The sequence below is a fragment of the Burkholderia sp. BCC0322 genome (assembly GCF_902833045.1).
Classification (GTDB): domain Bacteria; phylum Pseudomonadota; class Gammaproteobacteria; order Burkholderiales; family Burkholderiaceae; genus Burkholderia.
In genome coordinates, this window is sequence record NZ_CADFDU010000009.1 from 226,291 (window position 1) to 282,662 (window position 56,372).

General features: G+C 67.8%; 46 protein-coding genes and 2 pseudogenes (1 of these 48 running past the window's edge). 29 read left to right on the forward strand and 19 right to left on the reverse strand.

Annotated features, from left to right (window positions below; genetic code table 11):
• From HWX39_RS24420 to HWX39_RS24490, 15 genes are all read left to right on the forward strand, one after another.
• Positions 1 to 1,034 carry the 3' portion of a putative glycoside hydrolase gene (locus HWX39_RS24420; protein WP_175970418.1) on the forward strand. 208 nt of this gene lie to the left of the window's left edge, so the window shows 1,034 of its 1,242 coding nt (coding positions 209-1,242); its start codon lies off the left edge, out of view; the stop codon is at positions 1,032 to 1,034.
• A complete protein-coding gene (locus HWX39_RS24425; RefSeq protein ID WP_175970356.1) occupies positions 989 to 3,373 on the forward strand; it encodes an exo-beta-N-acetylmuramidase NamZ domain-containing protein in 2,385 nt (794 codons plus the stop codon). The genes HWX39_RS24420 and HWX39_RS24425 overlap by 46 nt, the downstream gene beginning before the upstream one ends.
• A 251-nt stretch (positions 3,374 to 3,624) precedes the next feature.
• A complete protein-coding gene (locus tag HWX39_RS24430) occupies positions 3,625 to 4,788 on the forward strand; it encodes a TIGR03364 family FAD-dependent oxidoreductase (RefSeq protein ID WP_175970357.1) in 1,164 nt (387 codons plus the stop codon).
• Positions 4,789 to 5,133: 345 nt separating this feature from the next.
• Positions 5,134 to 5,994 (forward strand): transporter substrate-binding domain-containing protein, encoded by an 861-nt coding sequence (locus HWX39_RS24435; RefSeq protein ID WP_175970419.1) that lies wholly within the window; start codon positions 5,134 to 5,136, stop codon positions 5,992 to 5,994.
• 92 nt (positions 5,995 to 6,086) lie between these two features.
• Positions 6,087 to 6,809, forward strand: a complete 723-nt coding sequence (locus HWX39_RS24440; RefSeq protein WP_175970358.1) for an ABC transporter permease subunit — start codon at positions 6,087 to 6,089, stop codon at positions 6,807 to 6,809.
• A gap of 12 nt (positions 6,810 to 6,821) precedes the next feature.
• Positions 6,822 to 7,568 (forward strand): ABC transporter permease subunit, encoded by a 747-nt coding sequence (locus HWX39_RS24445; protein ID WP_175970359.1) that lies wholly within the window; start codon positions 6,822 to 6,824, stop codon positions 7,566 to 7,568.
• 27 nt (positions 7,569 to 7,595) lie between these two features.
• Positions 7,596 to 8,387 carry an ATP-binding cassette domain-containing protein gene (locus HWX39_RS24450; RefSeq protein ID WP_175970360.1) on the forward strand — a complete coding sequence of 264 codons (792 nt, stop codon included), beginning with the start codon at positions 7,596 to 7,598 and terminating at the stop codon, positions 8,385 to 8,387.
• Between the two features lie 7 nt (positions 8,388 to 8,394).
• Positions 8,395 to 9,888 (forward strand): histidine ammonia-lyase, encoded by a 1,494-nt coding sequence (gene hutH / locus HWX39_RS24455; RefSeq protein ID WP_175970361.1) that lies wholly within the window; start codon positions 8,395 to 8,397, stop codon positions 9,886 to 9,888.
• A 56-nt stretch (positions 9,889 to 9,944) separates the two neighbouring features.
• Positions 9,945 to 10,700, forward strand: a complete 756-nt coding sequence (gene hutC, locus HWX39_RS24460; RefSeq protein WP_175970362.1) for a histidine utilization repressor — start codon at positions 9,945 to 9,947, stop codon at positions 10,698 to 10,700.
• A 215-nt stretch (positions 10,701 to 10,915) separates the two neighbouring features.
• Positions 10,916 to 11,428: a low affinity iron permease family protein gene (locus HWX39_RS24465; protein ID WP_175970363.1), complete on the forward strand. Its 513-nt coding sequence runs from the start codon at positions 10,916 to 10,918 to the stop codon at positions 11,426 to 11,428.
• Between the two features lie 524 nt (positions 11,429 to 11,952).
• Entirely contained in the window at positions 11,953 to 12,099 is a 147-nt protein-coding gene (locus HWX39_RS24470; protein WP_081436544.1) for a DUF3096 domain-containing protein, read from the forward strand.
• A gap of 610 nt (positions 12,100 to 12,709) precedes the next feature.
• Positions 12,710 to 15,157 (forward strand): AsmA family protein, encoded by a 2,448-nt coding sequence (locus tag HWX39_RS24475; RefSeq protein WP_175970364.1) that lies wholly within the window; start codon positions 12,710 to 12,712, stop codon positions 15,155 to 15,157.
• A gap of 28 nt (positions 15,158 to 15,185) precedes the next feature.
• A complete protein-coding gene (locus HWX39_RS24480) occupies positions 15,186 to 15,284 on the forward strand; it encodes an entericidin A/B family lipoprotein (RefSeq protein WP_244135090.1) in 99 nt (32 codons plus the stop codon).
• Between the two features lie 347 nt (positions 15,285 to 15,631).
• A complete protein-coding gene (locus HWX39_RS24485) occupies positions 15,632 to 16,351 on the forward strand; it encodes a response regulator transcription factor (protein ID WP_175952165.1) in 720 nt (239 codons plus the stop codon).
• Positions 16,351 to 17,856, forward strand: a complete 1,506-nt coding sequence (locus HWX39_RS24490; RefSeq protein ID WP_175970420.1) for a HAMP domain-containing sensor histidine kinase — start codon at positions 16,351 to 16,353, stop codon at positions 17,854 to 17,856. Before HWX39_RS24485 ends, HWX39_RS24490 begins: the two co-directional genes overlap by 1 nt.
• Positions 17,857 to 17,875: 19 nt before the next feature.
• Here HWX39_RS24490 and HWX39_RS24495 read toward each other — a convergent pair whose 3' ends face one another.
• Positions 17,876 to 18,976: an AraC family transcriptional regulator gene (locus HWX39_RS24495; protein ID WP_175970366.1), complete on the reverse strand. Its 1,101-nt coding sequence runs from the start codon at positions 18,974 to 18,976 to the stop codon at positions 17,876 to 17,878.
• 368 nt (positions 18,977 to 19,344) lie between these two features.
• Here HWX39_RS24495 and HWX39_RS24500 point away from each other — a divergent pair.
• Positions 19,345 to 20,968: pseudogene (locus HWX39_RS24500) on the forward strand (AMP-binding protein).
• A complete protein-coding gene (locus tag HWX39_RS24505) occupies positions 20,968 to 22,116 on the forward strand; it encodes an AraC family transcriptional regulator (protein WP_175970367.1) in 1,149 nt (382 codons plus the stop codon). The pseudogene HWX39_RS24500 and the gene HWX39_RS24505 overlap by 1 nt, the downstream one beginning before the upstream one ends.
• A gap of 100 nt (positions 22,117 to 22,216) precedes the next feature.
• On the opposite strand, the gene HWX39_RS24510 is transcribed toward HWX39_RS24505, so the two are convergent.
• The 15 genes from HWX39_RS24510 to HWX39_RS24580 all read right to left on the reverse strand — a co-directional run bounded on the left by HWX39_RS24510 (position 22,217) and on the right by HWX39_RS24580 (position 39,382).
• Positions 22,217 to 22,483 (reverse strand): hypothetical protein, encoded by a 267-nt coding sequence (locus HWX39_RS24510; RefSeq protein WP_175970368.1) that lies wholly within the window; start codon positions 22,481 to 22,483, stop codon positions 22,217 to 22,219.
• Entirely contained in the window at positions 22,480 to 23,169 is a 690-nt protein-coding gene (locus HWX39_RS24515) for a response regulator (protein WP_175970369.1), read from the reverse strand. The genes HWX39_RS24510 and HWX39_RS24515 overlap by 4 nt, the downstream gene beginning before the upstream one ends.
• A 113-nt stretch (positions 23,170 to 23,282) precedes the next feature.
• On the reverse strand, positions 23,283 to 24,725 hold the full coding sequence (locus HWX39_RS24520; RefSeq protein ID WP_175970370.1) for an efflux transporter outer membrane subunit: 1,443 nt from the start codon (positions 24,723 to 24,725) through the stop codon (positions 23,283 to 23,285).
• 4 nt (positions 24,726 to 24,729) lie between these two features.
• The gene (locus HWX39_RS24525) at positions 24,730 to 27,873 is read right to left on the reverse strand and encodes an efflux RND transporter permease subunit (RefSeq protein WP_175970371.1); all 3,144 of its coding nucleotides are present in this window, start codon (positions 27,871 to 27,873) and stop codon (positions 24,730 to 24,732) included.
• 20 nt (positions 27,874 to 27,893) lie between these two features.
• Positions 27,894 to 29,051 (reverse strand): efflux RND transporter periplasmic adaptor subunit, encoded by a 1,158-nt coding sequence (locus HWX39_RS24530; RefSeq protein WP_175970372.1) that lies wholly within the window; start codon positions 29,049 to 29,051, stop codon positions 27,894 to 27,896.
• A gap of 274 nt (positions 29,052 to 29,325) precedes the next feature.
• A complete protein-coding gene (locus HWX39_RS24535) occupies positions 29,326 to 30,066 on the reverse strand; it encodes a hypothetical protein (RefSeq protein ID WP_175970373.1) in 741 nt (246 codons plus the stop codon).
• A 52-nt stretch (positions 30,067 to 30,118) separates the two neighbouring features.
• Positions 30,119 to 30,559, reverse strand: a complete 441-nt coding sequence (locus HWX39_RS24540; protein WP_175970374.1) for a hypothetical protein — start codon at positions 30,557 to 30,559, stop codon at positions 30,119 to 30,121.
• A gap of 57 nt (positions 30,560 to 30,616) precedes the next feature.
• A complete protein-coding gene (locus tag HWX39_RS24545) occupies positions 30,617 to 32,092 on the reverse strand; it encodes an efflux transporter outer membrane subunit (RefSeq protein WP_175970375.1) in 1,476 nt (491 codons plus the stop codon).
• 11 nt (positions 32,093 to 32,103) lie between these two features.
• Entirely contained in the window at positions 32,104 to 33,018 is a 915-nt protein-coding gene (locus HWX39_RS24550; RefSeq protein WP_175970376.1) for an HlyD family secretion protein, read from the reverse strand.
• Between the two features lie 24 nt (positions 33,019 to 33,042).
• Positions 33,043 to 33,237 (reverse strand): DUF1656 domain-containing protein, encoded by a 195-nt coding sequence (locus tag HWX39_RS24555; RefSeq protein WP_089429479.1) that lies wholly within the window; start codon positions 33,235 to 33,237, stop codon positions 33,043 to 33,045.
• Positions 33,227 to 35,329 (reverse strand): FUSC family protein, encoded by a 2,103-nt coding sequence (locus HWX39_RS24560; RefSeq protein ID WP_175970377.1) that lies wholly within the window; start codon positions 35,327 to 35,329, stop codon positions 33,227 to 33,229. The genes HWX39_RS24555 and HWX39_RS24560 overlap by 11 nt, the downstream gene beginning before the upstream one ends.
• Positions 35,330 to 35,429: 100 nt before the next feature.
• On the reverse strand, positions 35,430 to 36,353 hold the full coding sequence (locus tag HWX39_RS24565) for a LysR family transcriptional regulator (protein ID WP_175970378.1): 924 nt from the start codon (positions 36,351 to 36,353) through the stop codon (positions 35,430 to 35,432).
• Positions 36,354 to 36,475: 122 nt separating this feature from the next.
• A complete protein-coding gene (locus HWX39_RS24570; RefSeq protein WP_175970379.1) occupies positions 36,476 to 37,000 on the reverse strand; it encodes a flavin reductase family protein in 525 nt (174 codons plus the stop codon).
• A gap of 68 nt (positions 37,001 to 37,068) precedes the next feature.
• On the reverse strand, positions 37,069 to 38,295 hold the full coding sequence (locus HWX39_RS24575; RefSeq protein ID WP_175970380.1) for an FAD-dependent monooxygenase: 1,227 nt from the start codon (positions 38,293 to 38,295) through the stop codon (positions 37,069 to 37,071).
• A gap of 40 nt (positions 38,296 to 38,335) precedes the next feature.
• On the reverse strand, positions 38,336 to 39,382 hold the full coding sequence (locus HWX39_RS24580; RefSeq protein ID WP_244135086.1) for an LLM class flavin-dependent oxidoreductase: 1,047 nt from the start codon (positions 39,380 to 39,382) through the stop codon (positions 38,336 to 38,338).
• Between the two features lie 284 nt (positions 39,383 to 39,666).
• Here HWX39_RS24580 and HWX39_RS24585 point away from each other — a divergent pair, with 284 nt between their 5' ends.
• The 4 genes from HWX39_RS24585 to HWX39_RS24600 all read left to right on the forward strand — a co-directional run bounded on the left by HWX39_RS24585 (position 39,667) and on the right by HWX39_RS24600 (position 43,835).
• Entirely contained in the window at positions 39,667 to 40,467 is an 801-nt protein-coding gene (locus tag HWX39_RS24585; protein ID WP_175970382.1) for a 2-amino-3,7-dideoxy-D-threo-hept-6-ulosonate synthase, read from the forward strand.
• A 52-nt stretch (positions 40,468 to 40,519) separates the two neighbouring features.
• Entirely contained in the window at positions 40,520 to 41,584 is a 1,065-nt protein-coding gene (locus HWX39_RS24590) for a 3-dehydroquinate synthase II family protein (RefSeq protein WP_175970383.1), read from the forward strand.
• 50 nt (positions 41,585 to 41,634) lie between these two features.
• Positions 41,635 to 42,735, forward strand: coding sequence for a 3-dehydroquinate synthase II family protein (locus tag HWX39_RS24595; RefSeq protein ID WP_175970384.1), 1,101 nt, complete (start codon positions 41,635 to 41,637; stop codon positions 42,733 to 42,735).
• Positions 42,736 to 42,812: 77 nt separating this feature from the next.
• The gene (locus tag HWX39_RS24600) at positions 42,813 to 43,835 is read left to right on the forward strand and encodes a methyltransferase (protein WP_175970385.1); all 1,023 of its coding nucleotides are present in this window, start codon (positions 42,813 to 42,815) and stop codon (positions 43,833 to 43,835) included.
• Positions 43,836 to 43,850: 15 nt separating this feature from the next.
• On the opposite strand, the gene HWX39_RS24605 is transcribed toward HWX39_RS24600, so the two are convergent.
• Complete coding sequence (locus HWX39_RS24605; RefSeq protein ID WP_175970386.1) at positions 43,851 to 44,558, reverse strand: FadR/GntR family transcriptional regulator; 708 nt, start codon at positions 44,556 to 44,558, stop codon at positions 43,851 to 43,853.
• Positions 44,559 to 44,860: 302 nt separating this feature from the next.
• Between HWX39_RS24605 and HWX39_RS24610 the strand changes: the two genes are divergently transcribed.
• Complete coding sequence (locus HWX39_RS24610) at positions 44,861 to 47,104, forward strand: TonB-dependent siderophore receptor (protein WP_244135087.1); 2,244 nt, start codon at positions 44,861 to 44,863, stop codon at positions 47,102 to 47,104.
• Positions 47,105 to 47,255: 151 nt separating this feature from the next.
• Positions 47,256 to 48,170: an alpha/beta fold hydrolase gene (locus HWX39_RS24615; protein WP_175970387.1), complete on the forward strand. Its 915-nt coding sequence runs from the start codon at positions 47,256 to 47,258 to the stop codon at positions 48,168 to 48,170.
• Positions 48,171 to 48,252: 82 nt separating this feature from the next.
• Here HWX39_RS24615 and HWX39_RS24620 read toward each other — a convergent pair whose 3' ends face one another.
• Complete coding sequence (locus tag HWX39_RS24620; RefSeq protein ID WP_175970422.1) at positions 48,253 to 49,566, reverse strand: DUF3944 domain-containing protein; 1,314 nt, start codon at positions 49,564 to 49,566, stop codon at positions 48,253 to 48,255.
• Between the two features lie 209 nt (positions 49,567 to 49,775).
• Positions 49,776 to 51,389 carry a hypothetical protein gene (locus HWX39_RS24625; protein ID WP_175970388.1) on the reverse strand — a complete coding sequence of 538 codons (1,614 nt, stop codon included), beginning with the start codon at positions 51,387 to 51,389 and terminating at the stop codon, positions 49,776 to 49,778.
• 249 nt (positions 51,390 to 51,638) lie between these two features.
• On the opposite strand from HWX39_RS24625, the pseudogene HWX39_RS24630 reads away from it, so the two are divergent.
• The 6 genes and pseudogenes from HWX39_RS24630 to HWX39_RS24655 all read left to right on the forward strand — a co-directional run.
• Positions 51,639 to 51,926 (forward strand): annotated as a pseudogene (locus HWX39_RS24630) (transposase); the annotation flags it as partial.
• The gene (locus HWX39_RS36860) at positions 51,814 to 52,164 is read left to right on the forward strand and encodes a WYL domain-containing protein (protein WP_347879599.1); all 351 of its coding nucleotides are present in this window, start codon (positions 51,814 to 51,816) and stop codon (positions 52,162 to 52,164) included. The pseudogene HWX39_RS24630 and the gene HWX39_RS36860, both read left to right, overlap by 113 nt.
• Before the next feature lie 162 nt (positions 52,165 to 52,326).
• Positions 52,327 to 52,818 (forward strand): hypothetical protein, encoded by a 492-nt coding sequence (locus HWX39_RS24640; RefSeq protein ID WP_175970390.1) that lies wholly within the window; start codon positions 52,327 to 52,329, stop codon positions 52,816 to 52,818.
• Between the two features lie 175 nt (positions 52,819 to 52,993).
• Positions 52,994 to 53,860 carry a hypothetical protein gene (locus HWX39_RS24645; protein WP_175970391.1) on the forward strand — a complete coding sequence of 289 codons (867 nt, stop codon included), beginning with the start codon at positions 52,994 to 52,996 and terminating at the stop codon, positions 53,858 to 53,860.
• Positions 53,861 to 53,984: 124 nt separating this feature from the next.
• Positions 53,985 to 54,644 (forward strand): HAD family hydrolase, encoded by a 660-nt coding sequence (locus HWX39_RS24650; protein WP_244135092.1) that lies wholly within the window; start codon positions 53,985 to 53,987, stop codon positions 54,642 to 54,644.
• Between the two features lie 414 nt (positions 54,645 to 55,058).
• A partial coding sequence (locus HWX39_RS24655; protein ID WP_175970393.1) for an acyl-CoA dehydrogenase family protein occupies positions 55,059 to 56,372 on the forward strand: 1,314 nt, incomplete at its 3' end.

Here is a 56,372-nt window from a genome sequence, read left to right on the forward strand (position 1 = left end):
CCGGCTATGCGCGCGTGGAGGTCGCGCTCGCCGCCGGCGAGACGGCGCGCACGGTGCCACTCGTGCCGTTCCGTCCCAAGGCCGTCTACCTGTCGGCCTACGGCCTCGCGGACCGCACGCTGCGCGACGCGGCGCTCGCGCTGCCGGGCCGCACGGCCGTGAACGCGTTCGTGATCGACGTCAAGGGCGATCGCGGCATGACGCCGTATCGCAGCGGCGCGCGCGAAGCGATCGGCGCGACCGGCGAGGCGGGCCCGCGCGTGGCGGACCTGCCGGCGCTGATCCGCGCATTCCACGCGCGCGGGCTGTACCTGATCGCGCGCATCGTCGTCTTCAAGGACGATCCGCTCGCGGCTGCCCATCCCGACTGGGCCGTGCACGACGCGGCCGGCGCCATCTGGCGCGATCGCGAGCACCTGCGGTGGATCGACCCGACCGTGCGCGCCGCACGGGAGCACAACTTCGACGTGGCCGAGGAGGCTGCGCGGATGGGCTTCGACGAGATTCAGTTCGACTACCTGCGCTTTCCCGACGCGAGCGGCCTGCGGTTCGGCGAGCCCAACACGGAGGCGAACCGCGTGGCCGCGATCACCGGCTTCCTGGAAGGCGCGCGCGCCCGGCTGCGGCCCTACAACGTCTACCTGTCGGCCGACATCTTCGGCTACGTGTGCTGGAACGCCGACGACACGCAGATCGGGCAGCGGCTCGACACACTGGGCGGGCTGGTCGACTACATTTCGCCGATGCTGTATCCGTCGGGATTCACGTGGGGCCTGCCGGGCTGCCGCAAGCCGACCGATCACCCCGGCGAAATCGTCGGGCGCTCGCTCGCGGAGGCGATGCGCCGCACGGGGCTCGACGGCGTGCGTTTCCGGCCGTGGCTGCAGGCGTTTCGCGATTATGCATTCGACCGGCGCGCCTTCGACGCGGCGGATATTCGCGCTCAGGCCGACGCCGCCGACGCGGCCGGCACGGACGGGTGGATGCTGTGGAATCCGCGCAATCGCTACGATCCCGCTGCGCTGCCGCGCTGACCGGCGCGCTGCTGTTCGCGCTGATGCCGGCCGGTGCCGGCGCGGCGCCCGCCGCAGCGTCCGACGCGGCGACGGCGCTGCAGCCGCAGGCTGCCGCGATCGATGCGGCGATCGCCGCCGAGATCGCCGACGGCCATCTTGCCGGCGCGGTGGTCGAGACGGGCGACGCGCGCGGTGTGCAGGTGCGCGTGGCGCGCGGCCTGCGCGTGACGGGCGAGCACGCCGAGGCGATGACGGCCGATACCGTGTTCGATCTCGCGTCGCTGACCAAGCCCGTGGCGACGGCAGTCGCGATCATGCAGCTCGCCGAACGCGGCCTGCTGAACCTCGACGCGCCGGCCGCGCGCTACTGGCCCGCGTTCGACGCGCACGGCAAGGCCGCCATCACGATCCGCCAGTTGCTCGCGCACATATCGGGGCTGCCGGCCGGCGTGTCGTCGTCGCGCGCACTGCGCAGCCGTGCCGCCGTGCTCGCCGATATCGTCGCGATGGCGCCTGCGGATCCGCCCGGCACGCGGGTGCGCTACAGCGACGTCAACTACGTTGCGCTCGGCGAGATCGTCGAGCGCGTGTCGGGGCAGCCGCTCGACGCGTGGTGCGCGGGGCACGTATTCGCGCCGCTCGGCATGGCCGACACGGCCTTCAGGTCGAGCCCTGCGACGTCGGCACGCGTCGCGCCGACGATCGTTCGCGATGGCAGGTTGCTGCGGGGGCGCGTGCACGATCCGATCGCGGCCGCGATGGGCGGCGTCGCGGGCAATGCGGGGCTGTTCGCGAGTGCCGACGACCTCGCGCGCTTCGCGCGCATGCTGCTGAACGGCGGCACGCTCGGCACGGCACGTGTGCTCGGCGACGACAGCGTCGCCGTGCTCGAGACGCCGGCTACGCTCGACGCCGAAGGCGACTGGCATACACCCGGCTGGCAGGTCGGGCCGCCGCTCGTCGCCAACCGCTACCGGTTGCCGCCGGCTGGCGCGCTGCAGCACCTTGGCTATACGGGCACGGCGCTGTGGATCGATCCCGTGACGCGCCGCTTCGCGATCGTGCTGACGAGCCGGCTGTATCCCGGCGAAGCCGGCACCGCGATGCCGTTGCGTGCGCTCGTGCTCGGCATCGTGTCGAGCGCGGCCGCGCCGGTAGCGTCGTCGCAGATCGCGGCGCGCGTGCCGACGATGGCGGCGGCCGTTGCGCAGGCCGGCCGGTTGCCGGTCTCGCACGGGCCGGTGCTGGCCGGCATCGACGTGCTCGTGGCGAGCGGCTTCGCCGCGGTGGCCGGCAAGCGAATCGCACTCCTGACGAACAGAAGCGGCTTCGACCGGTTCGGCCGGCGCACGGCCGACCTGCTCGCGCAGGCGCCGGGCGCACGGCTCGTCGCGCTGTTCGCGCCCGAGCACGGGCTCGGCACGGACGTCGACGAAACGTTCGGCGACACGACCGACGCCGCGACGGGCGTGACCGTTCACAGCCTCTACGGCGACCGGCGCAGGATCGCGCCCGAGGGGCTCGCCGGCGTCGACATCCTGGTGATCGACCTGCAGGACGCGGGCGTGCGCTTCTTCACGTACCTGGCGACGCTCGGCTACGCGCTGGAGGCGGCGGCCGCCGCGCACCGCCCGGTGCTCGTGCTCGACCGCCCGGACCCGTTGGGCGCCGACGTGGCCGGCGGCCCCGTGGCCGATGCGGAGCCGGCCACGTTCACCGGTTATTACCCGTTGCCGTTGCAGCCCGGCATGACAATCGGCGAGCTCGCGCGGTTGTTCAACGAACGGCGGCACATCGGCGCGGCGCTCACCGTGGTGCCGATGGCGAACTACGCGCGCGCGATGCGATTCGACGATACGGGCCTCGGCTGGGTGCCGCCGTCGCCGAACCTGCGGGATGCCGCCGCGGTGTCGCTGTATCCGGAGACGGGGCTCATCGAGGGGGCGGCGCTCAGCGTGGGGCGCGGGACCCCGACGCCGTTCGACGTGATCGGCGCGCCGTGGATCGACGGGCGCATCCTCGCCGGCGATCTTCGCGCGACGGGGCTCGCTGCGACGTTCACGCCGGTCCGCTTCGTGCCGACGGAGGGGCCGTATCGCGGCAGGTTGTGCGAAGGCGTGCGAATCGAGCGGCGGCCCGGCGCGACGCGGCCGGGTGAAATCGGGTTTGCGCTCGCGCTGGCACTGCACCGGCGTTATCCGGCGTCATTCCGGATCGATGCGATTCGCGCGTCGGTCGGCTCGCGCGAGGTGGCGGACATGCTGGAAGCGGGGCGGCCGCTCGGCGATATCGAACGGGCGGTCGACGCACGCAATGCCGCATTCGGGCGCGAGCGCGCGGCGTTTCTGCTGTACTGACACGGCCACCGGCTGCTGGAAGGGTTGCTGCAGGCGACGCGCGGAAACGAACGCGCTGCGCTCCCTGGTCGACGCGTACCCTCGCCATGCGTCGAGATGGCAAAATTTGCCAATTCATGCTGTTTTGTGGCTTTTCATGCGGATGTCATTTCGTGTCGCGATAGTGCGGGATCGGGCGACAGTCCTGGGAACGAACGGCGCGAGCCGGCCCGTTCGACGCGCTCCAGGGAGCCGTCGACGGGATGCGGCGCGTGTCATCTCGACAGAAGGAACGTGCAATCGTGAATGCCATCGCAGCGGCGGATTCCTATGACGTGGTGATCGTCGGCGCCGGCATCGTCGGCCTCGCGCATGCCTATACGGCCGCACTCAAGGGGTTGAGCGTCTGCCTGATCGAGCGCGATGCCGCATGCGTGGGCGCGTCGATCCGCAATTTCGGCTTCATCACCGTCACCGGGCAGCACGCCGAACACAGCTGGCGGCGTGCGCGGGCGAGCCGCGAGGTCTGGGCGGACGTCGCGCCGCAAGCCGGTATCGACGTGCTTCACCGGGGCCTGCACCTGATTGCGCGTCGCCCCGAGGCGATGCAGCTGATCGATGCCTTCATGCAGACCGGCATGGCCGACGGCTGCCGGGTCATGACACCCGGCGAAGCGGCGGCCGTGGCGCCGGAACTGCGGCTGGACGGCGCGCAAGGCGTGCTGCACAGCCCGCATGAACTGCGCATCGAGCCGCGTACCGCAATCGGGTTGCTGGCGTCATGGCTGGCGGAGCGCTTCGGCGTGCGGTTTCGTTACGGCGAGATGGTGCACGAGGTGCGCACGCCGACCGTGCGGACGTCGCGCGGCGTGTTGCACGCGGAGCGCGTGATCGTCTGCGGCAATGCAGACAGCCGCCACCTGTACGGTGACTGGTTCGCGCGGCACGCAGTCCGGCTGTGCCAGTTGCAGATGCTGCGCGTGCGGCCGCGCCGCCCGTTGGCGCTGCGCGCCGCGGTGATGAGCGACCTGAGCCTGCTGCGGTATGCGGGTTTCGCGGCGCTGCCCGCCGCCGACGCATTGCGCACGCGCCTGAAGGCGGAGGAACCGGTGTGCCTCGGTTACGGCATCCACCTGATCGCGGTGCAGAGCGCCGACGGTAGTCTCGTCGTGGGCGATTCGCATGAATACGGCGCCGCACCGCTGCCGTTTGCGACGCAGGAGATCGACGCCCAGATCCTGCGTCTGCTGCACGAGACGCTCGATATCTCGGAACTGGACATCGTCGAACGCTGGACCGGCAGCTATCCGTCGGCGCCCGATGCCGATTGCGTGATCGAGGCGCCGGATGACGGCACGCGCGTCGTCGTCGTGACGAGCGGCGCCGGGATGAGCACGGGCTTCGGCATCGCGCGGGACGTGTTTGCCGCGTGGTGACGGCGTGGGCGTACGCGGCCGGCACGCATGCCCGATTCCGCCGATGCGCTTGCAGGCATGACGGTGGCATTCGACGGGTGATTTAGTGTGTTTAGCGAAACAGGCGAATCATGAATTTGTCTAGTCATCCTGACAGAAAGATCATACGGAATGCACCAAGTTCGTGCCGCGAATCACCGCGAAGAGGCACGAAAAAGCCCCGTTATTAGGGGATTTCCCGCGTTTACCCGGTTTTTTTTGATCAACGCTTGTCGCTCCGTTTTTCTTCTTGCATGCTTGTATAGACAAATTCCTGAGGCTTGCATGACCGAGGGGATGACGAACTTCAACGCAAGGAGAAATCTCGTGAACGGCAAGCGCATCAAGTGGGCAGTCAGGACGATCGGCATCATTGCGGCGGCTGCGGCCACGCTTTCGGCGCCGGTGCAGGCGAAGGAATGGAAGACCGTGACGGTGGCGCTCGAAGGCGGCTACGCACCGTGGAACCTCACGCTGCCGGGCGGCAAGCTCGGCGGCTTCGAGCCCGAACTGCTCGCCAACGTGTGCGAGCGTATCAAGGTGCAGTGCAACATGGTCGCGCAGGACTGGGACGGGATGATTCCGGGGCTGCAGGCCGGCAAGTTCGATGTCCTGATGGATGCGATCTCGATCACGCCGGAGCGCGAGAAGATCCTGCTGTTCTCGCGTCCTTATGCGGCCACGCCCGCGACGTTCGCCGTCACCGATACGAAGATCCTGCCGAAGGCGGCGCCGGGCGCGCCGATCGTCAAGCTGTCGGGCGACGCGAACGCCGACAAGCCCACCGTCGACGCGCTGCGCAAGCAACTGAAAGGCAAGACGATCGGCATCCAGTCGGGCACCGTCTATACGAAGTTCATCAACGACAGCTTCAAGGACATCGCGTCGATCCGCGTGTACAAGACCTCGCCCGAGCGCGATCTCGACCTCGTCGCCGGCCGTATCGACGCATCGTTCGACGATGTCACGTACTACGCGGCGAACAACGCGAAGAAGGACAACGCATCGATCGTGCTCGCGGGCCCGAAGCTCGGCGGGCCGATCTGGGGGCCGGGCGAAGGGCTGGCCTTCCGCAAGCAGGATGCCGACCTGAAGACGAAGTTCGATACCGCGATCGGCGCCGCGCTCGCGGACGGCACCGTGAAGAAGCTCGCCGACAAATGGTTCAAGACCGACGTCACGCCGTAAGCGCGCGTCCGGCCGCCGCCGCGCCCGCGGCATGAGCCGCGCGCGGCGGCGTACATCCTGCCGATCCAATCAACGCTTGCCGGGAGGCACGCATGGCGATCCTTGAAATGCTGGGCTTCGGAACCGAAGGCTGGGGCGGCGTGCTGCTGCTCGCCGCGCTGATGACGGTTGCGCTGACGCTTGCCGCGCTCGCGGTGGGCGCGGTGATCGGCGCGGGCATCGCGGCCGCGAAGCTGTCGCGCTACCGCAGCGCCCGCCTGCTCGGCGACCTGTACACGACGGTGTTTCGCGGCGTGCCCGAGCTGCTGGTCATCTACCTGTTCTATTTCGGCGGCTCGACGCTCGTCACGGCCGTCGGCCAGTGGTTCGGCGCGGAAGGCTTCATCGGCGTGCCGCCATTCGTGATCGGCGCGCTGGCGGTGGGAATGATTTCCGGCGCGTACCAGGCCGAGGTGTATCGCGCGGCCGTGCTCGCCGTGTCGAAGGGCGAGCTTGAAGCGGCGCGCTCGATCGGCATGCCGCGCGGCATGGTCCTGCGCCGCATCCTGGTTCCGCAGGTCCTGCGCTTCGCGTTGCCGGGCATCGGCAACGTGTGGCAGCTGAGCCTGAAGGATTCGGCGCTGATCTCGGTCACCGGGCTCGCCGAGCTGCTGCGCACGAGCCAGATCGCGGCGAGTTCGACCCATCAGTATTTCGTGTTCTTCGTCGCGGGCGGCGCGCTCTACCTGGTCATGACGGGGCTGTCGAACCGCGTGTTCAACCGGGCCGAAGCGATCGTCGGCCGGTCGTTCCGCCGCAACTTCGCACGCAACTGACGGAGCGCGCCCATGTCACTCGATTTCGACTTCCTGTTCGATACGCTGCGCCAGCTGCTCGCGGCGGTACCGACCACGCTCGGCCTGTTCTTCGCGTCGCTCGTGCTGGGCGGCCTGCTGTCGCTCGTGATCGTCACGATGCGCGTGTCGCCGCGCTGGCTGCCGAACCGCTTCGCGCGTGCGTACATCCTCGTGTTTCGCGGCTCGCCGCTGCTGATCCAGATGTTTCTCGTGTACTACGGGCTCGGCCAGTTCGGCGTGATCCGCGAGAGCTTCATGTGGCCGCTGCTGCGCGAGCCGTACGTGTGCGCGGTGCTGTCGCTCGCGCTTTGCACCGCCGGCTACACGGCCGAGATCCTGCGCGGCGGGCTGATGGCCGTGCCGGTCGGGCAGATCGAGGCCGGCTATTCGATCGGCCTGTCGGGCTTCGCGCTGCTGCGCCGCGTGATCGGCCCGATCGCGCTGCGCCAGTGTCTGCCCGCGTATTCGACCGAAGCCGTGCTGCTGGTCAAGTCGACCGCGCTCGCCAGCCTCGTGACCGTGTGGGAGGTGACGGGCGTCGCGCAGCAGATCATCCAGCAAACCTACCGAACCACCGAGGTGTTCGTGTGCGCGGCCCTCATCTACCTGGGCCTGAACTTCGTCGTCGTGCGCCTGCTCGGCGCGCTCGAATGGCGGCTGTCGGGCCACCTGCGCGCGCCGAAGCCGTCCGGCCCGCCCGCGGCCGGCGCACGCGATGCGCGCCGCGTCGCATCCTGACCGCGTCCTTCCATCCAGGAGAATTCGATGAACACAGCTGCTCCCGTCGCCCTGTCGGTCAGGAACATCCACAAGTCGTTCGGCGATCACCACGTGCTGAAGGGCATCTCGCTCGATGCGCACGAAGGCGACGTCATCTCGATCCTCGGTGCGAGCGGATCGGGCAAGAGTACCTTCCTGCGCTGTCTGAACCTGCTCGAAACGCCCGACGACGGCACGGTCGCGCTCGCCGGCGAAGAACTGAAGATGAAGCGCGCGCGCGACGGCAAGCTGCATCCGGGCGACCGGCGCCAGGTCGATCGCATCCGCTCGCAGCTCGGGATGGTGTTCCAGAACTTCAACCTGTGGTCGCACATGACCGTGCTCGACAACCTGGTCGAAGGGCCGCTGCGCGTGCAGAAGCGCAGCCGCGCGGAAGCGGTCGAGGAGGCCGAGGCGTTGCTCGCGCGCGTCGGCCTCGCGGACAAGCGCGGCTACTATCCGGCCCATCTGTCGGGCGGCCAGCAGCAGCGGGTCGCGATCGCACGCGCGCTCGCGATGCATCCGAAGGTGATGCTGTTCGACGAACCGACGTCGGCGCTCGATCCGGAGCTGGTCGGCGAGGTGCTGCGCGTGATGCGCTCGCTCGCGGAGGAAGGGCGCACGATGCTGGTCGTCACGCACGAGATGGGCTTCGCGCGGCATGTGTCGAACCGCGTGATGTTCCTGCATCAGGGCGAGGTCGATTCGGACGGGACGCCCGGCGAACTGTTCGGCGGCCAGTGCTCCGAGCGCTTCCGCCAGTTCGTGTCGAGCCATCATGACCGCGCCGCGAACTGAGGCAGCCATGACCGTATTCCGTTCGGCACGGCCGCTCGACTGGCGGCAGATTGCGGCGGTGGCGGCCGGCGCGCCGCTCGCGTTGTCCGACGACGCGCGCGGACGCGTCGTCGCGGCGCGCGAACTCGTCGAGGAAATCGTCGCGCGCGGCATTCGCGCATATGGCGTCAACACGGGCGTCGGTGCGCTGTGCGACGTGATCGTGTCGCCGGCGCAGCAGGGCGCGTTATCGCGCAACATCCTGATGAGCCATGCGGTCGGCGTCGGCGCACCGCTCGGCGCGGCGGAAACGCGCGCGATCATTGCCGCCGCGATCAACAACTACGCGCACGGGCACTCGGGCGTACGCGCCGACATCGTCGACCAGCTGGTCGCGCTGCTCGAACACGATTGCCTGCCGGAAGTGCCGGCACACGGTTCGGTCGGCTACCTGACCCACATGGCGCACGTCGCGCTCGTCTGTATCGGCCACGGCCATGCGCGTCACCGCGGCGAACGCGTGCGCGGCGACGAGGCGCTGCGCCGCATCGGCCGTGAGCCGCTGGTGCTCGGTGCGAAGGAGGGGCTGAGCCTCGTCAACGGCACCCCGTGTGTCACCGGGCTCGCCGCGCTCGCGCTTGCGCGCGCGGAGCGGCTGCTCGACTGGGCCGACTGGATCGCGGCGACGAGCTTCGAGAATCTCGGTGGCCAACTCGCCGCATTCGATCCGGCGTCGCTGGCGCTGCGCATTTCGCCGGGCATCGGGCACGTCGGCGCGCGCCTGCGCGCGATGCTTGCCGACAGCGCGATGCTCGCCGCGGCGAACGGGCGGCATACGCAGGATCCGCTCAGCCTGCGCACGATTCCGCACGTGCACGGCGCGGCGCGCGACGTGCTGGCGGTCACGGCGGAAGTCGTCGACCGCGAGCTCGCGTCCGTCACCGACAATCCGATCGTCGCGGGCACGCGCGACGCGCCGGCCGTGCATTCGCAGGCGCATGCGGTCGGCGCGGGCATCGCGCTCGCGATGGACAGCCTCGCGGCCGCGATGGCGCAGGTCGCGGCGATTGCCGAGCGGCGGCTCGACCGTCTCGTCAATCCGCTCGTGAGCGGGCTGCCGGCGTTTCTCGCGACGCCGGGCGGCACGTGTTCCGGATTCATGATCGCGCAGTACACCGCGGTTGCGCTGGTTGCGCAGAACCAGCGGCTCGCCGCGCCCGCGAGCCTCGACGGCGGCATCACGTCGGGCCTGCAGGAAGATCACCTGTGCCATGCGACGCCGGCCGCGCTGAAGGCGCTCGATATCATCGAGAACACCACGCGTGTGCTCGCGATCGAGTTGCTGGCCGCCGCGCAGGCGTACGATCTTCAGGAGAACCGCGCATTGCGGGCGGCACCGACCGACGCGCTGTGGCGTTACGTGCGCGAACGCGTGCCGGCGTATCACGACGACCGGCCGCTCGCGGACGACATCGCGAGCGCGGCGGCCATCGTCGCGGGCGCCCCGCCGTCGCTGGCGTGAAGCAGCGGCGGTGCGATGGTGGGCAGGTCATCCAACCTTCATTCGATCGAGGGCGCATGAACGAAGCGGAACGATACACGGCTGCCCGGCCGGGTGCCGCACCGGGCGACGACGTGCCGGCGCGCGCGCTGCCGGCCTACCAGCAGATCAAGCGCTATGTGGTCGAGCGGATCGCGAACGGCGACTGGAAGCCGGGTGGTGCGATTCCGACCGAGGCCGAACTGGTGAAGGAGTTCGGCGTGGCGCGAATGACGGTGTCGCGTGCGCTGCGCGAGCTGACTGCCGAGCGCGTGCTGACCCGCATCCAGGGCGCGGGCACCTTCGTCGAGCGCCGTCATTACGAATCGACGGTGCTCGAGATCCGCAACATCGCGGACGAGATCGCCGAGCGCGGCCATCGGCACAGTGCGCGCGTGGTGTCGATCGAAAGCAGCGACGATCCCGAAGCGATCGAAGCGCTCGGGCTGCGTACGGGGCCGGTATTTCATTCGCGCATCGTGCATTGCGAGGAGGGCGAGCCGATCCAGTTCGAGGATCGCTACGTCAATCCCGCGCTGTTTCCCGCTTACCTCGAGCAGGATTTCACGGTCGAGACGCCGAATCACTACATGGTGCGGCTCGCGCCGATCCAGCGCGCGGAATTCCGCATCTACGCGCAGAAGCCCGATGCGCAGGTGCGCCGGCACCTCGTGATGGAAATCGGCGAACCGTGCCTGCTGCTGCGGCGGCGCACGTGGGTCGGCGGGCAGGTCGCGACGTCGGTGCAGTTGTGGCATCCGGCGTCGCGGTTTCATCTGGCGGGGCGGGTGTAGCGAGGGGGAGGGCCGCTGCCGCTGTTGGCCGTCGCCACCGGAAGGCGATCGTCGGGGCGGGTCGCGCAGCCGGCTGCCTGATGCGCGAACCCCGCGCGACCGGCGTTCGGGCCGCTCGCGCGGGCCGGTCGACCGGGCACGCAAGCTGCTCGTGGATCGGCGGCGCCCGTGCCATTGCGTGCGCCGAGATCGACATCCTTTTCCGCGAGGCGGCCATGCGTGAAGCGAACCCTCCATCCCGCGCCCGGTCGGGCGCACACGACCGGACCTCGGCGGATCCTCGGGCGGTCGCGGTCCGGCATCCCGTCACGCGCGCGTTCGAACGGTTCGCGTCACACGTGACCGTGTGGGCCGGTTCGCCGATCGCATTCGGCAGTGCCGTGGCCGTCACGCTGCTGTGGCTCGTCACCGGGCCGCTGTTCCACTATTCGGATGCATGGCAGCTCGTCATCAATACCGGGACGACGATCGTCACGTTCCTGATGGTGTTTCTGCTGCAGCGCAACCAGAATCGCGACAGTGTCGCGATGCACCTGAAGCTCGACGAACTCGTCGCCGTCACGCACGCGGCCAGCGACCGGCTGATCGGGATCGAGGACGCGTCGGAGGAAGAACTGCGCGCGATGGCTCAGACCTACCTCGACATGGCGAAGCGGGTCGCCGCCGGAGACGATAAACGGGACGCCGATCGCGATCGCAAGCCGGCCGACCCTTCGCCGGAATCCTGACGGGCGGCGGCGCGACTGCGCGACTGCGCAACGACCGGCACGTGAGCCGCGGACGCTTTTTCAAGCGCTTGTCAATTCTGTCCCGCCGCCGCGGCGCGTGACGGCTTCGGCACGACGAAGCGTCGTGAGATGCGCGAACGCCGTGGCTCGAAGGCCTGGAAGTATTTTCACGGGGGCGCGCACGCCGAGCCAGGCACGCAAATCGCTCCGATCCGCAAGTGAACGCTGCACGACCAGTGTCCTTCGTTCAGATTGCCTGCGGGGGTAAAGAATCTTCCGCACCTGCGGGGAATCGCGTGCAGCGACGAAGCACAACCTGATGCAGTACGGCCCGTGGCCGCGGCAGCGTTTGCCTGGCGCCCGGAGATCCGTCGCCGGTATGACTCGGGTCAAGCGCTTGTCTCCCGCCGGTTGACCGGATGTCGATGGGTGGCAAACACACTGTCAAGCGACATCGTTTCGGGTGTTTCAGGAGCGGCGCTTCACTCAGCGAAATCGCGATCTATTGTCAAGAGGGCAACGCCATGCACGCATTCACGAACCTGAGCCCATTGGTCTCGCTGATCGCCGGAATTCTCATTCTGGTGGTACCGCGCCTGCTGAACTACATCGTCGCAATCTACCTGATCGTCATAGGATTGCTCGGGCTGTTCGGCGGACATTTCCACTGACGCGCCGCGTGGAGAGACGCTGTGCATGACCGAACCGGGGCACGCACGCGAATGTGCGGGAACGCAGAGGACATTCAAATAAGACGGCGCATCGGAACCTGCGTGCGTTCGACGTGCACCTCGACTGAATCCCTGGGCACGGTCAATCGCGTGCGGCCACGCAGTGCGTAGGAGGGCGCGGCCAGGGGGAGAGGTTCCGACCGTTTCATGGATGTAGTCGCCCACGTGCACGACGAAATCGAGATCGCGTTCGTCGGCCGGCAGCGTCATCGCTTTCCGGTGGTTCGCGCTGCAGTCCTGGCGGGTGAGCCACGCGAAGCGAACCTGTTCGTCGGCCTCATGAGCGTCCGGCGCAGTGCGCGCGATACCCGTCATGCTGCCGTCGTCGCCGGCGACGAACCTGTCGTGTTAGAGGGGCTTCGGCGAGAGGGCCGTTACCTTCGCGCGCACGATGAAGTCGTGGGTGGCCAGCGCCCTCGGCGGGACGCTGCGCGCGAGCGCCCGGCCGGTCGAACGCGCTTGCGGGTCGATATCATCAGACATCACCGTTCAACGTATATTCAGGAACACGAATTGCGCAATACCGTGCAGCAAACTCGGGGAGTGAGCCATGCACATCGGCCACACCGTCGGCAAGGCGGCCGCGTGGCTTGCCGTGATCGTCACCCTGGCGCTTGCCGCGCTGGTGATCGTCATCGTGACGTTCGACTGGAATCAAGCCCGGCCCTGGATCGATGACAAGGTGTCGGACGCGATCGGACGGCAGTTCGCCATCAACGGCGATTTGCATGTCGGGTGGCGCCGGCCCGTGAGCGAGCGGGGCCGGCGCGCCTGGGTGCCATGGCCGCGGTTCATCGCACGCAACGTCACGATCTCCAATCCCGATTGGGCGCGCACGCAGTATTTCGTCACGCTGGACGCGATCAGTTTCGAGGTCGAGGCGCTGCCGCTGATGGCTCGCCGCATCGTGATACCGGCAATCGACCTGGTCAATCCATCCGTCGACCTCGAGCGCCTGAAGGACGGTCGAGCCAACTGGACGTTCAAGCTCAGGAAGCCCGCGCAACCGGGCCGATGGACGCTCGACCTGCATGAGATCGCGTTCGCCCAAGGCCATCTCGGCTACTACGACCAGCAAAAGCAATTCGATCTGAGCGCGGTGATCGACACGCTCGGCCAGCCGATTCCGTTCGGCGCGGTGATGAAGCAGCAGGAGGCGCTGGCGCACCACGAATCGGCACAGACCGTCGGGCCGGCAGGTCAAAGAAAGCTCGCGGCCCAGGCGCACTCCCGTTCGGTGCAACCGGTGGTTCCCGCGTCGGGTGCCGACGCGGCGTCCCGTGCATCGGCAGCGGCCTCGCAAGCATTGGTCGCTGCTTCGCATGCCGTCGCGACGACATCCGGCGCCGCCATCGCCCCGGCCGCATCCGGCCCACCGGTGGCATCGAACCCGCCCGCGGCTGTCGCACCGGGCGCAGTGGCCCCGGCGACAACGCGTGCATCGGCGGGCGCTGCGCCCGCCGCATCGACCGGCGTAGGTATTTACACGATTGGCTGGACCGTCAAGGGGGCCTACAAGCAGGGCAATGTCGCCGGCACGGGGAAGATCGGCAATTTGCTGGACGTGCAGGACACGCAACGCCCGTTTCCGGTTCAGGCCGATGTGCGCTTTGGCGATACGCATCTGGCGCTCGTCGGCACGCTGGCCGATCCGTCTCACCTGGCCGCGGTCGATCTCAGGCTGTGGCTCGCGGGCACGAGCATGGCCCACCTGTATGACGTCACGGGCATCACGCTACCCGAAACCTCGCCTTATGCGACCGACGGCCGACTGATCGGCCAATTTCGGGCGTCCGGTAACGTGTTCAAGTACGAGGACTTCACGGGACGCGTCGGCGGCAGCGATCTCGGCGGCACGTTGGTGTACGTGTCGCGCGAACCGAGGCCGCTCTTGTCCGGTACGCTGGTGTCCAGGCTGCTGCAGTTCTCCGACCTTGCGCCGCTCATCGGCGCCGACACGAATGCCGGCAAGGCGCGGCGGGGCGCCGCGGTCGCGCAGCCCGCGAACAAGGCGTTGCCGGTCGAGGCATTTCGCACGGACCGCTGGAAGAAGATCGACGCCGACGTTCGGTTGACCGGGCGGCGCATCGTCAAGAGCGCGAGCTTGCCGATCACCGACCTGTCGGCCCACATCGTGATGCATGACGGCGTGCTGACGCTCGACCCGCTGAACTTCGGCGTCGCGGGCGGTACGCTTGCTTCGAACATCCACCTGGACGGCAGCGGCATGCCGCTCAAGGGGCGGTTCTCGCTGCAGGCGCGGCATCTGAAACTCAAGCAACTGTTCCCGACGTTCCCGGTGATGCAAACGGCGCTCGGCGAGGTCAACGGCGATGCCGCGTTATCGGCCACCGGCAATTCGCCGGCGGCGCTCGCGGCGACGTCCAACGGCGAGGTGAAGACATTGGTGACCGATGGCACGGTGAGTCTCTTGCTGATGGAAGCCGCGGGGCTGAACGTCGCAAACGTGGTGTACGAGAAACTGTTCGGCACACGTGACGTCAGGATCAACTGCGGCGTGGCCGACTTCGTGGCCACCAACGGCGTGCTCGACTCGCGTGTATTCGCGCTCGACACCGAGGATGCGGTGATCGGCATGGACGGCAACGTGAACCTGCGGGACGAGACCATGAATCTGACGATCCATCCCCATACCAAGGGATTCCGGGTGATATCGCTCCGCTCGCCGCTGTATGTCACCGGGTCCTTCAAGCAACCACACGTCGGGGTGAAGGCTGGCGCACTGATCGCGCGTGGCGGTGCGGCGGTCGGGCTGGGCTTGCTGAATCCGCTCGCCAGCCTGCTCGCGTTGCTGCAGCCGGGCCACAGTCGCCCGTTGCCGTGCGGGCAGATGCTGGCCGACATGACGCAGCGCCCGACGGCGCCACCACCGGGTGTCCGACAGAAGACGAAGGCGGCGCCGGCGTACATGAGCGTGCCGCCGGCGGCTTCCGCCGCTTCCGCGGCGGCGGGTGCCGAACCCCGGCATGCGAAGTGAGGGAGTCGGGCCTCCTCTCACGGGCGGCATCGCCGTTATCGATGGTTGCAAGACGGTGGCGGGCGCAGGCCAGGACGTTTCCACGGGCGGCCGGGCGATCAAGCATGAGGCGCAAGAAGCCAAATAATGGCGCCCGACAGGGAGCGCGCCGCCGAAAGCAAGCGCCGAAGTCAACGCGTTCATGCTCTGCGAATCAGCGCAGCACACGCGCTGCTGGATCGTAACGTCGATTTCGCGCGGGTTATCGCGTCGATGGGTCACCCGTTCGGTTCCGGGCGACTGGCGTTCGTTTCGCATGGCATCGGGCGACGGGAAATATAAATTAATTGTGAACACTCCCCGCCGCAAAATTTTGCACAATGGCGGCAGCGCGGCCCGTTGCCGCGATTCGACCCCCGGGAACCCGGCCAGCCGGACCGGGGCTTGCCCGAACCGATACCCGACCTCGGCACCGCCGTGCCGCCGCCCGCCGCCATGGACCAACCGAAACGCATCCTGATCGTCGAGGACGACGCCGACATCGCCGACGTGTTGAGCCTGCACCTGCGCGACGAGCGCTACGAGGTCGTGCACAGCGCGGACGGCGCCGAAGGCCTGCGCCTGCTCGAGCAGGGCGGCTGGGATGCGCTGATTCTCGACCTGATGCTGCCGGGCGTCGACGGCCTCGAAATCTGCCGGCGCGCACGCGCGATGACGCGCTACACGCCGATCATCATCACCAGCGCCCGGTCGAGCGAGGTGCACCGGATCCTCGGCCTCGAACTCGGCGCCGACGACTATCTGGCCAAGCCGTTCTCGGTGCTCGAACTCGTCGCGCGCGTGAAGGCGCTGCTGCGGCGCGTCGATGCGCTCGCGCGCGATTCGCGGATCGACGCGGGCACGCTCGACGTCGCGGGGCTGGCGATCGACCCGATCGCGCGCGAGGCGAGCGTGGACGGCGTGCGCATCGATCTCACGCCGCGCGAATTCGACCTGCTGTATTTCTTCGCGCGGCACCCGGGCAAGGTGTTCTCGCGGATGGACTTGCTCAATGCCGTGTGGGGCTATCAGCACGAAGGCTACGAACACACGGTCAATACCCACATCAACCGGCTGCGCGCGAAGATCGAGGCCGATCCGGCCGAGCCCGTGCGGATCCTCACCGTATGGGGCCGCGGCTACAAGCTCGCCGCGCCGGGCCAGCGGGACGCATGATGAAGCTCACCCTCACCCAGCGGCTGTCGCTCGTGTTCTCGGTGCTGCTGCTTGCGTGCTCCGGCGCGTCCGCGTGGCTGCAGATCCGCGCGAACGACATGCGCGAGCAGGAAGTCGTGCAGGGGCTGTCGCGCGACCTGGCCGCCAATATCGTCAACAGCGTGACCCACAGCGCGCCGCTGATGGATGCGAACGGGCTGCGCCCGGATGCCGTGCGCACGCTGTTCGGCCAGTTGATGGGCGTGAACCCGAGCGTCGAGGTGTACCTGCTCGACAACGCGGGGCGCATCAAGGGCGACGATGCGCCGCCCGGCCACGTGAAGCGCGAGCGCGTCGATCTCGCGCCCGTGCAGCGCTTCATCGCGGGCGAGCCGCTGCCGATCCTCGGCGACGACCCGCGCAGCCCCGACGCGCGCAAGGTGTTCAGCGCCGCGCCGCTGCAGCGCGCGGGGCAGCCGCCGTCGGGCTACATCTACGTGGTGCTGCTCGGCGAGGCGCACGACCGGCTGGCCGCGCGCGTCGACGCAGGCAACGTACTGCGCACGACACTGTGGTCGATGGCGCTGGTCGCGCTGCTCGGCTTGCTCGCGGGCCTCACCGCGTTCAGCTTCATCACGCGCCCGCTGCGCCGGCTCACGGATGCGATGCGCCGCTTCGACGCGAACGGCACGCCCGACACGCAGCCGCCGGTGCCGCGCTCGCGGCCGGGCCGGCGCGGCGACGACATCGTCGTGCTCGAATCCGCGTTCGCGCAGATGGCCGACCGGATCGGCGACCAGTGGCGCGCGCTGACGCACCAGGACCAGCAGCGGCGCGAACTGATCACGAACATCTCGCACGACCTGCGCACGCCGCTCACGTCGCTGCACGGCTATCTGGAGACGCTGTCGCTGAAGTCGGACACGCTCGCCGAGCAGGAACGGCGGCGCTACCTGTCGATCGCGCTCGCGCAGAGCGCGAAGGTCGGCCGGCTCGCGCAGGCGCTGTTCGAGCTCGCACGGCTCGAATCGGGCGGCGTGCAGGCCGAGCGCGAGCCGTTCTCGCTCGTCGATCTCGTGCAGGACGTGTTCCAGAAATTCGAGCTGACCGCGCAGGCGCGCGGCGTCGCGCTGCATGCGCGGATTCCGCCGCGGGTGCCGGTCGTGTCGGCCGATCTCGGGATGATCGAGCGCGTGCTGACCAACCTGCTCGACAACGCGCTGCGGCATACGCCGGCGCACGGCGAGGTCGAGGTCGCGCTGGAGCCGCGCGGCGACCGCGTGCTCGTGACCGTCGCCGATACCGGGGAAGGGATTTCGGCGGCCCGGCGCGAAGGGCTGTTCCAGCGGCCGCAGCGGCCGATGAGCGGCGCTGCCGTGACGAGCGGCGGGCTCGGGCTGCTGATCGTGCACCGGATGCTGGCGCTCAACGGCAGCAGCATCCGGCTGGTCGACCGGGCCGGGCGCGGTGCGGTGTTCGAGTTCGCGCTGGCGGTGGCTACGCCTGCTGCCGGCGACGGGCGCTGACCATCGTCAATGCCCGCGTTCAACCGCCGCGCTTGCGCCGCACGTCGCTCGGCGTCATGCCGGTCCAGCGCTTGAACGCGTGGCGGAATCCCACGGCGTCGCTGAAGCCGAGCGACAATGCGATGTCCTCGGTGCTGAGCGTGGTCGTAGTCAGGTAGTCGATTGCCAGCGCCTTGCGCACGCTCGCCAGCAGGTCGCTGTACGACGTGCCTTCGGCTTCGAGTTTGCGGCGCAGCGTGCGCGACGTGATGCACAGGATCGCCGCGATCGCGTCGATGTCGGGAAACTGCCCGGGCGTGCGGGTGAGTTCCTGGTACACGCGCCGCGTGACGCCGGCCTGGCTGCGCAATTCGTCGAGCAGGCTCGCGCAATGCGACGACACCTGCGCGGCGGTGATCGGATTCGCGAGCTGCGGCGCGCGCGTGAGCCACGCGGCCGGGTAGCTGAGCACATGATGCGGCTGGTCGAACGCAATCGGGCATTCGAGCGCATCGGCCAGCAGCGCCGCGTGCGCCGGCTGCGGTTGTGCGAACTGCGCACGCGCCGGCACGCACCACGCACCCATCACGTCCTTGATGATCGTCACGTGCAGCGCGAACTGCATGTCGATCAGGAAACGGTACAGCGGCTCGTCGAGATCGGGCAGCGCGACTTCGTGCCGGTCGGGAAACTGCCACGACGCGGTGTCGCCCTGTTCGACCCAGCGGATCGCGAGCATGCCGTTCGCGAGCCGGTGATATTTGACGGCCGATTCGAACGCGTGCGCAAGCGACTCCGAGCACAGCATCGCGTAGCCGTACATCCCGTAGCTCGACGCGTGCAGCCGGTGGCCGACGCGCACGCCGAGATCGGTGCCGTCGTAGCGGCCGATCGCATTGCGCGCGGCGGTGAGGAACTGCAGCGGCGACGTGAGCGTGAACGGGTCCGCGACGGCGGCCGGCGTGAGGCCGGTGCCGTCGAGCACCGCGACCGGGTCGAGGCCGGCTTGCGCCGCCACGTCGAGCAGCACGGCCAGCTTGGCCGGCGTGAAGCGCTGCTGGCGCAACGCGTGGGTCGGCTCGATGTCCGGCAGGCGGGCTGCGCGGGCGGTCGTCGGGTTCAAGGGCGCACTGCGCGGCATGGGAGCATCCTGCGTCCGAATCGATATCGTTGACGGCACGCAATTCTGCGCGGGATCGGTTCCGGGCGCCACGGGGTTCACCCTGATACGCGCGCCGGCGCCACCCGGCGCGGCGGGCTTCGGTGGCGCCCTTGTCGCCGCAGCCGGCCTGGAGCATGCCGGCCCGCCATGTCGGCGGTATGCGGTGAAGTTGCCTAGACAGGCGCCGCCCGCATGTCCGTTTCGATCATCTTTTCGGCCACGCGGATCATTTTCAAAATGCGCTGCGCGGGCGATAGTCGCCGGTCAGGCGATGGTCCGCGCTTCTCCGGCGTGCAGGCCATCGTGCGAACGGCGCGGCCGGCGCGCCGTCCCCCGTGGAGTGAGACATGACGAACAGACACTGGACCGCCTCATATGGCGCGATCCCCGCCGAGATCGATCCCGATCGCTTTCCTTCCGTCAGCGCGCTGCTGGACGGCGCGATGCGCCGGTTCGCCGATCGCCCGGCGTTCCACTCGTATGGCCGCACGCTCACCTATGCCGACGTCGACCGCGCTGGCCGCGTATCTGCAGCAGGTCGTGGGCGTCCGCAAGGGCGATCGCGTGGCCGTGATGCTGCCCAACGTGCTCGCGTTTCCGGTCGCGTTCGTCGCCGTCGCGAAGATCGGCGCGATCCAGGTCAACGTGAACCCGCTCTACACGGCGCGCGAACTCGAGCATCAGCTCGATGACGCGGGCGTCGAAGTCGCCGTGGTGTGCGGCGGGTCGATGGGCACGTTCGCCGAAGTGGTCGGCGGCACGCGCGTGCGCACCGTGCTGAGCGTCGGGCGCGGCGATCTCGGCGTCGTCGATGCGCCGGCCGGCGCGTGCGACGCACTGCCGCCCGGTTCGATCCCGCTCGCGGATGCCATTGCCGCCGGGGAATCGCTCGCGCTCGAACCGGTCGCGCTCGGCGGCGCGGACCTGCTGCTGCTGCAGTACACCGGCGGCACGACCGGCCTGTCGAAAGGCGCCGCGCTGTCGCACCGCAACCTCGTCGCGAACATCGAGCAGTTCGGGGCGATCGTGCCGGCCGCGCGCGAGCCGGGCGAGGAGGTCGTCGTCACGGCAATCCCGCTGTACCACATCTTCGCGCTGACGGTGAACTTCCTGTCCTACTTCGCGATCGGCGCGCAGAACTGGCTGGTTGCGAACCCGCGCGACATGGACGGCTTCATCGACGTGCTGAAGTCCGCGCGGCCGACGGTGTTCGTCGGCGTGAACACGCTGTACGCGGGGCTCGCCGGCCATCCGCGCCTGACGGAAGTCGACTGGTCGCGGCTGAAGCTGTCGGCCGGCGGCGGCGCGGCCGTGATCGACGTGATCTCGTCGCGCTGGAAGGCGGTGACGGGCAACTTCATCCGCGAGGGCTACGGGCTGTCGGAAACGTCGCCGGTCGTGTCGTTCAACCCGCAGTCGATCGACGCGTTCACGGGCACCACCGGGGTGCCGCTGCCGTCGACCGACGTGAAGCTGCTCGACGAACAGGACAACGAGGTGGCGATCGGCGGCGCGGGCGAGATCTGCGTGAAGGGGCCGCAGGTGATGGGCGGCTACTGGCGGAAACCGGACGCGAACGCGGCCGCGTTTACGGCCGACGGCTATTTCCGCACCGGCGACGTCGGCGTGTTCGATGAAGCCGGTTTTCTGCGAATCGTCGACCGCAAGAAGGACATGATCATCGTGTCGGGCTTCAACGTGTACCCGAACGAAGTGGAAGCCGTGGCGACCGCGGTGCCGGGCGTCGCCGAATGCGCCTGCATCGGCGTGCCGGACGCGCGCACGGGCGAGGCCGTGAAGCTGTTCGTGGTGCTGGCGCAGGATGCCGACGTGACGGAGGAACAACTCGTCGCGCATTGCCGCGAGAGCCTCGCGGGCTACAAGGTGCCGAAGCGCATTCGCTTCGTCGACCGGCTGCCCAAGTCGACCGTCGGCAAGATCCTGCGCCGGGAACTCAGCCGCACCGACTGATGGCGTCGGCGCGCCGCGCAGCACCCGGCGCGCCGAGGGCCCGGAAGGCTCCGCGCGGGCCGCTCAAGTACAATGCGAGCGGTTCGATCGACGGGGACGCGATGACCGGTTCAGATTCACTTTCCGCCCAGCCCGGGCGTGCGCTGCCGTCGCCGAGCGCGACGGTGCCGATCTCGCTCGTCAACGGTTTCCTCGCGAGCGCGGGCGTGCAGCGCGACATCGTCGAGCGCTACCTGCGCGGGGCCGGCATCCCGATTGAGCTGCTCGGCGAGCCGCATGCGCGCGTGACGGAGGAGCAGTTCTCGACGCTGTACCGCACGCTCGCGATCGACCTCGACGACGAGATGCCCGGCATCTTCTCGCGCCCGCTGCGCGGCGGCACGCTGAAGTACCTGTGCCTGAGCCTGCTCGATGCGCGCAACCTCGAAACGGCGCTGCATCGTTTCGGGCAATTCTTCCATATTCTGCTCGACGATTTCTTCGTCGAATCGAAGCGCGACGGTCTCGTCGCGCAGGTGCTGCTGCGCCCGAACGACGCCATCGGCCCGATCGGCGCGCTCGGCCAGGAACTGATGCTCAAGCTCGTGCATGGCGTGTGCTCCTGGCTGATCGGGCAGAAGATCCCGCTGCTGCGGATCGAGTTCGCGTGCCCGCGGCCGCGCCATGCGGTCGATCACCTGTACTTCTTCACCGGTTCCGTGCAGTTCGATTGCGAGCGCACGCTGATGCGCTTCAGCGCGGACTACCTCGATGCGCCGATCCGGCAGAGCAAGCGTAACCTGCGCAAGTTCCTTGCGCGCGCACCGGGCGACTGGATCTTCGAATCGTTCAGCGAACAGCTGGTGTGCCATCGCGTGCGGCAGTACCTGTCGAAAGCGTTGCCCGACCTGCCGGCGATCGACCAGGCGGCCGAGCACCTGCATTGCTCGGTGCGCACGCTGAGCCGCCACCTGGCTGCCGAAGGGACGACGTTCCAGGTGCTCAAGGACGAACTGCGGCGCGACATCGCGATCCAGCGGCTGACCGACACGCCCGACACGATCGCGGCGATCGGCGCCGACATCGGCTTCGACGATCCGAGCGCGTTCCATCGCGCGTTCCGGCACTGGACGGGGAGCACGCCGGGCACTTACCGGCGGCGCGCGTAACGCGTAGCGCGTCGCTTCAAGGTAGCCGGTTCCCATAATCGGCTACCTTCTCGAGTTCCCATGGATGGCTCCCATACGCGACGTGCCCGGACTCGCGTGTTCATCGACGGGTGCGCGGCGCGCGCAGCAGTTTGACCAGATCGACGACCGACGCGACCAGTCCGGCCAACAGCAACGCGGCGAGTACCAGGTAGTCCGGTGCCGCGCGAATCACGGCTGCGAGCGCGCCGTTCGTCGCGGGAAACCAGACCACATGAATCAGGCCGTACGCGACGAACGCTGCATCGGCGATCGTCAGCGCGGCGGCAACCGTCAGGAGGCCGAAGATCCGCGCCACACGCCGCCGCGATCCATGGCGCGCGTTCACTGCGTGCTGCGCAGCCGGTAGCCGACGCCGCGCATCACCTCCGGCATCCCCGACGCGCCCGCGCATTCGAGCTTCTTGCGCAGCCGGCTGATATGGCTGTCGACAGTACGCTCCAGCGCATCGACGTCGGCGAGGCAGGCGTCGATCAGTTCGCTGCGCGTGAACACGCGATTCGGCGAGCCGGCCAGGTGCGCGAGCAGCCGGAATTCGGTCAGCGTCAGCGAGACGCCGGTTTCTCCGGTGTCCGTGCGGATCGCGGTCAAGTAGCTTTGCGTGTCGATTTCAAGGTTGCCGACCTTGAGGAAGCGTCCCGACGCGGCCGTTTCGACGCGACGCAGGATCGCCCGGATGCGCGCGACCACCTCGGCCGGATTGAACGGCTTCGTGATGTAGTCGTCGGCGCCGAAGCGCAGCCCCTGCAAGCGGTCGATCTCGCGGTCGAGCGCCGTGATGATGACGATCGGCGTGTCGCCGCGGCGTCGCAGTTCGACCAGGACTTCCCAGCCGTCCTTCTCCGGCATCCTGACGTCGAGCAGGATCAGGTCGGGCTTCAGCACGGGCTGCACGTCGAGCACGGCCTGGCCGTGGCCGACGCGGTAGGTGCGAAAGCGGTCGTGGGCAAGGTAGGCGTCGAGTATGTCGGCGATCTCCGGATCGTCTTCGGCAATGAGTATCAGAGGGTTCATCGGGTTCACTGGAAGTGAGCGTGACCGGTAGGCGGGCCGGCGGCGCGGCGCGTGCGCCGCCGGACTTCACCGTGCTTTCAGTCGTCGCGAACGGATCGGCGACGGCGCATGGCTCAGTTGTTCGCCACGTTGTCGGCGGGCGGCACGTCGGTGTCGATCAGCCCGCCACCGAGCGCCTTGTAGAGCGCGACCGCGTTGTTCAGTTCGGCGTTGCGCAGATCCAGCAACGCCTGACGCGCGGCATACAGCTGCCGCTGCGAGTCGAGCAACTCCAGCCGATCCTCGATGCCGGCGCGATAGCGCAGGTTCACGAGATCGGTGCGGCGCTCGGCGCTCTTGACGACCTTCGTCTGCGCGTCGATCTGGCGGCTGAAGGTCTCGCGCCCGGCGAGGCCGTCGGCCACTTCGCGGAACGCGGTCTGGATCGCGCGTTCGTACTCGACGACCGCGCTGGACTTGCGCACTTCCGCGAGCGTCAGCTCGGAACGCAGCCGGCCGCCCTGGAAAATCGGCAGCGTGACCTGCGGCGCGAAGCTCCACACGCGCTGGCCGCCGTCGAACAGGCTGCCCAGTCCCGGGCTCAGGAAGCCGATCGACGAGGTCAGCGACAGGCGCGGGAAGAACGCCGCGCGCGCCGCGCCGATATCGGCATTGGCGGCGACGAGGTTCTGCTCGGCCTGCTGGATGTCCGGCCGGCGGTACAGCAACTCCGACGGCAGCCCGGCCGGCAGTTGCGTCATCACCGGCTGGCGCTCCAGCGACAGCGGGTCGGGCAGGGTCTTCGGCAGGTCGGTGCCCACCAGCAGCCGCAGCGCGTTGTGCGCCTGCTCGACGGCGCGCGAACGCGCCTCGAGATCGGCGCCGGCGCTCGCGACCTGGCCTTCGGCCTGCGCGATGTCGACGCCGCTCGCCTGGTTCGCTTCCTTGAGCCGGCGTGCGAGATCGAGCGACTGGCGCCAGTCGTTCAGCGTGCGTTCGGACAGCGCGCGTTGTTCCTGCGCGAGGCGCTCGGCGAAATACGCGTTGGCCACGGAGCCGACGAGCGCGATCTGCACGGCGCGGCGGCCGTGATCGGTCGCGAGGTAGCGCGCGAACGCCGCATCGGACAGCGACTTCACGCGGCCGAACAGGTCGATCTCGAACGCTCTGACGCCGATGTTCACACCGTACTGGTTCTGCGTGTTTTCGAGCAGCGGCGGGTTCGATTGCGAGTCGGCCGCCGTGCGCTGGCGCGTGAAGCTCGCGCCGGCGCCGATCGACGGCAGGCGCGCGGAACGCTGGATGCCGTACTGCGCTTCGGCGGCCTGGACGTTCAGCGCGGCCAGGCGCAGGTCGCGGTTGTTGTCGAGCGCGAGCTCGATCAGGCGCTGCAGGCGACGGTCGCCGAACATCGTGCGCCAGCCGAGATCGGCCGCGTTCGCGTGCGGGTCGGCAGCGGCAGCGGTCGTATAGGCGGTCGGCACCGGCATCCCGGGCCTGACCAGCTTCGGTGCCATCGAGCACGCCGACAGCGCGAGAGCAGCGGCAACCGCGGCGGAAAGAATGAGTAATCGCATGGCATCAACCTTCATGTTCGTGGGCCACGGCGGCGGGCTGCTTGCCCGATGCGCGCCATGCCGAGAGGCGTTCCTGGATGCTCATCACGAACACGTAGAAAACCGGAACGAAGAAAATGGCCAGCACGGTGGCGGTCACCATGCCGCCGAACACGCCGGTGCCGATCGCGTGCTGCGTTTCGGCGCTCGCGCCGGTCGCGATCATCAGCGGCACGACGCCGAGGCCGAACGCGAGCGAGGTCATCAGGATCGGGCGCAGGCGCAGCTTCGATGCCTGCACGGCCGACTCGATCAGCCCCATGCCTTCCTCGCGCAACTGCTTCGCGACCTCCACGATCAGGATCGCGTTCTTCGCCGACAGGCCGATCACGGTGATCATCCCGACCTTGAAGAACACGTCGTTCGGCAGCCCGCGGAGCATCACGGCGCCGAGTGCGCCGATCAGGCCGAGCGGCACCACCAGCATCACCGACAACGGAACCGCCCAGCTCTCGTAGAGCGCCGCGAGCACCAGGAACACGACGACCATCGACAGCGCCATCAGCATCGGCGCCTGCGAAGCCGACTCGCGCTCCTGCAGCGACTGGCCGGTCCACGCCACCGTGAAGCCCGGCGGCAGCTGCGCGGCCAGATGCTCCATCTCGGCCATTGCCGCGCCGCTGGAGTAGCCGGGGGCCGAGCCGCCGGAGATACGGGCGGACGGATAACCCTGGTAGCGCACCATCTGAAGCGGGGTTTCCGACCAGACCGGACGCACCACTTCGGACAGCGGCACCATGCCGCCGGTCGCGTTGCGCACGTAGAGCTTCATCACGTTCTCGATCTGCATGCGCGCCGGCGCATCGGCCTGGATGATCACCTGCTGCATGCGGCCCGCGTTCGGGAAGTCGTTCACGTAGGTCGAGCCCATCGCGGCCGACAGCGTGTCGCTGATGGTCGTGAACGACACGCCGAGCGCTTCGGCCTTGTCGCGGTCGATGTCCAGCTTCACGCTCGTGCCGGGCGGCAGGCTGTCCGGATAGACGCCGGTCACCACCTTGCTTTGCGCGGCCAGTTCGAGCAGCTTGGTTTCGGCCGCCTTGAGCGCCGCGTAGCCCTGGTTCGCGCGATCCTGCAGGCGCATCGTGAAGCCCGAGCTGGTGCCCAGCCCGTCGATCGCGGGCGGCAGCAGGCTCATGACCGTGCCTTCCGTCACGCCGCCCATCGCGGCCTGCGCGCGCATCGCTTCGTCCATCGCGGTTGCGTCTCCGCGCTTGTCCCAGTCCTTGAGCACCGCGTAGTTCAATGCCGCGTTGGAGCCGAGGCCGGAGAAGCCGTAGCCGATGATCGAGATGCTCGATTCGATGCCCGGACGCGATGCGAGATGCTTCTCGAGCGTCTTGACCACGTCGCCGGTGCGCTCGACGGTCGAATCCGCCGGGAGCAGGAAGCCGGTCATGAAGTAGCCCTGGTCTTCCTCGGGCAGGAACGACGACGGCAGCATGCGGAAGCCGAACACCAGCGCGGCGGAAATCGCGACGAACAGCATCATCATGCGGCCCGTGCGGCCGACCAGCCGGCCGACGCGCGTCTCGTACCATTGCGTGAGGCGGTCGAAGCGGCGGTTGAACCAGCCGAAGAAGCCGCGCTTCTCGTGGTGGCCATGCTCGACCGGCTTGAGCATCGTCGCGCACAGGGCCGGCGTCAGCGTCAGCGCGAGCAGGGCCGAGAACATGATCGACACGGCCATCGACATCGTGAACTGCTGATAGATCACGCCGACCGAACCGCTCGACAACGCCATCGGCAGGAACACGGCCGTCAGCACCAGCGTGATGCCGATGATCGCGCCGGTGATTTCCTTCATGGCCTTGATCGTCGCGTCTTTCGGCGACAAGCCTTCTTCCACCATCAGGCGTTCGACGTTCTCCACGACGACGATCGCATCGTCGACGATGATGCCGATCGCGAGCACCATGCCGAACATCGTCAGCACGTTGATCGAGAAGCCCGTCATCAGCATGACCGTGAAGGTGCCGAGCATCGCCACCGGCGCGACGATCGCCGGGATCAGCGTGTAGCGCACGTTCTGCAGGAACAGGTACATCACCAGGAACACGAGCACCATCGCCTCGATCAGCGTGTGAATCACCTTCTCGATCGAGATCTTCACGAACGGCGCGGTATCGAACGGGATCGAGTAGGTCATGCCGGCCGGCATCGTCTTGGCGATCATGTCGAGCTGCTCGCGCACGGCCTCGGCGGTCTTCACCGCATTGGCGCCCGGCGCCAGCTGCACGCCGGCGAAGGTGGCGGGCTTGCCGTTCTCGCTGTTGACGAAGGTGAACGCCTGCGGGCCGAGTTCGACCCGCGCGACATCGCCGAGCACGACCTTCGAGCCGTTCGCATTCGCGCGCAGCACGATCTTCGCGAACTGCTCCGGCGTCGTGAGCTGGCCTTGCGCGGTGAGCGGCACCGTGACGCGCTGGCCCGGCAGCGCGGGCGCCGCGCCGAGGCTGCCCGGGGCGATCTGCACGTTCTGCTGGCTGACGGCCGTCGTCAGGTCGTTCATCGACAGGCCGTAGGTGATCAGCTTCTGCGGATCGACCCAGATGCGCATCGCCTGTTCGGCGCCGAACAGCTGCACCTTGCCGACGCCTTCGACACGTCGCAGGTCCTCGACGACGTTGCGCGCCATGTAGTCGGCCAGCGCGTTTTCGTCGTAGCGGCCGCTGTCCGACTTCAGGCCGACGAACAACAGGAAGCCCGTGGAGGCGGATTCCACGATCACGCCGTTTTGCCGCACGACGGGCGGCAGGCGCGGCTCGACCGACTTGAGCTTGTTCTGCACCTCGACCTGCGCCATCGCGGAGTCGGTGCCGGGCTTGAAGGTCGCGGTGATCTTCGCCTGGCCGGAGGTATCCGACGCCGATTCGAAGTACAACAGGTTCCGCACGCCGGACAGCTCGCGCTCGATGAGGCTCAGCACGCTGTCGTTCATCGTCTGCGGCGTGGCGCCCGGGTAGGTGGCGGTAATGGTGACGGTCGGCGGCGCGACCGACGGATAGCGCGCAACCGGCAGTTCGGGGATGGCGATCAGGCCCAGCAGGATGATGAAGAGGGCGATCACCCACGCGAACACCGGGCGCCGGATGAAGAATTGGGACATGACTGGAGGCTCCCCGTGACTCAGTGCGAGGAAGCGGTCTTGACCGCTTCAGGCGCCTTCCATGCGGTCGCCGCCACGGTCGCGCCGTCGCTCAGGCGCTCCATGCCTTCGACGACGATCTTCTGGCCGGCCTGCAGCCCCGACTTGATGCGGTAGCTGCGGTTCGTCAGCTCGCCCACTTCGACGGCCTTCAGGTGCGCCTGGCTCTTCGCGTCGAGCACCCACACCTGCGGCTTGCCGCCCGCGCGGACGATCGCCTGTTGCGGCACCATCAGCGCGTTGTCGTAGTGCCCGCGCGGGATGCGGGCACGCACGTACATGCCCGGCAGCAGCTCGCGCTTCGGGTTGTCGACCAGCACGCGCAGCAGCACGTCGCCGGTGCCGGGGTCGACGTTGACGCCCGAGAACAGCATGCGGCCGCGCGCGTCGTAGCGCGAATCGTCGTCGCGCAGCACGTCGACCGGCAGCCCGTTGCCCGCGGTGTCCGGCTGGGCCGCGAGCGCGCCGCGCAGCGATTCGAGCGATGCGGCCGGCTGGCGCACGTCCACGTAGACCTGGTCGATCTGCTGGATGCGCGCCATCGGCTGGCTGTCGCTGCTCGCGACCAGCGCACCTTCGGTCACGAGGGCCTGGTCGATGCGGCCCGTGATCGGCGCCTCGACGGTCGCGAACTTCAGGTCGAGCTGGCGGCGCGCGAGCGTCGCGCGGGCCTGTGCGACGTCGGCGGCAGCCTGGTCGCGTTGCGATACCGAATCGTCGTACACCTGACGGCTGATCGCGTCGGCCTCGACCAGCGGCTTAAGACGGGTGGTCTGCACCTTGGCCCGCTCGAGCGCGGCTTCCGCGCGTTGCAGGGCCGCCGCGGCCGTGTCCATGTCGGCCTTGAACGGTGCCGGGTTGATCTGGAACAGCGGCTGGCCGGCGCGCACTTCCGTGCCCTGCTCGAACAGCCGCCGCTGCACGATGCCGCTGACCTGCGGCCGGATCTCGGCGATCCGGACGGCCGCGACGCGGCCCGGCAGGTCTTCGGTCAGGTCGAGGGGCGCGCCTGCCAGCGTCATCGCTGCGACCGGGGTGGCCGGCGCGGCGGCCTGTTGTTCGGAAGGCCCGCAGCCCGCCAGCATCGCCGCCACCAGCACGCATACGGCGCTGTAGCAGCCTCGTTTCTGAATTTTCATGTGGACTCCATGAGACGCAGGCACCCAACGGCCCGCATTGTCGGATCGCAGTGTGCGTGCGCCCGATGGAGTTTTTTGTGCGGAAAGATGGAGGTTTGATGGAGGGGAGGGCCATGCGGGAGGAAGGGGGAAGCGGCCGGGCCGCTACCTTGCTTGGAAGCCGCGGGCTCCCATAACCGGCAACCTTCGTGCGCTCCCATGAACGACACCCGTTGGCGATGCCGACGGCGGCCGTCGTGCAAGCGTGCGACGCGAGGACTTCGAAGCCGGCCGGTCAGGCCGCGACCGAGGCGGCCGCCGCGCGCACCTTTGCCGCGCGCAGATGCCGATCACGATCGGCCAGCCAGTCCTTCCGTTCGCCGCGCCAGCCCACCGCATGGATTCGATCCATCCGGCGAGCGGCCAGGGTTGCCGCACAGGCCAGGCCGGAGAGCGGGATGTCGAGCAGGCGCCAGTGGCCGGCATGCGGCGTATCGACCTCGCGCAATGCCCCCGCGAGCGGCGCCAGCGCATCGAGCGTGGCGCCGTGTCCGGCCCCGCACGCATTCGAGATGCTGTCCAGCCGCAGCTGGTCGCGCGATGCCGGATCGGCGAGCGCGCCGGTCTGCGCCATGCCGAGCCCGATCGGGCCACGGGCGATCGCGATGACGATCCAGATCCCGGCATGGCCGACCACGACGTCGAGCCCGTCCAGCCCGTCGCAGCCCGCGACCGCGATATGGTCGGCATCGCGGTCGATCAGCGTCAGCTCGTCGGCCGCGCGGCCGGCCAGCGTCCCCAGGATCACGCGTAGCGCCGACCGGCCGATCGCGAAGCGGCGGCCGTGCGCGCGATTCGGATGCGTCCGGGCACGCCGCAGTTCGGTCTTCGACAGGTAGAGATGGCCTTGCTCGCTGGTGACGAGCTGCCATTCGCCGCGCAGCCGCCACAACAGGATTTCGCCGGGATCGGGGAGCCGCGACGGACATGACGCAAGCGTGTGCGAGCCGGTGATCGTCAGGGTGGGATAGCGCATGCCGGCCCTCGTGTCGGTGGCGAATTCAACATGGCGTGGCGCACCGGCCGCGTCATGCCTGTTGTCCGGCCTGCCGTGCTTCGTTCTCCGAAGGCTGCCGCGTGAGTCGCGTGGCGAGCGAGACGGCTTGCTCGAACGACGCCACCGCATGATGCGGAATCCCGAATGCCTTGACGGCGACTTCGCCCTGCGCCGCGACTTCCGCGCGTCGGTCGGGATCGGGTTCGACGCTGATGAGCGCCTTGCAGACGGCGCCCAGCGCCACCTTGTTCTGCTTGAGCCAGACCGCGCGATGCTTGCGGTCGTCGTGGCTCTCGTCGGTATCGAGCTCGACGTAGACGATCACGAACGGCTCGCCATGGCGCATCAGCGTGTCGATCTCGCCTTCCCAGCGGGGTGCATAGCCCGGCGTCGCGTGTTCGGCGCGAAACACGCAGACCGGAAAGAGCTGGATGTCGTGTAATGCGAAATCATTCGGATTGAGAGCGGGCATCGGGATGGCTCCGGTGGATGAGCGACGCCGAAGCGTCGGGGCGCCATGTGGCGGCGTTCAATTCGCATTCGCTGGCGGCGCGCCGGCCTGTGCGACCGGCGACGCATCGCGCCAGCCGACGCCGAGCGACTTGTAGAGCGCGATCGCGCCTTGCACCTGCGCGAGCCGGCTGAGTGCGAGCGCATCGCGTGCGCGGTACGTCGCACGCTGCGCCGTCAGCACCGACAGGTATTCGCCGAGGCCGTTGCGGTACAGCCGCGTCGCGCGCGACTGCGCGTCCTGGCTGCTGTCGACCGCTGCGGCGAGCATGGCCTGCTGGTTGCGCGCGGCGCCGATTGCCACCAGCGCGTCCTCGACATCGCGAAACGCGCCGCGGATGCGCTGCTCGTATGCCAGCCGGGCGGCCTCGGCCGCCGCGCGCGCGGCGTCGACGCCGGCTTTCGCGCGGCCGCCGTCGTACAGCGTCTGCGTGCCGTCAAGTGCGACCGACCAGGCGACGCTCGCGCCCGTGAACAGGTCCTGCACGAGGCTAGCCGTCGTGCCGAGGCTCAGCGGGATCGCGAAATGCGGAAACTGCTCGGCGCGCGCGACGCCGATCTGCGCGGTCGCGGCGGCAAGCCGCCGTTCGGCGGCGCGAATGTCGGGGCGTTCGCGGATCACGTCCGACGGCAACGTGACGGGCAATGCGGGCGCGACCGGCAGTGTCGCGCCGGGCGCGCTCAGCGTGTCGCGCAGCGTTTCCGGAAAACCGCCGACGAGCACGCCGATCGCGTGGGTGAGCTGTGCGACGTCCTGATGCAGCGGTGGCAACGTCGCCTGCGCGAGCTGCAGTTCGGCCCGCGCCTGCGCGACCGCGAACGACGTGCCGAGGCCGCGCCGGTTCGACTGCTCGGTCAGCCGCCGCGTGGCGTCGAGGCTCGCGACGTTGTCCGTCGCGATCCGCAGCCGCTCCTGGGTCGCGCGCAGCGCCGCGTAATCCGACGCGAGTTCGGCCAGCAGGCTCACGAGGATCGCGTGGCGATCGTCGTCGAGCGCATCGATCCGCGCGTCGGCCGATTCGACCGCGCGTCGCGTGCCGCCGAACAGGTCGAGTTCCCACGACGCATCGAAGCCGAGCCGGTAGGTGCGCGACTGGCCGATCCCGGGCGGCCAGTCGAGCGCCCGGGACGAGCGTAACCCATCGGCATTGCCGCCCGCGGTGACGGTCGGGCCGAGGCGGCTCGCGATCTGGTCGCGTTCGGCGCGCGCCTGCAGCAGCCGCTGGCGCGCGATCGCGAGATCCTGGTTGTGCGCGATCGCCTGGTCGACCAGCGCATCGAGCCGGGCGTCGCCGAACGTGCGCCACCAGTTCTGCAACTGCGCGGGGTCGGTGGTGACCGTGTCACGCGGCGCGCTCCAGCCGGGCGGGTGCGCGGGCTGCGGCGCCACGTAATCGGGGCCGACGGTCGTGCAGGCGGCCAGCGCGCACGCGCAGGCCGCGATGAAGGCGCGCACGCAGCGTGTCGCACGCGGCGCAGGGAGCGGGTATCGCATCGTCGCCATCTTCACATCCACGCGTGCAGCCACGACGCGAGCCGGCCGCGCGGCGTGCGCTCGCGTCCGCGTTCGCCGACTTCGACGCTGCACGTCATGCCTGCCGCCAGCAGCACGCCGGCCGGCACCCGGTCAATCTCGATACGCACCGGAATGCGCTGCGCGAGCCGCACCCAGCTGAAGGTCGGATTGACCGCGGGCAGGCCGAGTTCGTCGAGCGTGCCGTTCTCGTCCGCGATGCCGCGGCCGATGCTCGTCACGTGCCCGCTCAGCAGCGGATCGAAGCCCATCAGCCGGATCGTTGCGGGCGCACCCGTCGCGATGCGGCGCAGCTTGGTTTCCTCGAAATAGCCGGTGATCCAGAAGCTGTGCGCGTCGAGCACCGAGATGCCGGGTTTGCCCTCGACTGCGTAGTCGCCGTGGCGCAGGCGCAGCTGCGTCACGTAACCGTCGACCGGCGAGCGCAGCGTCGTGCGTTCGAGGTCGAGCCTGGCGACGTCGAGCGCCGCCAGCGCCTTGCGGTGCTCGGCCTGCGCGATCGCCACCGCGCGGCTCGAGCGCTGGATGTCCTCGCGCGGCACGAGATCGTCGAGGCCGGTGCGCCGCTGCGCTTCGTCGCGCTTCTGGCGCATCGCCTCGGCGGTCGCGGCGACCTGCGCTTCGGCCTGCTCCACCGCGAGCGCGAAGCGCTGCGGATCGATCCGGTACAGCACGTCGCCTTTCGCGACACGCTGGTTGTCGACCACCGCGACTTCGACGACGGTGCCCGACACTTCGGGCGCGATCCGCACGACGTGCGCGCTGACGCGCGCGTCGCGCGTCCACGGCGCGAGCACGTACGCATGCCAGAGCGCGGCGACGAGCACGATCGCGACGGCCACCGTGGCGAGCGTCAGCAGGGAGCGGGTGAAGGGTTTGAGCGACATGACGCGAGACGTTCCGACGAGGGGCTAGAAGTAGAGGATCAGCGTGGCGACCAGCACGAGCGAAATCGCGAACTCGAACAGCGCCGGGTGCCACACGCGGCGCAGCACGCCGAGCCGCGCGAGCAGCGCGCGCACGGCCATGTAAAGCGGCACGGTCGCGCACGCATAGACGAAGAAGGGTGGCAGGTAGATGCCGGCCAGCGGGAATTCACTGAGCATCGCGGGCGCGCTCCGGAACGGCGGTGAAATAGGCGGCGTACGTGTGCAGCAGCACGTGGACGTCGGCGAAGGCGGCCATCAGCCACTTCAGTTCGGTGTTGCCCGGCTGGGCGGCGGCGAGGCCGGCCAGCGCATGCGCGGCGCGCCGTGCATGCCGGGCCGCGCGGGTGGGGGCGGCTGCATGCCGCGCGAGGCCGGCGAGCCCGGCGCGCACGCGGCGTCGCGCGGCGTCGGGCAGCCCGTCGCGCGCGGCGCCGCGGCGGATGCGCAGCAGTTCCTTGCCGACGTGCAGCGCCGCGAGCGCCTCGATGCTCGCCTGCGTCATCGCGGCCGGCTGGCTCGCGAGCAGCGCGCCGAGCTGCGCGATGCGGTGCTGCTGGCGCTGCTGCCAGCCCGTCGCCGTGACGCGCTTGCCGGCCACGAGCGCGAGCGTGTCGTCGCGGATCGTGCGGCGCAGCCGCGTGGCGTCGGTGGCCAGGTTGCGCGGCAGGATCAGCCGGAACGTGAGCAGCGTGAGGAAGGTGGCGAGCACCCACGCGACCGACTGGTTCAGGAACAGCGCGACGTCGGGCCGGAACGGATTGGTCGCGCCGGTCAGCGTGTTGAACGCGACCAGATACGCGAGCCCCGCGAGCGAGGTCTTCGGCACGCTCGTCGCGTAGATGCCGGGCATCCAGAACAGCGCGAGTGCCACGACGAGCAGCGGAAAGCCTTCGATGCGCGGCAGGATGCCGAACGCGCACACGAACGCGGCCGGCACCGCCAGCACCGTGCCCTTGATGAACGCCTGCGCGCCGGCGGCCGGGTTGCCGGCGGTCGCGAGCAGCGCGCAGTACGGCGCGACGACGAGCAGCATCATGTCGCCCTGGTTCCAGCCGGTCGCGAGCCAGAACGCGCCGGAGAGCGCGATCGCGCAGGCCGAGCGCACGCCGTTGCGCAGCGCGGCGCCCGTGTCGCGGTGAAAGCGCACCCGGGCGGGCCGGTCGCCCGGCCGCGGGCGCTGCAATTCGACGAGCCCGTCGAGCGCCGCGCGGTAGTCGTCGATCTGTTCGATCAGCCGCTCGCCGGCAATCAGCCACGCCGCCTCGTCGCGCGGATCGCCGAGCGCGATGCCGTCGAGCGCGTCGCGCAAGCGTTCGCGCGCGTCGCCCAGCAGCGCAAGCGCGTGCGCCGCGCCGCCGGGGCCGGCGCCCAATGCATCGGCGGCGGCCTGCCACGCGGCCGCGAGGCGCGGCTGCAGCGACGCGACCGCTTGCGCGCCGGGACTGTCGGCCGGCAGCGGCGGCATGCCGCCCGCGAGCGCGCCGAACAGCGACGCCATCCCGTGCCGCACGGCAGCCGCGCGCTGCGCGAGATCTTCCGATTCGGCCTTGCCGAGCGCGAGCAGATCGTCGATGCCGTAGATGCCGGCGAACAGCGCGTGCCGCTTGTCGTCGGCGGGCGCCGCCGCGAGGCCGTTGCGCTGCGCGGCGATGACCCGTGCGACGTCGGCCGTGACGCGCGTCACCAGCGCTTCGAGTTTGGCGTGCACGTCGCGCGTGCCGAGCAGCATCGACACGAGGCTCAGGCACAGCACGCCGATCGCGACCGTCGAGCCGCGCCCGATCACGTGCTCGAAGGTCAGCTCGGGATGCTGCATCGCGCCGTAGGTCGCGAGGCCGATCGTGTAGCCGGCCACCACGGTGCCCGACGCGCGGAAGTGCCGCAGCAGCGTCATGCCCGCGACGCAGACGCCGAGCCAGAACGCGAAGCCGAGGATGAACAGCAGCGGCTGCTGCGCGAAGCAACCCATTAGCACGAACGCGACGACCATCCCCGCGATGGTGCCGACCACGCGCCACACGCCCTTGCCGATCACGGCGCCCTGCACGGGATTGATCACGAGCAGCACCGTGGACGCCGCCGAGTACGGGGTTTCCAGTTCGAGCAGGTACGCGACGCCGAGCGCGAGCGCGGCGGCAATGACCGAGCGCGCGACATACGCGCCGCGCGGCGTGAAGATGTCGATGCGCGCGATCATCGCCGCGGCCGCGCGATTCAGGCGGCGGGGCGGCGCCGCGACGGCGCGCGTCTGATCGGCTGCGTCATGCACTGCGCTTGCTCCATGAGAAAGGACGAAGCCAGTCTACGGTCGAGCCATGCATGCCGAACAGTGATGTCTTTGCACTCGACGAGTGCGTGCGACGCATGCGTCATGCGTGCGCCGGATGCAGCACCGGCTGGCCCGTGCACAGCCCGCGCACGACACGCCGCAACCACTGGTGCGCGGGGTCGCTCTGGAAGCGCGGATGCCACGCCTGCGTGATCAGCACGGTTTCGAGCGGCACCGGCAGTTCGAACGCGCGCACGCCGAGCCCGGCCTGCACCGCGCCGCGCGCGAGATGTTCGGGCAGCGGCAGGATCAGGTCCGACGCCTGCAGCGCGAAGATCGCCGCATACGGCGTCGGCACGACGAGCAGCACGTGCCGCGCGAGGCCGCGCGCGGCGAGCGCGTCGTCGATCGGCCCGGCCGACTTGCCGCGCCGCGAGACGCCGATATGCGGCCAGCGCGCGAAGCGCTCGGGCGTGATGTCGTCGTCGAAGATCGGGTGGTCGTCGCGCGCGAGGCCGACGAAGGTCGTCGTGAACAGCGGCTGCACGCGAATTTCCGGCCCCAGGCGGCGCGATGCGCTGATGAACAGGTCGATGCGGCCGCTGCGCAAGGCATCGTCGTCGATGTCGTCTTCCTCGGGCGTGAAGCGCAGCATCGCGCGCGGCATCCCGCGCGCCATCTCCTCGAGCAGGCGGCTGCTGTGCAGGCCGACGAAGATGTCGTTCGCGCGCACGTTGAACTGCTTGTCGAGCGTGCCGAGATCGATTTCCGCGGACGGGGCGAGCAACTGCGACGCGCGCTCCACGGTTTCGCGCACGACGCCGCGCAGCTCGAGCGCGCGCGGCGTCGGCACCATCTTGCGGCCGGCTTGCACGAAGATCGGGTCGCCGACCGTTTCGCGAATGCGCGCGAGTGTGCGGCTCATCGCGGGCGGGCTCAGGTTCATGCGGCGTGCGGCGCCGACGACGCTCCCCTCTTCGAGCAGCGCGTCGAGCGAAATCAGCAGGTTCAGGTCGGGTGCCATCGGCTTCTCCGTGTCATCGCGTGCATGCGGCGCAATGGTAATGCGGGATAGGCGCGCGCAGCGTGACTGCAACGCACGCAACGATTGCGCGCGGCATCACGCGTGACGCACGCATCGGGGTGTCATTGGCCGGCGCCGGCATCGGGCGACAGCGAGCGGACGGCGGCGAATGCGCCGTTCACGTACATCAGCGGATTCACGTCGTCGGACATCGCGACGCGCGTGACCCGTCCGACCAGGATCGAATGCGAGCCGACCTCGACCTGTTCGAGCGTGTCGCAGAAGAACGACGTCTGCGCGTTCTCGAGGTAGGGCAGGCCGGTCGCCGCGTCGGTGCGCCACGCGTCGTGCGCGAAACGCGCGTCGGAGCCCGTCGTGCTGCACGCGAGCGCGAGCGGCACGTGGCAGCTTCGCAGCGCGTTCACGCAGAAGCGCCGGTGGCCGGTGATCGACGCGTGAATGCTGGCGCGCCGGTTGATGCACACCAGCACGGTCGGCGGATCGAGCGCGACCGACGTGAACGAGCTGGCGGTCAGCGCGCACGGTGCGGCCGCGGCGCCATCGCCGCCGGTCGTGACGATCGTGACGGTGGCGGCTACGCCGCGCATCGCCTGTTTCAGTTGCTGCGCAATGTCCACGGTGTTCATCCTGATGCGGTCCTGTCACGAGGGCCCCGGTGCCGCGCGGCTCGCGCCACACGGCGCCGGGGCGGGCGTCAAAGCTGGTACGCGTCGGCCCAGGTCCAGTGGTAGGACTTGAAGTCGGCGCGGCGCGACTTGAGCTCGGCGTCGCGCGCCTGTTGCTCGGGGCCGTCGGGCAGGTGGAACACGCCGCCGTTGCCGGCCGACGCAAGCTGGATCCGCGCGCTGCGGTCGATCCGCAAGCGCTGGTACTCGACCAGCGCGGCGCCGAGCGCGTCCTTCGACGCGAGCCCCGTCACGCACCGGCCGAGCACGACCGCGTCCTCGAGCGCCTGCGCGGCGCCCTGCGACTGGTACGGCAGCATCGGATGGCACGCGTCGCCGAGCAGGCACACGCTGTCCCACACCCAGCGCGTGAGCGGCTGGCGGTCGTGCAGCGACCAGCGGCTCAGGTCCGACGCGCAGCGGATCAGCCCGACGAGGCGCGGATCCCAGCCGTCGAGCTCGGCCTCGAGCGTCGCGCGGTCGCCCTTGCTGCTCCACGATTCGCGCGTGCTGCCGTCGCCCGGCACGATCACGACGAGATTCAGCAGCCGGCGATCGCGCACCCAGTAATGGATCGCGTGCCGGCCGGGCCCGAGCCAGATCGTCACCTGCGGTTCCTTGACGATCTCGAAGACGGGCGAGCGCGGATCGATCGCATCGGCGTCGATCAGCGCGCGATACGCGTCGTCGCCGCTGTAGTGCGGCGCGTCGTCGCCGAGCAGCGCGTGACGCAGCGTCGAATGAATACCGTCGGCCGCGACGACGAGATCTGCGCGCCAGCGCGTGCCCGCCGCATCGACGAGCGTCGCGCCGTCCGGCCCGCACGCGTCGAGCCCGCGCACCGCGATGCCGCCGAGCACGGCGACGGGCGGGCCGGCCGTGTACGGGTCGCGCACGGCGTCGAGCAGCGCGGCATGCAGGTCGGCGCGATGCGCATTCCAGTAAGGCGCGTTGAAGGCGGCCTCGACGTCGTCGCCGAGCGGGAAGGCGCCGAGCAGGCTGCCGTCCTGCCAGCGGCGGCGGATCGTCGCGGTCGGGGCGACGGCGGCCAGCCGCTGCCGGTCGAGCACGCCGAGCGCGCGCAGCGCGCGCGTGGCGTTCGGCACGACCTGCAGCCCCGCGCCGACTTCACGGAATGCCCGGCTCTGCTCGAGGACGGTGACCCGATGGCCGGCACGGCGCAGCGCGAGCGCGGCGGCCAGGCCGCCGATGCCGGCGCCGACGACGATCGTGTCGAGTGACAGGGAGGGTGTCATGGGCGAGTTTGCGGTGGGTCCGGAAGGGATCGGCATGGCGTCACAGTCCCGGCAGCACGTCGCGGGCGAACACCTCCAGGTTGTTGCTCATCAGCTCGTACGGCTGCGCGCCATAGTCGATGTGCCACAGGATCGCGTCGAGCCCGAGATCGGCTTCCAGCGCGCGAATGCGCTGGCGCACGGTGTCGGGCGTGCCGAGCACGGCGGTCGCGTCGAGGTCGGCCGTGTCCATCCCGCCCATCTTGTTCTTCATCGCCTCGTTGTAGCCCTGGTAGGCCGACGACTGCACCTGGTCCCACGATTTCGCGGCTTCCGCGAAATAGCGCCAGTGATGGCGCAGGCGCGGCTCCGCGAGCGCCAGCGCGTGCGCGTCCGACGTGCCGATCATCAGCGGGATGCTGATCGCGACCTGCGGCCGGCGGCCGGTGTGGCCGTGATGGCGCTCGAACGTCTCGCGATAGAGCGCCACCATCTCCTGCGTCTTCGCGAGCGCGGCCTTGCGCGGCGGCGCGGCCATCAGCAGGTTGAAGCCGCGCTCGCCGATCCACTCGAAGCTGGACGGCGTGAGCAGCGCGGCGACCCAGACCGGCGGGCGCGGCTGCTGCGTCGGGCGCGGCAGCGATTGCGCGTCGCGATAGCGGAAGAACGGCGTGTCCTCGCTGACCGATTCCTCGGCGAGCAGGCGCACCGTCGCGTCGATCGTCTGCTGGAAGCGCGCCTTGCTCGAATCGAGATCGATGCCGAACGCATCGAATTCATACGGCAGGAACGCGCGCGCGAAGCCCAGCTCGAGCCGCCCGTTCGAGATCGCGTCGAGCTGCGCGGCCTCGGCCGCGAGCTGGATCGGATGATGGAACGACGCCTGGATGCCGCCCGTCATCAGGCGGATCGACTTCGTCTGCGCGGCCGCGGCCGCGAGGAACATCAGCGGCGACGGGCTGTAGCCGCCGTACGGCTTCAGGTAGTGCTCGGTCATCTTCACGTACGCGTAGCCGAGCCGGTCGGCCAGCGCGCTGAGCTTCAGCGCGTGCGCGTAGTAGTCGGCCGCCGGGCGGTCGGCCGGGCCGGTATCGGGCAAAAAGGACACGCCGAACTTCATAGACACCTCACAGGTTGATGTGCTGCCGTTGTCTGCAAAGGGGAACCGATGCCGCGTCGAATGCGTCCCCCGGTCGGGAAACAGGATCGCTCGCAATGTACTTGCAAGGATGATCCAATCATAGGATGATTGGGTCTATGCAAGTCTTACACGATGCAAGATTTGCTGCAAGCGTTGCTCGGTTGTTGCTCCAGTTCCGCCCGCAAGCGGGCACTCCGGGGGCAGGCTGAAGTGCACGGGCCGGCCTCTCCATTTCCGGCGAGGAATCAAGGATGGACGCTCTTCTATCGGTTTCTGGCAAGGCGCTCAGGATGCGGCGGGTGGTGCGCGCCGCGTCGGGCAAGTGTCTGATGGTGCCGCTCGACCATTCGCTCGCGGACGGGCCCATCGCCCATCCGCAGCAGTTGCGGCAACTGGTTGGCGACATCGCCGCGCACGGCGGCGACGCGATCGTCGTGCATCGCGGCCGCGCGCGTTTCCTGTCGCCCGACGTGCTGAGCGATCTCGCGCTCGTGGTGCACCTGAACGGCTGCACGCGCTACGCGGAGGACGCGAACGCGAAGACGCTGTTCGCGAGCGTCGAGGATGCGCTGGCATGCGGCGCGGACGCGGTCAGCGTGCACGTGAATCTCGGCTCGAAAACGGAAAGCCAGCAACTGCTCGACCTGAGCCGCATCGCGACCGAGTGTGCGCGCTGGTCGCTGCCGCTGCTCGCGATGATCTATCCGCGCGGCCCGGGCCTCGGCGATCGTCCGCAGACCGAACTGATTGCCCACGCGGCGAACGTCGCGGCGGATCTCGGCGCCGACATCGTCAAGCTGCCGTACAGCGGCGACGCCGCGAGCATGGCCGACATCATCGCCGGCTCGTCGCTGCCGGTGCTGGTCGCGGGCGGCGCGAAGCTGCCGGAAGACGAGTTCGTCGCGTTCACGTCGCGCGTGATGCACGCGGGGGCGCTCGGCATTGCAGCCGGTCGCAACGTGTTCGCCGCGCCGAAAGCCGCACCGCTGATCCGCCGCCTGTCCGATGCCGTGCACGGCGTCGACCGGCGCGCCGCGCACCTGGCCGCCTGAGCCGGTGCGCCGGGCCGTCGCGCCCGGTTTCTTTCGATCATCGAGGGTTTCCATGTATCGCTATCCGTGGATCGACCTGCGCGCGCTCGGCGCGCAGGCAGGCGCCGTCGCGGCCGACGCAGCGAGGGCCGGCGCGTGCCGCTTCGTGGTGGCCGAGGCCGCGCGCGACACGTGCGCGCCCGCCGTGGCCGCGCAACTGGCCGTTTCGACGGCGGGCGTCGCGACGCTGGTCGACGACGCGCATGCGCCGCTCGCCGGCGTTCGCGTGAGGATCGACGGCGCGGCCGATTTCGACGCCGCGCGCACCGCGATCGCGCGGCACGCGCTCGTGCTGCTCGACTACGCGCTCGCGACCACCGTGCCGCTCGAGCGCCTGCTCGCGAGTGTCCGCGATGCCGCGTGCCGCATCGTCGTGTCGCTGGCCGATCCGCACGGCGCGGCCTACCTCGCGCGCAAGCATGCGCAGTCGCCGGTCGACATCGCGTTCGCACCGCGCGATGCGGCCGCGTTGCGCGGCGTGCTGGCTGCCTGCGGCGAGCTGCGTCCGCGCGAGCCGCTGAAGCTGAAGACGTTCGAGGTGCAGCGCGTCGAGCCGCTCGGCGCCGGGCTGCATGCGGTGATCGACGGCTGTTCGCAGCTGGACGGCGAAGAGTGCGTGCTGGCCGGCGCGAGCGCGACCAGCATGCTGCTGGTCGTCGCGGCCGGCGCCGCGCACCCGCCTGGCCAGCCGCTCACGTTCGGCATCGACGCGGGCTCGGCCGAATCGTTCGTGTTCTGCGGCGGCGACCGCGCGCGCCAGCTTTCGCTGCTGCGTTCCGGCGAGCGGATCCTGACGGTCGGCGCGGCAGGCGACACGCGCGCGATCGTGGTCGGCCGCGTGCGGATCGAATCCGCGCCGCTCGTCGCGCTGCACACGCGCAGCGCATCCGGCGCGAACACGCGCGTCGTGATGCGCGGCGACCGTGCGGTGCAGTTCCGGACCGACGACGGCGCGCGCGTCGGTCTCGCCGATGTCGCGCCCGGTGTCCGGCTTGCCGGCTACGAACCGGGCGCCGGCTGGGTGGATTGCCGGATGAGGGCCGCCGCGTCGCGTTTGGCCGTTTCCGTCAGCCGCTAGTTTCATCCTGTCATTCAACCTGCGTTATCCCCTTTCGAAGGAGATTGGCCTTGAAGAAGCTTTCCTGGATTGACCTGCGCAACATCGGCGAGCTCGCGGACGAGATCACCGAGGAAGCGCTGCATGTCGGCGTGTCCGCATTCGTCGTGAAGGATGCGGAGCAGGCCGGCCGGCTGCCGCCGAGCGCGCGCAAGGTCGCGGTCGTCGATCGGCAGCCGGCCGATGCCGCGCTGCTCGAGCAGGTGCAGATCGTCCTCGTGAAGGATGGCCTGCCGGTCGATTTCGCGGTGCCGGACGGCGTCGAACTCGGCGTGTTCATCGAGGTGACGGGCGAGGCGACGCTCACCCGTGCGTGCGAGCTGTCGACGTCCACGCCGTGGCTGCTCGTCGAATTCCTGCAGGACCCGAGCAAGATCCCGCTCGAGATCCTGCTGGCGGCCGCCGATCGAGCGACGGGCGAGCTGATCACCGTCGTCGCCGACCTGGAGGATGCGGAGGTCACGCTGAACGTGCTGCAGCGCGGCCCCGAAGGCGTGCTGTTCACGCCGACGCAGGTCGGGCAGGCCACGCAACTGGTGTCGATCTGCAGCGACACGGTCGAGGATCTGCAGCTCGAGGAAATCGAGATCGTGGGGCTCACGCACCTGGGGCCGGGCGAACGCGTGTGCGTCGATACCTGCTCGCGCTTCGAGCAGGACGAGGGCATCCTCGTCGGCTCGTATTCGACCGGCATGATCCTCATCAGCAGCGAGACGCACCCGCTGCCGTACATGCCGACGCGCCCGTTCCGCGTGAACGCGGCCGCGCTCCATTCGTACGTCGTCGCGCCGGACAACCGCACGCGCTATCTCGCCGAGCTCGAATCGGGCGCGGAGATTCTTGCCGTCAACGTGCAGGGCAAGGCGCGCCGCGTCGTGGTCGGGCGCGCGAAGGTCGAGACGCGTCCGCTGCTGCTGATCGAGGCGAAGAATGCCGCCAATCGCGCGATCAACATCATCGCGCAGGACGACTGGCACGTGCGCGTGCTCGGGCCGAAGGGCAGCGTGCACAACATCACGGAGCTCAAGCGCGGCGACCGCATCCTCGGCTACACGCTCGATGCGCAGCGCCACGTCGGCTACCCGATCCGGGAGTTCCTGCACGAGCAGTGATCCGCATGCTTCATTGACGATGCGATCGCCCGGTGCGTCACGCGCCGGCGCGGTCGATTCATGTTCAGGAGTACTTTATGGAAAATGCGGCAAAACAGGTGCTGGACACGCTGTTCGGACGGTGGCGCAGCCGGATCCTGTATGCGGGCACGCGGCTCGGCGTGTTCGATGCGGTCACGACGGACGCGCCGGTGTCGTCGGCCGCGCTCGCAGCGAAGCTCGACGTCGACGAGCCGCTGCTGTATCGGTTGCTGCGCGCGCTTGCGTCGCTCGGCCTGCTCGACGAGGATACGCGCCGCGGCTTCCGGGCCACCGCGTCGGGGGCGCTGCTGCATGCGGACGCCCCGAGTACGCTGCGCGATTTCGTGCTGCTGCAGGAAGGCCCCGAGCACTACGCGATCTGGGCGCACCTGCCCGACATGGTGCGCGAGGGACAGCAGAACGGCTTCATCCGCGAGTTCGGCGCGATGGCATTCGACTATGCGAAGGACCACGAACGCTACCGCACCGATTTCAAGCGCGCGATGTCGAGCTTCTCGACCGTGCAGTCGGAACAGGTCGTCGATGCGCTGCGCGACGTCACGTTCGCGCCGGGCACGCATGCGTGCGACATCGGCGGCGGCCAGGGGCACATGCTGTGCAGCCTGCTGCGGCGTTTTCCCTCACTGACCGGCGTCGTGTTCGACCTGCCCGAAGTGATCGACGGCGATGCGGATGACTGGGCGCAGCGGATGGGCGTGAGCACACGCTGCAGCAAGGCGGGCGGCAACATGTTCGATGCGGTGCCGGCGGCCGACGTCTATCTGCTGAAGCTGATCTTGCATGACTGGAACGACGACGAGTGCGTGGCGATCCTCAAGCGGGCACGCGAAAGCGCCCGGGACGGCGCGCGCGTGTTCGTGATCGAACGGGTCGTGCCGGCGCCGGGCGTCGCGCATTTCTCGAAGCTCTACGACATCCACATGATGTGCTGGGGCAGCGGCTGCGAGCGCACGCGCGACGAATACGACGCGTTGCTCGGCGCCGCCGGCTGGCGGCCCGCCGGGGTACGCGCCGCGCCGGACGGGCAGATCGACGTGATCGAGGCCGTCGCGGCGTAGCGCGGGCCGGGCGCGTCAGGCGGCGGGCGTCTCGCGGGTCTCGAGCCAGGTCATCTGGGGCTTGAGGATCGCGAGCGTGGCGCGAACCGCCTTGTTCTCGTCGCGTTGTTCGATCGCGTCGAGCACCGCCTGGTGCGCCCGCATGTCCGGCTCGGGAATCTCGGCCTCGTCGAGTTCGACGAGGATGTCCTCGACGTTCGCGAGGATCGAGCCGGAGAAGTAACGATACAGCGCTTCCAGCGCGTGATTGTGCGATGCGGCGGCCACGGCGATGTGAAACGCGCGGTCGCGCTCGACGAACTTCTTCACGTCGCGCGTCGCTTCGCGCTCGCCGCGTGCCTTCAGCAGCTTGCGCAGCGTCGCGAGATCCTCGTCGGTGCGCCGGCGCGCCGCGTAGCGCGCGCATTCCGTTTCGAGCATGCACTGCAGCTCGAGATGGTCGCTGCGCGCGGCGCGATCGACATTGCGCATCGTCTCCGCCGGATCGACGTTGCGGCGCACATAGGTGCCGTCGCCCTGGCGCACTTCGAGCACGCCGGAATACGCGAGCGTGCGGACTGCCTCGCGCACCGTATTGCGCCCGACTTCGAGCTGCTTCGCGAGATCGAGCTCGGTCGGAATGCGCTGACCGACGCGCCAGATGCCGGAAGTGATATTGGATTTGAGGATCTCGATCGCCGAATCGACGAGCGAGTGTCGGATGGCCGGGGGCAGGCTTGACATTGCGTGTTTCGCTTGAAACTTGAGGGTGTCGCTATCCTATCATCCGATCATTCGTTTGGTCGTTCAGGATAACGATATTCAAACGTGACATTTTGTTAACGTCAGACGAATAAATCTTCGGCCGATCGATGCGTGCCGCACATTCGTCGATTGCGTCCACCGGCATTTACCCGCGCCGCGCCGGCGTAAATGATTCCCATTCGCTGTTCAGTCGAGGTCGCCGTTGCATGAGCGGCCCGTCTTCCTACTCGAGGGCGCGGCGTAACCGCCGACGTCCGTCTCCGCTTTCCGGATAACCCGAGATGATTCGATCACACACCGGCCGCCGTGCGCGGCCAGGATTTCCGTTGCCGCGGGCGGCGTTGCGGCGCGTGCCGGGCTGGGCGGCCGCACTGGCCTGCACGGCCGCGATGCCGGTTGCCGCCGCGGCGCAGGATGCGCCGGATGCGGGCGAGCCCGCGAATACGCAGATGCTCGCGCCGATCGTCGTCGACGGGCGGCGCGAGACGGGCGTCGGCCCCGTGCAGGGCATCGCGGCCGACGTATCGCGCGCGGGCACCAAGACCGACACGGCGATCGTCGAGGTGCCGCAGGGCCTGTCGGTCGTCACGCGTGAACAGATGGACCGGCAGGACGTGCACAGCGTCGGCGACAGCCTGCGCTACACGCCGGGCGCCTATGCGGACTCGCGCCCCGGCGGCGTGCTCGAGAGCGTGTTCCTGCGCGGCTTCGGCGGGTTCGCGGCGGCGGCGATCAATCCACAGATGCTCGACGGCCTGCCGCTGCCGAAAGGCGTGAACTGGGCCGCGAGCGTCGTCGATCCGTGGACGCTCGAACGCATCGACTTATTGCGCGGCCCGGCGTCGGTGCTGTACGGACAGGCGAGCCCCGGCGGCATCGTCGACATGGTCAGCAAGCGGCCGACGCGCGATGCGCAGCGCCTGCTTGCCGTGCAGACCGGCAACCGCGATCGCGGGCAGCTTGCATTCGATTTCAGCGGGCCCGTGACGCAGGACGGCACGTGGCGCTACCGGCTCGACGGCCTCGCACGCCGGGCCGACGAGCAGATCGACTATTCGCGACAGCAGCGGATCGTCGTCGCGCCGTCGCTGACGTGGCAGCCGAACGCCGATACGCGTTTCACGCTGCTGGGGTCGTTCCAGCGCGATCCCCACAACAACTTCGCGGGCTGGCTGCCGGCCCTCGGCACGCTTTGGCCGGATGCGGGACGGCGGATTCCGACACACTTCTTTCCGGGGCTGCCCGGTTTCGACACGTATGACCGCACGCAGGCAATGATCGGCTATGCGTTCGAGCATCGTTTCGATTCGACGTGGAAGGTCCGGCAGAACGTGCGCTACACGCATCTCGATGTCGACTTCGCGGGTGCGGCCGTCAACTTCATTGCGCCGTATCTGGCGCCGGGCGTGCTGAATCGTTCGCTGTCGTGGTCGCGCGAGCACGTGAACCATCTCGCGCTCGACAACCAGGCCGAGATGCGCGTGATGACGGGGCCGGTCGAGCATACGGTGCTGGCCGGGCTGTCGTATGAGCATGCGGTGGCGAACCTCGTCGGGTCGGGTTTCGGTGCGGCGCCGCCGCTCGATACGCGCGCGCCCGATTACGGGCAGCCGTATGCGGTGCCGCCGGTCGCGCAGCAGACGCGTCAGACGCCTGACCGGATCGGCGTCTATCTGCAGGATCAGGTGCGCTGGAATCGGTGGGTCTTTACGCTCGGCGGGCGCGAGGAGTGGTCGCGCACGACGACCGATGACCTGCTGCGATCCGCGAGCGTGCGGCAGAGCACGCGGGCGTTCACGGGGCGTGCGGGAGCGGTCTATCTGTTCGATAGCGGTTTCGCGCCGTACATGAGCTATTCGACGTCGTTCGAACCGGCACTCGGCACGCGCTTCGATGGCCAGCCGTTCACGCCGACGAAGGCGAAGCAGTTCGAGGTCGGGCTGCGTTATCAGTCGCCGGATCGGCGGCAGAACGTGTCGATCGCGGCGTTCGATATTCGCCAGCGCAATGTGCTGACTGCGGATCCCGAGCATCCGTTCTTCAGCGTGCAGACGGGGGAGGTGCGATCGCGCGGGATCGAGCTGGAAGGGCGTGCGCGCGTGTGGAAGCAACTGGATGTGATTGCCGCGTACACGTATCTCGACACGACGGTGCAGGCCGATACGGATCCGGCTGTCGTCGGCAAGCGCGTGGCGGCGGTGCCGCGCCATCTCGCGTCGCTGTGGCTGGATTACGCGGTCGATCGGCCCGGGTTGCGCGGGTTGAAGGTCGGTGGCGGTGTGCGTTATGTCGGGCGCAGCGCGGGTGACAACGTCAATACGTTCGATGTGCCGGCTGTCGTGCTGTTCGATCTTGGGCTGTCGTATGACCTTGGCGTTGAGCGGCCCGCGTGGAAGGGGTGGCGCGTTGCAGCGCACGTGAACAACCTGTTCGACCGGACTTATGTGTCGTCGTGTTTTTCGGCGGGCGGGTGTTTCTATGGCACGCGGTTGATGGTGACGGGGGATGTGAGTTACCGGTGGTGATGGCGGGTGACGATCGCGATGCCGGTGCGGCCGGCTGTGCGCGTGCGGTTGTCCCGACCGCGCCGCCGCCCGGATACACTGATGCCTTCGCCGTATGTGTCGCGGCAGCGTGGGCCGTCGCGTCGGCCGCGGATTCGTGGAGAAATCACCCATGAGCATCGTCGTTCGTCGAAACCGGATCGCCATCCGCCTGTGTCGGGTGCTGGTCTCGGGCGCGTTGATCGCTTCCGTTGTCGGCTGCACGTCGACGGCGGTCGAAGACACGTCCATCGCGCCGGATCTGCATGAAACCGTCGTCAAGATCCCGGTCGACGAAGGGGCGGGCACGCGCGACATCGTCGCCACCACCTACCTGCCGGACGGCCCCGGGCCCTTTCCGCTGATCGTGCTGAGCCACGGCAGCCCGCCCGATCCGCGCGACCGGCCGAAGGTGGGCCGCTACCGCGCGTTGCCGCAGATCCGGACGTTCGTGCAACTCGGTTTCGCGGTCATTGTGCCGATCCGCCGCGGGTACGGGGCGACGGGCGGGGTCGATGAAGAGGATGCGGGTTCGTGCAGGCATCCCGACTACCTTGCTGCGGGCCAGCAGGCCGCGCGCGATGTGTTGGCGGCCGTGCGGTATGGGCAGACGTTGCCGCAGGTGGATCGAAACCGCGTCGTGCTGGTCGGGCAGTCGGCGGGTGGTTTTGCTTCGCTGGCGGCGGCCAGCTACGCGCCGCAAGGGGTGGTCGCGGTGGTGAACTTCTCGGGTGGACGTGGGGGGAATCCGACGACTCATCCCGGGATGCCGTGCGATCCGAAGCAGATGGCCGATACGATCGGGCATTTTGCGAGTACGACGAGGGTGCCGGTGCTCTGGCATTACGTGCAGAACGACAGGTATTTTGCGCCGGAGGTTGTGGCGACCTGGTTTGCCGCGTTTCAGGGGGCGGGGGGGCGCGGGCAGATGATTGTCGAGCCGCCGTACGGCAAGAACGGGCACGGGATGTTTTCGGTCAAGGAGGCGATACCGATCTGGTTGCCGCACTTTGAGCAGTTTGTCGGGCCGTTGGTGGCGATGAAGTAGGGGGGAGGCTGGGCACGCATCCGGTCTGATCCGGGGAGACCGAATCGGGCCTGTCTACATCGGTGGGACAGGCCCCCGGATATCAAGCCGCACGACTCATGCGCAGCGCCCGCCACTCACCGAGCGTTTTATCGATCGAGGACTTGTCGTGCCCACTCAATGTCAGCGTGTCTTCGACGACACTGTCGAAAAACTCCAAGGACTCGGCGTTGTGTCGGCTTACCAGTTCGAACGCTGTCGCAAGATTGGGTGGGGCGCTGGATAGTCGCTCGATTTTTACGAGCACATGCTTGGGCATCAATCTGCCTCCGACACCCGTGACAAACTCGCTAATCTCGCGCGCTTGCTCTTGAGAAACATGACCATCCACGGCAACGCAGGCCAGGCCGATAGCATGGGTCGATACGATAAGTTCGAAGTACTCTTCCAAGTTGTTGGTCCTCTCAAACACCGCCGCCACCGCAGCCTCCAGCTTTGTCTGTCGGGCTCGCATTTCGGCAGCAGCATCGGGCGTGGGGCCCGGCTCCTTGGCGGTCTGGCGCTTAGGCAAGACCGCGTCGGTCGCAGAGGCATAAGCGTTCCTGGCGATGGCTGCGCTCACCGCTGCCCAATAGCCGAATCGCCCACCCGGAACGCCAACCGGCCTCGAACTCGGCGCGTCTTGGGAAGTGGCGTCCTCCTGATGCATGGCCCTCCGCATGTATGCGATCTGAATGACGCAGGGGATCGTGACTCGATACGCTGCTCCACTAATACTGGGCACCATGAGGAATGCGGAGGCCGCCAGGCCGAACGGGCCAGCAAATGCACGCAAGACTGCACCGCCGCCCGCGAGCAGGATTGCCTGACCGGTCAGCGTGTATCCGATAGACGCTGCAAGCGCCCTCACGATCGCAAACGCAACGGGGCCGCCACCTTGCAAAAGGATCTGAAGCGATAGCAGCCCGCTGCCGCCCACCTTGCAAACGCCCCCAACTCCGGCCAGCAGCGCATCCTGCTCGGCTGGCGACAGCTTGCCCCATGCATCGGAGATGACCTTGTCAACCACCTCCGTCTCGATTTCAGAGACCGTTCCCTTTTTATCTGCCTTGACGTTCAGCTTTGCGCATACATCCAGCAGAATTTCTCTGTAAAGGACTCCGGTGCCGCGGACCAGGTTTGCAAGCGTGTCCCCGCCGAAGTGCTGCAGTTCACCTGCAATGGCGTCCCAGGATTTCCGGTGACGGTCGGGTTGACCCTCGGCCTTCTGGAAATCGGGATCGCTCAGTAACTCGCTTGCGCGCCTCGGCTTGCCGTCCTTGTCATGGGTCAGATAGCGCGCGAGTACGGCCAGGTCCTCCTCCGAACTGTATTTCAGAAACGTCAGGTCGTTGTCCGCCCGATACTTGATACCCATTGTTGTCCTTGGTCTGTTCAGTTCTTGTCATTTGCCCACGGGCCAATGTCCGGCGAACACGCTGGCACCGGCGCAGAAATAGCCTGATGGTTTCCCCATCACGGGGTTGCCAGGGGAAAGCGGCATGCCGGTCTGGATGGGCCTCTTTCATACTTTCGCCGAGCCACGGTGCCATCGGCTCGGTATGGGGTCCGGCGCTCCGAATCGCCTCAGCCAGCGCGTGGCGCCAGCGCCTGCAACAAGCGTTCGCACTCCGCCATGGACGCTTCGGTGTCTGCCTTCAGCATGTTTCCCACCTGTTCGTCGCGCATGGCTGCTTCGGCGCCGAACAGATCGAGATGATCCAGCGTAAGCGCACACAGGAGTGTCGCGATAGCGACGAGAGAGCCAACAATGACCGCGCCGGCAACGTCGGCGATAAGGCCCAGTCCGATTGCCTGGAGCTGGCGCACCAGAACCTCTTCAACGGCAACCCCGCCAATCACCAGCGCGCCCCCAAACGCGAGCTTTGACGCTTCGTGCATGGCCTGCTGGTAGGTCATGCCCTCCGGCCGCACGATGATCGTCTTGAACGCGCGGAACATCGAAAACACACCTTCCCGAACCATTCTCCCGACGCGCTTGTGCGTGGTGACGAAGGCATTGATCACGACCGTGGCAAGGTTTGAGATGAACCCTGAAAGTGCGCCTTGAAGGCCGTGCGACAGGAATTCCTTCCACCTGGAGATGACACGGTCGCGGACGCGTCCGAATCGCACCTTGAAGTTGATGTCCTTGCGACCGTTGCGATACCAGTCCTGGATTTCGTCGACGAGTGCGACGAGAAACTCCGCAACGGCCGCGCCGATCATCTGTTGCCCCCCCATCTTGGCGCCTTCGGCAAGCCCGCTGCCAAGCACGTTGAGCGCAAATTTTTCGCTGGTGTAGTACTTGCGATTGACCTCTCCGTCCCGGTCCTTCCGCGCCTTTTCATCTAGCTCCCGGGCGCGGGTTTCATCGACGCTTGCCTGCTCCTTGAGCTTGCCGAGTTCCTTGTGTTCCTTGTCGGAGAGTTCGGGTTTCGAGGCAAGTACCTCGATTCGCGCGTCTCGTGATTCCTTCTGCTCGTCCAGCCACACCAGGTACGCCGACATGCTCTTGTCCTTCTTCGACGTGTTGATCGAAAAATGTGTGGGAGCCAGATTGTCGGGGCGATTTGCCATGTCCGTGTGGTCCAACTCCGCAAGCGTAATGCCCGCGTCGTCGTGCGTTTCTTTCGCCGAGACCACGTGGTCGAGTTGCTTCTGTTTGTGTCGGAGAACCTTGCCCGTGACGGCATCCGTTGCCGTGCCGGCCTTCACGCCTGCCGACGTCTCGGCGTTCTTGGCTTTGTAATCCGCGTGGGTGTGGTACGGCGTCGGGTCATACTCATCCCGGCTCTCGTGTTTTTCCCGCTCGGCGTCCGTTGCCCAGACGCCGTTGCGCACGTTGTGAACCGTGTCGACATTTCCACCGCGCTTGTCATATGCGCTGATGAACTTGCCGAGCCCGAACGGGCCGACAATCGACTGAATCACGTCCGATTTGCACTTCTCCAACGTCGCTTCGAGTCGATCGCGGTTGTAGAGATCCGTTACCTCTTTCAGGATTGCGTCAACTTCCGCTGAGTGCACGCAGAGGTCAGGCATGACAAACACATCCGTCCCGAGCGTCGCGAGAAGGGCCTCATCCACTTGACCGTCTGTCGATGATTCCGGAACGGGTGTCCCGTTGGCAAGCTCGGGGCTCCGCTCCCGGCTCGTCAGAGCCTTGCGTCGCTGGAATCTATCTACGCTAGTCGACATTCATAGTTCTCCAACCAAGCCAGATCTCCGGCGAGAAACACCGGTCCATGGTTCATCGCTTACTGCCGGAGGGCTCCACCGAAAGCGAGAGGAAGCTGCTTGTCGGGGAAGCGCCGCATCTCGGCAAATTCTGCTCACTGCTCTTTCTCGAGAGGCTTGCAGATCACGGGGGCGAAAACGTACACACCTATATCGACCGCCTCCAAGACATCTTTAGCCCGTGATCAGGCCATGCTTCGTGCTTAACCGCATCCGAAGGTCAAGGCGTGGCTGGCGGCACGCCCCCGCTGGCACATGCATTTCATTCCTACCTACAGTTCGTGGCTCAACCAGGTCGAACGCTTCTTTGCGTTGATCACCGACAAAGCGATCCGGAGAGGCTCGTTCGGCTCGGTCAAACAACTGATCAAGCGAATCGATCACTTTGTCTCCCACTACAACGAAAACTGCAAACCGTTCGTCTGGACCGCGTCAGCCGATTCCATCCTCGAAAAGCTGCATCGACTTTGCTCGCGAATCAGCGGAACGGGACACTAGCCAGTTCCGCTCGGTGCGGCTTGCTGCTGATCAGCGTCTTGAAGATCGGGCCGATGGCTTCGTGTTATGGGCGACAGTGGCGCCTTCCGTGGCGCTGCGCCATCTGCTGTTGCAGCATGCGCCTTCGGTCGAGGTGATTTCTCCGCCAGAATTGCGCGAGGAAATCGCGGAGTTGCTGGATGTGACGCTCCGGCGCTATAGGGCTCCGGTGACTCCCGCCGCGGAGCGCGGCGATTGAAGTTCGAGCCGCTCGGTCCGGCAGCAAGGATACTGATACGTCGCGGTGAAACTGCCCGTGTCGGTTATTCCGTTTCCCCGCTTCATTCCGCACCAGACTTGCGCTGGCGCTAATAGCGCCGGCAATATACCTGATCCTGACATATAGGTTCCTCCAGCTAATATGCTCACTGCCTTTGAACTCGCAGGTTTTGTTGCTGCGCATGCTGTTTGGTGTGTCTCCGATACGGACGGCCTTGTTCCCATGGCCGCGTTCCGGACCGACGATGGTCAGCGTAGACTTGAACGACTCGTATTCGACGATTCAGGGGTTGCGGTTGAGCATGGCCGGAAGCTTCTTGAGAGCGCACCATTCAGCGCGAGCGACGGCGTGCTGGCGTACGACGGCCGGATAGCGATTCCGGAAGGCAAAAAGCTTGATGCGATCATTCTGGAAGCGCGTGCCTATGCTTTCCCGTGGGCAAAAGCAGCGATTGCGGTGGCGTACACCCCGAAGAGCACCGGCAACTTCCGTGTTCACAAGCCAAAGCTCGTCTTATGGGACAAGTGTGATGACTTTGATATGGGCGCCGCCATCGAGTCATTCTTCAACGGCATTGCTTCCCATGAGCAGGGCGCGAAGGTTTGGAACGATGCATTGGACGAGAGCAGGTAGGAATCGCCATTTGCTGTTCGTCACGGCCGGTACCTGGTCGAGCGGCTAGCCGTCGCTCGCGAACCCGGCAACTGGCCTCTCGGCTTGCGGGAGGGCCACAGGTTGGTCAAGGCCGGGATCGATGAGATGTGAGAGAAGAGATGTTCCGTCATTCAATCGCGGGAGAAAGGTATCCATGCTGAGTCGACTGTTATCGCCAATTGCAGTGCTGATGCTCGCCGGATGTGCTGCTACACCAAGTAGCCCTCCGCCATCCGCGTCTTCGCAAGGGAATGTTTCCATTGCTATTTCCAGTACCGTGCCAACCTCAAACTATTTGCCGGAACAATCGGCCATAGCGCCCGGTACAAAATATGTTGTCGTTCAGCCCGGCGGTGGAAGTATTCTGCTCGGACCGATTCTTGGCAGCATGAACATCTCTGCAAATACAAGGGCGATGGTCGATGAATACAACGGCTCGGTGTTTCTGGTTGACCCCGAGCCCGTGGCTTTGGAGGCGATACGTCAGGCTGGACTCCTCGTGGACGGCAAGGCGGCACTGTATACGGTCGAACCATTCGTTTTTATGCAGCACTGCGATGACGGCAGGTTCCGGCTATCGTTGGTGTTTCACGCGCATGACAATTCCAGCCCTTCGCCATGGGTGGGGCGTTACATTTATGATCTGCCCACGTCGTATGGCGAGTCCCAGCTAAAGTCGTTGAGTTCGAGAGACCTGGCGAACTATCGTGCAGAACTTTCCGGCGGTGCGGCAGCATTGTCGGATTTGATGCAAAGGGATTTGAATGGAAAGCTGCCAACGAGGGGGAAACCGGTGAACTTCGGTTCGCTATACATCGTTGGTAGCAAACTTGGCGGCATGGGAATCTATACTCCGCCCCAGGCGATTCATTTCTCCGGTCAGCTGATCGAAGAGACAGATTCCTATGTGACGGTTCGGCTTGACGGTCACATGCACAATACGCTTCTGGGGGGCGGACTGGCCTTCGGCGTACATCGCACGAGCAGAAAGCTTGTCCATACGTTGACTTCGGCGGGGTAACAGGAGCGACTCATGGCCAGAACAGTCGTGCGGATGTTCGTGTCGACCGGCCACGACTGGCCGGGTACCGTCAATGGGCAACGATTCCCGGAATTGCTAAAAACCGAAACCTGTTGCCTTGAGCGTGATCCGCGCAATGAAAATAAAGGCCGTGTTCTTCGACGTCGGCGCAACGTTGGTCGATGAAACCCGCGACTGGAATGAGTGGGCCGACTATCTCGGCGTTTCGCGCCGCGCGTTTCACACGTCCCTCCGGGCAGTGATCGAACGCGGTGAGCCTCACCGCAGGGTGTTCGACCTCGTGAGGCCCGGTGTCGACTTCGCCACGTTGCGTCACGAACGCGAGTCGACCGGGAGTGCCTACACGGTGACCGCGGAAGATCTCTACCCCGACGTCGTGCCGTGCCTGAAATGGTTGCGCGAAGCCGGAATTCTGGTCGGCATTGCTGGGAATCAGCCCGTCGAAACGGAACGTGCACTTCGTGCGCTCGGCGTGCCGGCGGATATCGTCGCATCATCCGCATCCTGGGGTGTCGAAAAGCCGGACGTGCGCTTTTTCGAGCGCATCATTGCCGAGACGGACGGGTTCGATCCGTCGCAGATCGCCTACGTCGGCGATCGACTCGACAACGATGTCGATCCGGCGCGCCAGGCAGGCATGGTTGCGGTGTTTTTGCGGCGCGGCCCGTGGGCACGGATCCAGTTGCGCTCAGGACGGTTCGAGACCCCGCCCCACGTCATAGACGATCTTTCTTCACTTCCGGTTTTTTTGCGCGGGATTTAAGCGCTCTCCGACCTCCGCGTGATCGTTTCCACACAAGGTGCTTCCCGGCTTCGGGCCGGAATTGCCAGCAGGCGCGCGACACGCATCGTGGATCAAGGTAAACCCGTAGCCCGAAAGCCGCCGCGCAAACCTGCCCATCTCGACCGCACCATCCCGACGACGCGGCACACCGTTTGCTCGCCAATTCCCCAAACCCGCCGATCCGGTCCACGCTCAAACCCACGTCCAGCCAGCCTTTCCCCGCCCCCCCAAAAGATCCCGTGGCCGATTTTGTCACCACATGGGCCGGATATGACAATAAGAATCGCCCGCCACAGCATTACGATGCCTCACGTCGTCGCCTGGGCCTGAGCCGGTTTTCCCGCCTCGAGCCCCATAGCGCCCCACATACCCCGTCTGATTGGAACATCGACCATGAGCTATCACGCCCCCGTCAAGGACATGCTGTTCGTGCTGAAGGAACTGGCCGGCATCGAGGCCGTTGCGCAGTTGCCGGGCTTCGAGGATGCCGGCTACGACACGGCGCAGGCCGTGCTCGACGAATCCGCGAAATTCTGCGGCGAGGTGCTGGCGCCGCTGAACGTCGAAGGCGACCGCAATCCGAGCAGCTGGAAGGACGGCGTCGTGACCGCGACGCCGGGCTTCGGCGAAGCGTTCCGCCAGTTCGTCGAAGGCGGCTGGCAGGGGCTGCAGCATCCGGCCGAGTACGACGGCCAGGGGCTGCCGAAGCTGATCGCGACGCCGTGCATCGAGATGCTGAACGCGTCGAACTTGTCGTTCGCGCTGTGCCCGCTGCTCACCGACGGCGCGATCGAGGCGCTGCTGACGGCCGGCACCGACGAGCAGAAGCAGCGCTACGTGCCGAAGCTGATCTCGGGCGAATGGACCGGCACGATGAACCTGACCGAGCCGCAGGCGGGCTCCGATCTGGCGCTGGTGCGCTCGCGCGCGGAGCCGCAGGGCGACGGCACGTACAAAGTGTTCGGCACGAAGATCTTCATCACGTGGGGCGAGCACGACATGGCGGACAACATCGTCCACCTGGTGCTGGCGCGCACGCCGAGCGCGCCGGAAGGCGTGAAGGGCATCTCGCTGTTCATCGTGCCGAAGTTCCTGGTCAACGACGACGGCTCGCTGGGCGCGCGCAACGACGTGCACTGCGTGTCGATCGAGCACAAGCTCGGGATCAAGGCGAGCCCGACGGCGGTGCTGCAATATGGGGACCACGGCGGCGCGATCGGCTACCTGGTCGGCGAGGAAAACCGCGGCCTCGAATACATGTTCATCATGATGAACGCGGCGCGCTTCGGAGTCGGGATGCAGGGGATCGGCGTGGCCGACCGTGCGTACCAGAAGGCGGCGGAATTCGCGAAGGAGCGCGTGCAGAGCCGCCCGGTGGACGGTTCGGCCAAGCAGTCGGTGACGATCATCCATCACCCGGACGTGCGCCGCATGCTCGGCACGATGCGCGCGCTGACCGAAGGCGCGCGGGCGCTGGCCTACGTGGCCGCCGCGCACAGCGACATTGCCCACCGCCATTCGGACGAGGCGACGCGTGCGCGTCATCAGGCAATCTACGAGTATCTGGTGCCGGTCGTGAAGGGCTGGAGCACGGAGATGGTGAACGACGTGGCGAGCCTGGGCGTGCAGGTGCACGGCGGGATGGGTTTCATCGAGGAGACGGGCGCGGCGCAGTATTACCGCGATGCACGTATCCTGGCGATCTAC

Bases quoted from the DNA above. Each gene is read 5' to 3' on its own strand.
- HWX39_RS24440 (WP_175970358.1), top strand. From the start codon at position 6,087: ATGGCGATCCTTGAAATGCTGGGCTTCGGAACCGAAGGCTGGGGCGGC.
- HWX39_RS24445 (WP_175970359.1), top strand. From the start codon at position 6,822: ATGTCACTCGATTTCGACTTCCTGTTCGATACGCTGCGCCAGCTGCTC.
- HWX39_RS24450 (WP_175970360.1), top strand. From the start codon at position 7,596: ATGAACACAGCTGCTCCCGTCGCCCTGTCGGTCAGGAACATCCACAAG.
- hutH (WP_175970361.1), top strand. From the start codon at position 8,395: ATGACCGTATTCCGTTCGGCACGGCCGCTCGACTGGCGGCAGATTGCG.
- hutC (WP_175970362.1), top strand. From the start codon at position 9,945: ATGAACGAAGCGGAACGATACACGGCTGCCCGGCCGGGTGCCGCACCG.
- HWX39_RS24465 (WP_175970363.1), top strand. From the start codon at position 10,916: ATGCGTGAAGCGAACCCTCCATCCCGCGCCCGGTCGGGCGCACACGAC.
- HWX39_RS24470 (WP_081436544.1), top strand. From the start codon at position 11,953: ATGCACGCATTCACGAACCTGAGCCCATTGGTCTCGCTGATCGCCGGA.
- HWX39_RS24475 (WP_175970364.1), top strand. From the start codon at position 12,710: ATGCACATCGGCCACACCGTCGGCAAGGCGGCCGCGTGGCTTGCCGTG.
- HWX39_RS24485 (WP_175952165.1), top strand. From the start codon at position 15,632: ATGGACCAACCGAAACGCATCCTGATCGTCGAGGACGACGCCGACATC.
- HWX39_RS24490 (WP_175970420.1), top strand. From the start codon at position 16,351: ATGAAGCTCACCCTCACCCAGCGGCTGTCGCTCGTGTTCTCGGTGCTG.
- HWX39_RS24495 (WP_175970366.1), bottom strand. From the start codon at position 18,976: ATGCCGCGCAGTGCGCCCTTGAACCCGACGACCGCCCGCGCAGCCCGC.
- HWX39_RS24505 (WP_175970367.1), top strand. From the start codon at position 20,968: ATGGCGTCGGCGCGCCGCGCAGCACCCGGCGCGCCGAGGGCCCGGAAG.
- HWX39_RS24515 (WP_175970369.1), bottom strand. From the start codon at position 23,169: ATGAACCCTCTGATACTCATTGCCGAAGACGATCCGGAGATCGCCGAC.
- HWX39_RS24520 (WP_175970370.1), bottom strand. From the start codon at position 24,725: ATGCGATTACTCATTCTTTCCGCCGCGGTTGCCGCTGCTCTCGCGCTG.
- HWX39_RS24525 (WP_175970371.1), bottom strand. From the start codon at position 27,873: ATGTCCCAATTCTTCATCCGGCGCCCGGTGTTCGCGTGGGTGATCGCC.
- HWX39_RS24530 (WP_175970372.1), bottom strand. From the start codon at position 29,051: ATGAAAATTCAGAAACGAGGCTGCTACAGCGCCGTATGCGTGCTGGTG.
- HWX39_RS24535 (WP_175970373.1), bottom strand. From the start codon at position 30,066: ATGCGCTATCCCACCCTGACGATCACCGGCTCGCACACGCTTGCGTCA.
- HWX39_RS24540 (WP_175970374.1), bottom strand. From the start codon at position 30,559: ATGCCCGCTCTCAATCCGAATGATTTCGCATTACACGACATCCAGCTC.
- HWX39_RS24545 (WP_175970375.1), bottom strand. From the start codon at position 32,092: ATGCGATACCCGCTCCCTGCGCCGCGTGCGACACGCTGCGTGCGCGCC.
- HWX39_RS24550 (WP_175970376.1), bottom strand. From the start codon at position 33,018: ATGTCGCTCAAACCCTTCACCCGCTCCCTGCTGACGCTCGCCACGGTG.
- HWX39_RS24555 (WP_089429479.1), bottom strand. From the start codon at position 33,237: ATGCTCAGTGAATTCCCGCTGGCCGGCATCTACCTGCCACCCTTCTTC.
- HWX39_RS24565 (WP_175970378.1), bottom strand. From the start codon at position 36,353: ATGGCACCCGACCTGAACCTGCTGATTTCGCTCGACGCGCTGCTCGAA.
- HWX39_RS24570 (WP_175970379.1), bottom strand. From the start codon at position 37,000: ATGAACACCGTGGACATTGCGCAGCAACTGAAACAGGCGATGCGCGGC.
- HWX39_RS24575 (WP_175970380.1), bottom strand. From the start codon at position 38,295: ATGACACCCTCCCTGTCACTCGACACGATCGTCGTCGGCGCCGGCATC.
- HWX39_RS24585 (WP_175970382.1), top strand. From the start codon at position 39,667: ATGGACGCTCTTCTATCGGTTTCTGGCAAGGCGCTCAGGATGCGGCGG.
- HWX39_RS24590 (WP_175970383.1), top strand. From the start codon at position 40,520: ATGTATCGCTATCCGTGGATCGACCTGCGCGCGCTCGGCGCGCAGGCA.
- HWX39_RS24600 (WP_175970385.1), top strand. From the start codon at position 42,813: ATGGAAAATGCGGCAAAACAGGTGCTGGACACGCTGTTCGGACGGTGG.
- HWX39_RS24605 (WP_175970386.1), bottom strand. From the start codon at position 44,558: ATGTCAAGCCTGCCCCCGGCCATCCGACACTCGCTCGTCGATTCGGCG.
- HWX39_RS24610 (WP_244135087.1), top strand. From the start codon at position 44,861: ATGATTCGATCACACACCGGCCGCCGTGCGCGGCCAGGATTTCCGTTG.
- HWX39_RS24615 (WP_175970387.1), top strand. From the start codon at position 47,256: ATGAGCATCGTCGTTCGTCGAAACCGGATCGCCATCCGCCTGTGTCGG.
- HWX39_RS24620 (WP_175970422.1), bottom strand. From the start codon at position 49,566: ATGGGTATCAAGTATCGGGCGGACAACGACCTGACGTTTCTGAAATAC.
- HWX39_RS24625 (WP_175970388.1), bottom strand. From the start codon at position 51,389: ATGTCGACTAGCGTAGATAGATTCCAGCGACGCAAGGCTCTGACGAGC.
- HWX39_RS24640 (WP_175970390.1), top strand. From the start codon at position 52,327: ATGCTCACTGCCTTTGAACTCGCAGGTTTTGTTGCTGCGCATGCTGTT.
- HWX39_RS24645 (WP_175970391.1), top strand. From the start codon at position 52,994: ATGCTGAGTCGACTGTTATCGCCAATTGCAGTGCTGATGCTCGCCGGA.